This is a genomic window from Corallococcus exiguus, assembly GCF_009909105.1.
GTDB lineage: Bacteria > Myxococcota > Myxococcia > Myxococcales > Myxococcaceae > Corallococcus > Corallococcus exiguus.
In genome coordinates this window covers 229,549-286,248 of record NZ_JAAAPK010000006.1, presented here as the reverse complement: position 1 = coordinate 286,248, position 56,700 = coordinate 229,549, and the positions used below count along the sequence as shown (strand labels likewise).

General features: G+C 69.9%; 45 protein-coding genes (2 of these 45 cut by a window edge). 11 read left to right on the top strand and 34 right to left on the bottom strand.

The features are described from left to right. Positions 1-1,941: the 3' portion of a type III secretion system export apparatus subunit SctV gene (sctV, locus tag GTZ93_RS24540; RefSeq protein WP_120580923.1), read on the top strand. Its footprint begins 186 nt before the window's first position; 1,941 of the gene's 2,127 nt are visible here — the last part of the coding sequence; its start codon lies off the left edge, out of view; the stop codon is at positions 1,939-1,941. A 109-nt stretch (positions 1,942-2,050) separates the two neighbouring features. On the opposite strand, the gene GTZ93_RS24535 is transcribed toward sctV, so the two are convergent. Both GTZ93_RS24535 and GTZ93_RS24530 read right to left on the bottom strand, forming a co-directional pair. Continuing rightward, complete coding sequence (locus tag GTZ93_RS24535; RefSeq protein WP_161663028.1) at positions 2,051-3,103, bottom strand: FHA domain-containing protein; 1,053 nt, start codon at positions 3,101-3,103, stop codon at positions 2,051-2,053. Positions 3,104-3,130: 27 nt separating this feature from the next. Further along, the gene (locus tag GTZ93_RS24530; RefSeq protein ID WP_169822684.1) at positions 3,131-4,189 is read right to left on the bottom strand and encodes a tetratricopeptide repeat protein; all 1,059 of its coding nucleotides are present in this window, start codon (positions 4,187-4,189) and stop codon (positions 3,131-3,133) included. Between the two features lie 103 nt (positions 4,190-4,292). On the opposite strand from GTZ93_RS24530, the gene GTZ93_RS24525 reads away from it, so the two are divergent. After that, complete coding sequence (locus GTZ93_RS24525) at positions 4,293-4,811, top strand: outer membrane beta-barrel protein (RefSeq protein ID WP_120581588.1); 519 nt, start codon at positions 4,293-4,295, stop codon at positions 4,809-4,811. Here GTZ93_RS24525 and GTZ93_RS24520 read toward each other — a convergent pair. Next, positions 4,753-5,601, bottom strand: coding sequence for an RDD family protein (locus GTZ93_RS24520; RefSeq protein ID WP_139923859.1), 849 nt, complete (start codon positions 5,599-5,601; stop codon positions 4,753-4,755). The genes GTZ93_RS24525 and GTZ93_RS24520 overlap by 59 nt on opposite strands. A gap of 212 nt (positions 5,602-5,813) precedes the next feature. Between GTZ93_RS24520 and GTZ93_RS24515 the strand changes: the two genes are divergently transcribed. Further along, positions 5,814-8,918, top strand: a complete 3,105-nt coding sequence (locus tag GTZ93_RS24515) for a cyclic nucleotide-binding domain-containing protein (RefSeq protein WP_161663027.1) — start codon at positions 5,814-5,816, stop codon at positions 8,916-8,918. 1 nt (position 8,919) lies between these two features. Here the strand turns inward: GTZ93_RS24515 and GTZ93_RS24510 are convergent, their stop codons facing one another. Further along, positions 8,920-10,431 carry a hypothetical protein gene (locus GTZ93_RS24510; RefSeq protein WP_139920608.1) on the bottom strand — a complete coding sequence of 504 codons (1,512 nt, stop codon included), beginning with the start codon at positions 10,429-10,431 and terminating at the stop codon, positions 8,920-8,922. 306 nt (positions 10,432-10,737) lie between these two features. On the opposite strand from GTZ93_RS24510, the gene GTZ93_RS24505 reads away from it, so the two are divergent. The 3 genes from GTZ93_RS24505 (at position 10,738) to GTZ93_RS24495 (ending at position 13,608) form a co-directional block, all read left to right on the top strand. Beyond that, positions 10,738-12,054 carry a bifunctional metallophosphatase/5'-nucleotidase gene (locus GTZ93_RS24505; RefSeq protein ID WP_390624912.1) on the top strand — a complete coding sequence of 439 codons (1,317 nt, stop codon included), beginning with the start codon at positions 10,738-10,740 and terminating at the stop codon, positions 12,052-12,054. Between the two features lie 100 nt (positions 12,055-12,154). Beyond that, positions 12,155-13,168 (top strand): stage II sporulation protein M, encoded by a 1,014-nt coding sequence (locus GTZ93_RS24500; protein WP_139920604.1) that lies wholly within the window; start codon positions 12,155-12,157, stop codon positions 13,166-13,168. Beyond that, on the top strand, positions 13,165-13,608 hold the full coding sequence (locus GTZ93_RS24495; protein WP_171809401.1) for an inorganic diphosphatase: 444 nt from the start codon (positions 13,165-13,167) through the stop codon (positions 13,606-13,608). The genes GTZ93_RS24500 and GTZ93_RS24495 overlap by 4 nt, the downstream gene beginning before the upstream one ends. On the opposite strand, the gene GTZ93_RS24490 is transcribed toward GTZ93_RS24495, so the two are convergent. The 13 genes from GTZ93_RS24490 to GTZ93_RS24430 all read right to left on the bottom strand — a co-directional run bounded on the left by GTZ93_RS24490 (position 13,605) and on the right by GTZ93_RS24430 (position 32,493). After that, complete coding sequence (locus GTZ93_RS24490) at positions 13,605-14,129, bottom strand: GNAT family N-acetyltransferase (protein ID WP_139920602.1); 525 nt, start codon at positions 14,127-14,129, stop codon at positions 13,605-13,607. The genes GTZ93_RS24495 and GTZ93_RS24490 overlap by 4 nt on opposite strands. A gap of 9 nt (positions 14,130-14,138) precedes the next feature. Further along, a complete protein-coding gene (locus tag GTZ93_RS24485) occupies positions 14,139-15,446 on the bottom strand; it encodes a DUF58 domain-containing protein (protein WP_139920600.1) in 1,308 nt (435 codons plus the stop codon). Beyond that, a complete protein-coding gene (locus GTZ93_RS24480) occupies positions 15,443-16,444 on the bottom strand; it encodes an AAA family ATPase (RefSeq protein ID WP_139920598.1) in 1,002 nt (333 codons plus the stop codon). The genes GTZ93_RS24485 and GTZ93_RS24480 overlap by 4 nt, the downstream gene beginning before the upstream one ends. Beyond that, on the bottom strand, positions 16,441-17,718 hold the full coding sequence (locus tag GTZ93_RS24475) for a DUF4350 domain-containing protein (protein WP_139920596.1): 1,278 nt from the start codon (positions 17,716-17,718) through the stop codon (positions 16,441-16,443). The genes GTZ93_RS24480 and GTZ93_RS24475 overlap by 4 nt, the downstream gene beginning before the upstream one ends. Further along, positions 17,711-19,603, bottom strand: coding sequence for a DUF4129 domain-containing protein (locus GTZ93_RS24470; RefSeq protein WP_139920594.1), 1,893 nt, complete (start codon positions 19,601-19,603; stop codon positions 17,711-17,713). The genes GTZ93_RS24475 and GTZ93_RS24470 overlap by 8 nt, the downstream gene beginning before the upstream one ends. 4 nt (positions 19,604-19,607) lie before the next feature. Continuing rightward, positions 19,608-19,874 carry a hypothetical protein gene (locus GTZ93_RS24465; RefSeq protein WP_120600129.1) on the bottom strand — a complete coding sequence of 89 codons (267 nt, stop codon included), beginning with the start codon at positions 19,872-19,874 and terminating at the stop codon, positions 19,608-19,610. Positions 19,875-19,933: 59 nt separating this feature from the next. After that, a complete protein-coding gene (gene rho, locus GTZ93_RS24460) occupies positions 19,934-21,538 on the bottom strand; it encodes a transcription termination factor Rho (RefSeq protein ID WP_161663026.1) in 1,605 nt (534 codons plus the stop codon). Positions 21,539-21,836: 298 nt separating this feature from the next. Continuing rightward, positions 21,837-24,323 (bottom strand): signal peptide peptidase SppA, encoded by a 2,487-nt coding sequence (gene sppA, locus GTZ93_RS24455; protein WP_139923589.1) that lies wholly within the window; start codon positions 24,321-24,323, stop codon positions 21,837-21,839. Positions 24,324-24,371: 48 nt separating this feature from the next. Next, complete coding sequence (locus GTZ93_RS24450) at positions 24,372-25,580, bottom strand: PEGA domain-containing protein (RefSeq protein WP_139923587.1); 1,209 nt, start codon at positions 25,578-25,580, stop codon at positions 24,372-24,374. Positions 25,581-25,608: 28 nt separating this feature from the next. Further along, positions 25,609-27,072, bottom strand: a complete 1,464-nt coding sequence (locus tag GTZ93_RS24445) for a PEGA domain-containing protein (protein WP_315967345.1) — start codon at positions 27,070-27,072, stop codon at positions 25,609-25,611. A gap of 94 nt (positions 27,073-27,166) precedes the next feature. Then, entirely contained in the window at positions 27,167-29,098 is a 1,932-nt protein-coding gene (locus GTZ93_RS24440) for a DNA gyrase/topoisomerase IV subunit B (protein WP_139923661.1), read from the bottom strand. 10 nt (positions 29,099-29,108) lie between these two features. Then, complete coding sequence (locus GTZ93_RS24435) at positions 29,109-31,490, bottom strand: DNA gyrase/topoisomerase IV subunit A (protein WP_186820062.1); 2,382 nt, start codon at positions 31,488-31,490, stop codon at positions 29,109-29,111. Positions 31,491-31,779: 289 nt separating this feature from the next. Further along, positions 31,780-32,493, bottom strand: coding sequence for a hypothetical protein (locus tag GTZ93_RS24430; protein WP_139918946.1), 714 nt, complete (start codon positions 32,491-32,493; stop codon positions 31,780-31,782). A 106-nt stretch (positions 32,494-32,599) separates the two neighbouring features. Here GTZ93_RS24430 and GTZ93_RS24425 point away from each other — a divergent pair, with 106 nt between their 5' ends. Beyond that, on the top strand, positions 32,600-33,259 hold the full coding sequence (locus GTZ93_RS24425; RefSeq protein ID WP_139918944.1) for an MBL fold metallo-hydrolase: 660 nt from the start codon (positions 32,600-32,602) through the stop codon (positions 33,257-33,259). A 129-nt stretch (positions 33,260-33,388) separates the two neighbouring features. Continuing rightward, complete coding sequence (locus GTZ93_RS24420) at positions 33,389-34,666, top strand: hypothetical protein (RefSeq protein WP_139918943.1); 1,278 nt, start codon at positions 33,389-33,391, stop codon at positions 34,664-34,666. A gap of 13 nt (positions 34,667-34,679) precedes the next feature. Here GTZ93_RS24420 and GTZ93_RS24415 read toward each other — a convergent pair whose 3' ends face one another. Next, positions 34,680-35,417 (bottom strand): M50 family metallopeptidase, encoded by a 738-nt coding sequence (locus GTZ93_RS24415; protein WP_139918942.1) that lies wholly within the window; start codon positions 35,415-35,417, stop codon positions 34,680-34,682. 122 nt (positions 35,418-35,539) lie between these two features. Between GTZ93_RS24415 and GTZ93_RS24410 the strand changes: the two genes are divergently transcribed. Then, the gene (locus tag GTZ93_RS24410) at positions 35,540-37,717 is read left to right on the top strand and encodes a S46 family peptidase (protein WP_139918940.1); all 2,178 of its coding nucleotides are present in this window, start codon (positions 35,540-35,542) and stop codon (positions 37,715-37,717) included. Between the two features lies 1 nt (position 37,718). Continuing rightward, complete coding sequence (locus GTZ93_RS24405; RefSeq protein ID WP_139918939.1) at positions 37,719-38,372, top strand: hypothetical protein; 654 nt, start codon at positions 37,719-37,721, stop codon at positions 38,370-38,372. Between the two features lie 21 nt (positions 38,373-38,393). On the opposite strand, the gene GTZ93_RS24400 is transcribed toward GTZ93_RS24405, so the two are convergent. Further along, positions 38,394-38,909, bottom strand: coding sequence for an RNA polymerase sigma factor (locus tag GTZ93_RS24400; RefSeq protein ID WP_139918937.1), 516 nt, complete (start codon positions 38,907-38,909; stop codon positions 38,394-38,396). Positions 38,910-39,071: 162 nt separating this feature from the next. On the opposite strand from GTZ93_RS24400, the gene GTZ93_RS24395 reads away from it, so the two are divergent. Continuing rightward, positions 39,072-41,021 (top strand): APC family permease, encoded by a 1,950-nt coding sequence (locus tag GTZ93_RS24395; RefSeq protein WP_139918935.1) that lies wholly within the window; start codon positions 39,072-39,074, stop codon positions 41,019-41,021. 19 nt (positions 41,022-41,040) lie between these two features. Here the strand turns inward: GTZ93_RS24395 and GTZ93_RS24390 are convergent, their stop codons facing one another. From GTZ93_RS24390 to gspC, 15 genes are all read right to left on the bottom strand, one after another. Beyond that, positions 41,041-42,672 carry a sigma 54-interacting transcriptional regulator gene (locus tag GTZ93_RS24390; RefSeq protein ID WP_139918934.1) on the bottom strand — a complete coding sequence of 544 codons (1,632 nt, stop codon included), beginning with the start codon at positions 42,670-42,672 and terminating at the stop codon, positions 41,041-41,043. A gap of 152 nt (positions 42,673-42,824) precedes the next feature. Beyond that, a complete protein-coding gene (gene gspN / locus GTZ93_RS24385; protein WP_121753876.1) occupies positions 42,825-43,805 on the bottom strand; it encodes a type II secretion system protein GspN in 981 nt (326 codons plus the stop codon). Positions 43,806-43,808: 3 nt separating this feature from the next. After that, on the bottom strand, positions 43,809-44,366 hold the full coding sequence (gene gspM, locus GTZ93_RS24380) for a type II secretion system protein GspM (RefSeq protein WP_139918932.1): 558 nt from the start codon (positions 44,364-44,366) through the stop codon (positions 43,809-43,811). A gap of 1 nt (position 44,367) precedes the next feature. After that, positions 44,368-45,975: a type II secretion system protein GspL gene (locus GTZ93_RS24375; RefSeq protein WP_139918930.1), complete on the bottom strand. Its 1,608-nt coding sequence runs from the start codon at positions 45,973-45,975 to the stop codon at positions 44,368-44,370. Position 45,976: 1 nt separating this feature from the next. After that, positions 45,977-47,404: a type II secretion system minor pseudopilin gene (locus GTZ93_RS24370; protein ID WP_139918928.1), complete on the bottom strand. Its 1,428-nt coding sequence runs from the start codon at positions 47,402-47,404 to the stop codon at positions 45,977-45,979. Next, a complete protein-coding gene (locus GTZ93_RS24365; RefSeq protein ID WP_121781272.1) occupies positions 47,404-48,078 on the bottom strand; it encodes a type II secretion system protein GspJ in 675 nt (224 codons plus the stop codon). The genes GTZ93_RS24370 and GTZ93_RS24365 overlap by 1 nt, the downstream gene beginning before the upstream one ends. Continuing rightward, positions 48,075-49,016: a type IV pilus modification PilV family protein gene (locus tag GTZ93_RS24360; RefSeq protein ID WP_139918926.1), complete on the bottom strand. Its 942-nt coding sequence runs from the start codon at positions 49,014-49,016 to the stop codon at positions 48,075-48,077. Before GTZ93_RS24360 ends, GTZ93_RS24365 begins: the two co-directional genes overlap by 4 nt. Next, positions 49,013-49,735 (bottom strand): pilus assembly FimT family protein, encoded by a 723-nt coding sequence (locus tag GTZ93_RS24355; protein WP_120577230.1) that lies wholly within the window; start codon positions 49,733-49,735, stop codon positions 49,013-49,015. Before GTZ93_RS24355 ends, GTZ93_RS24360 begins: the two co-directional genes overlap by 4 nt. Before the next feature lie 8 nt (positions 49,736-49,743). Next, positions 49,744-50,211: a type II secretion system protein GspG gene (locus GTZ93_RS24350; RefSeq protein ID WP_120577229.1), complete on the bottom strand. Its 468-nt coding sequence runs from the start codon at positions 50,209-50,211 to the stop codon at positions 49,744-49,746. A 58-nt stretch (positions 50,212-50,269) separates the two neighbouring features. Further along, the gene (gene gspG, locus GTZ93_RS24345; RefSeq protein WP_014398369.1) at positions 50,270-50,689 is read right to left on the bottom strand and encodes a type II secretion system major pseudopilin GspG; all 420 of its coding nucleotides are present in this window, start codon (positions 50,687-50,689) and stop codon (positions 50,270-50,272) included. 74 nt (positions 50,690-50,763) lie between these two features. Continuing rightward, on the bottom strand, positions 50,764-50,904 hold the full coding sequence (locus GTZ93_RS42185) for a hypothetical protein (protein ID WP_167548361.1): 141 nt from the start codon (positions 50,902-50,904) through the stop codon (positions 50,764-50,766). A gap of 17 nt (positions 50,905-50,921) precedes the next feature. Next, on the bottom strand, positions 50,922-52,178 hold the full coding sequence (gene gspF / locus GTZ93_RS24340; protein WP_139918924.1) for a type II secretion system inner membrane protein GspF: 1,257 nt from the start codon (positions 52,176-52,178) through the stop codon (positions 50,922-50,924). 6 nt (positions 52,179-52,184) lie between these two features. Then, positions 52,185-54,011: a type II secretion system ATPase GspE gene (gene gspE / locus GTZ93_RS24335; protein WP_139918921.1), complete on the bottom strand. Its 1,827-nt coding sequence runs from the start codon at positions 54,009-54,011 to the stop codon at positions 52,185-52,187. A 5-nt stretch (positions 54,012-54,016) separates the two neighbouring features. After that, entirely contained in the window at positions 54,017-56,620 is a 2,604-nt protein-coding gene (gene gspD / locus GTZ93_RS24330; protein WP_139918920.1) for a type II secretion system secretin GspD, read from the bottom strand. A gap of 28 nt (positions 56,621-56,648) precedes the next feature. Beyond that, on the bottom strand, positions 56,649-56,700 hold the end of the coding sequence (gene gspC / locus GTZ93_RS24325) for a type II secretion system protein GspC (protein WP_167548360.1). Its footprint extends 863 nt past the window's final position; the window shows 52 of its 915 coding nt (coding positions 864-915); its start codon lies beyond the right edge, outside the window — the gene reads right to left on this strand; its stop codon occupies positions 56,649-56,651.

Below are 56,700 nucleotides of genomic sequence, written 5' to 3'. Positions count from 1 at the left end.
CTGTACCTGTCGTCGTTCCCGACGCTCCTGCTGATCACGACGATGTTCCGCCTGTCGCTGACCATCTCCACCACGCGACTCATCCTGCTCACCGGCGACCCGGGCGAAGTGGTGGTGGCGTTCGGTAACTTCGTGGTGCAGGGCAACTTCGTCGTCGGCGCCATCCTCTTCCTCATCCTGGTGGTGGTGAACTTCATCGTCATCTCCAAGGGCTCGGAGCGCGTCGCGGAAGTGGCCGCGCGATTCACCCTGGACGCGATGCCCGGCAAGCAGATGTCCATCGACGCGGACCTGCGCGCGGGTGTGATTGATCAGGATCAGATGAAGAAGAAGCGCCGCGACCTGGAGCGTGAGAGCCAGCTCTTCGGCGCCATGGACGGCGCGATGAAGTTCGTGAAGGGCGACGCCATCGCGTCCATCATCATCACGGTCATCAACATCGTGGGCGGTCTCATCATCGGCGTGACGCAGAAGGGGATGTCCGCTGGTGACGCCGCGCAGAAGTACACGCTGCTCACCATCGGTGACGGTCTGGTCGGCATGATCCCCGCCATCCTCATCTCCACCTGCGCCGGCATCCTGGTGACGCGCGTGGGTGGCGAGGAAGAGGGCGCGCACCTGGGCAAGGACGTGGGCACGCAGCTCACCGCCTTCCCGAAGGCCATCGCCATCGCGGCGGCCATGCTCGTGGGCCTGGGCCTCATCCCCGGCCTCCCCAAGATTCCCTTCTTCCTGCTGGGCGCGGGCGCGGGCTTCGGCGCCTGGTCGATGATGCGCAAGCGCGACGAGGCGATGGCCGCCGAGGAAGCCGGCCCCGCGATGGAGTCCAGCTTCGGCACGCCCGTGTCCGCCGAGCCTCCGCCCAAGGAGCAGCTCAACCCGGACTCGGAGCTGTTCATCCCCGTCGTCACGCCCATCGTGCTGGAGGTGTCCGACGCGCTGGTGCCCTTCGTGGACTCGCGGCAGGACGGCGGCAAGTTCCTCTTCGAGCTCATCCCGTTCATGCGCGACGGCCTCTTCGTGGAGCTGGGTGTGCGCTTCCCCGGCGTGCGCGCGCGCGGCAACGGCGGCCTGCCGCCCGGGGCCTACCAGATCCAAATCAACGAAGTGCCCGTCGTCACCGGCCAGGCCACCCTGGGCCACATCCTGGTGAACGACACGGTGGAGCGCCTCAAGCTGATGAACATCCCCGGCTTCGAGGCCATCAACCCCGCGACGCGCCAGGCGGCCGCGTGGGTGCCCGAGCAGTTCCGGGAGATGCTCGAGTCCGCGGGCCTCACCACCTGGGACGTGCCCGGCTACATCATCCTGCACACCGCCGCAGTGCTCCGGAAGAACGCCCGCGAGTTCGTGGGCGTGCAGGAGACGCAGACGATGCTGGAGCAGCTGGAGAAGGCGTTCCCGGCCATCGTCAAGGAAGTCGTCCCCAAGATCGTCAACGTTCTGAAGCTGACGGACATCCTCGGGCGCCTGGTGGAGGAGGAGCTCTCCATCCGCGACCTGCGCGGCATCCTCCAGGCCCTGTCCGAGTACGGGCAGGTGGAGGCCGACAACGTCATGCTCACCGAGCATGTCCGCGCCTCGCTGCGCCGCTACATCTCCCACAAGTACGCGCGCGGCACCGGCACGCTGGTGGTGTACCTGCTCGACCCGAACATCGAGGAGGCCATCCGCAGCTCCATCAAGCGCACCTCCGCGGGCGCGCACCTGGCGCTGGAGCCGGAGATTGCCCAGGAGATTGTCGGCGCGGTGCGCTCGGAATGCGGCCACCTGCCGCCCAGTGCCCAGCGCCCCGTCATCCTCACGGCGATGGACATCCGCCGCTACGTGCGCAAGCTGCTGGAGTACGAGTTCAACCCCTCGTTCTCCATCCTCAGCTACCAGGAGCTGTCCCCGGACCTGAACATCCAGCCGGTGGCGCGCATCTCCTCCGGCCGGTAGCGGCGCGGGAGCGTGTGAAAGAACCAAGGCCTCCGCTGCTTCAGCGGGGGTCTTGTCGTTTCCAGGGGAAGGAAGGGAAGGGCGGCCGCCGTGGCGCGAAGGGCGCGGCTCAGGCGCCCGCGAGCACGGCGATCATCAGCACCAGGAAGCTCAGCCCCACCACGCCCATGACGATGAGCGGGACGAGCTTCTTCTTGTCCGCCAGCGCGGACACGGCCGCCGGGGCGGGCTCGGGCTCCGGCTCCGGCATGGGCATCTCCTCGCCACCGTCGGGCTGCGGCTCCTCGGAGGACGCGGACCCATCCTCGGAAGACGGCTGCTCCTCCGGTGGCGCGGGGGCGGGCTCGGGCTCAGGCTCGGGAGGGGGCGGCTCCTCGCGCTTGGGCGGGGAGGGGCGTGGGGGCGAGGGTGCCGGGACGACGGCGGAGCTCTCCGCGGCGAGGCTCACCGCGGGCTCGTCGGGGGGCTCGGCGGGGTCCACGTAGACGAAGCGGGTGGCGCCAATCTCCAGCTCGTCGCCGTCCTTGAGCGCCTTGCGGTTCACCCGCTTCTTGTTGACCTTGATGCCGTTGCGGCTGCCCAGGTCCTCCACGTGCGTGCCGGACCAGTCGCGGCGCACCTTGGCGTGCTTGCGGGAGACGAGGTCGTCCTTGAGGATGACGTCGGCTTCCTTCTCGTCGCGGCCGAAGACGTGCTCCTGGGCCTCGGAGATTTCAATGCGCTGGCCCTCGCGCGGGCCGTTCATGTAGCGCAAGAAGCGCTCCTCGCCGCCGGCGAGGCCGCGCATCGCGTCCTTCAAGATGCCGCGCGCGAGGAAGGACGTCTTGTCGCTGACGTCCGGGGCGATCTCCACGACCTTGTCGAAGCGGACGTCGTACTGCGCGATGGCGATGACGTCGCCGTTGCGCAGCAGTTCCTTCTCCCCCTTGGGGAGCGCCTTGCCGTTGATCTTCGTGCCGTACGCGCTGCCCAGGTCCTCCAGGAAGTAGAGGGTGCCCTCCTGGATGATGCGCGCGTGGTTGCGCGACACCGCCTGCTGCGGGAGCACCACCTGGCAGGTCTTGTCCCGCCCCAGGGTGATGACGGAGTCGTCGAGGACGACCTCTTGGCCCGAGGCGCCTCCGGCCTCGCTGCGCTGTGTGACGGTCAGACGGACGCTCATCGCGTGTGTCGCTACCCCAAGGGACGGCTAGAACGAGTCGTTGGCGAGGAATCTCTCACACGTCGTGTACTCGGTGGGGAATTCCTCGGAGGTACCAAACTTCATGAAGTTCTTGCACGCCGTCTGAGCGTGGGTCTGCTTGTGGGCCTCGGAGAAGATCTGGAAGAGGCCGAAGTGGCAGGGCGCGAACTTGGCATCCAGCTTCACGCACTTGCGGTAGGCGCTCTCCTCCTCCGCGAGGAGGCCCTTCTCACGGTACTGGCGCGCGAGCAGGTACATGGCCGGGGCGCTGTTCTCCGCCGTCTGGGTGTCCTTCAGCTCCTTGAGGGCGGAGTCGGTGAGGGCCACCTTGCGCTGGGCGACGGCGAGGCTGTTGAGGCAGCTGGAGTTCTTCTCATCCAGGCGGGCACAGTTGCCAAAGGCCTCGCGGGCCTCCGCGAAGCGGCTCTGCTCCATCAGCACCGTGCCCAGGTCGTGCCACACCTCCGAGGAGTCCGGGGTGAGCTGGGCGGCCTGGGAGATGTGCTCGAAGGCCGTCTCCAGGTCCTTTTCCTCGTAGGCCATGATGCCGAGGTTGTGGTGGGCGTTGGCCACGTTGGGGTTGACCGCGAGCAGCGTGTCGAACTCCTTCTTGGACTCCTTCTTCTTGCCCATCTTCATGTAGGTGAGGCCCAGGTCGTAGCGCGACTCCAGGTTGTCCGGGTTCACCTGCAGGGCGCGCTTGAAGTTGTCGTGGGCCTTTCCGTAGGCGCCTTCATCCAAGTAGAGGACGCCCAGGTTCTGGTAGGCCTGCAGGTGCTCCTGGTTGAAGCGCAGGGCCTTGATGAAGAACTCCTTCGCCTTGCCCTTGTTGCCCGAGTACATGGCGATGAGGCCCTTGTTGGCCCACAGGTCCGCGTACTGGGGGGAGAACTCCAGGCCCAGGTTGCAGTAGGTCTCCGCCTTCTGCAGGTCCCCGTTGGCCATCTCCTGCGCGCAAAGCTCATTGTTGATGAGCGCCCGTTCGTGCGGGGGCGGCGTGCTGAGACAGGCAGTGGTGGAGAGGGAAACGGCGGCGGTCAGCGTAAGGAAGAGGCGAAGACGCATGGCCGGCCGAGTGTAGGAGAGCGCCACCCCGTGAGGCAACGCCGGGCTTGTGCTGAATCAGCGCTGTTTTCCAGGGGTTAGGCCGGCTGTAGAGTGCCCCGCCATGCGTACCTACCTTTGTGCTTTCGGCTTGCTCGCTGCCCTGCTGGGCGCGGCTCCTGCTCACGCGCAGTTCTCCAACCGGAGTCTGGGCCTGTCGCTGGGCTACATGGACTTCAAGCGCACCGCGGGCCTCGCGGGGACGCCGTTCATCGGCCTGGAGGGCAGCCTCTACATCGAGAACGGCTTCGAGGTCGTCTCGCTGTCGAAGCTGATGTTCCCGACGGACACCTTCTCCACGCCGGAGAAGCGCGTGGTGGGCCTGGCGCCGTCGCTGGGCATCCGCTACCTGCTGCTGGAGGAGACCATCCGCCCGTACATCGGAACGGACGTGAGCTACCTCATCGTGTTCAAGGAGAGCATCAGCAACTTCGTGGGCATCGGGCCCAATGCGGGCGTGGACTTCTTCCTCAGCGACTCGGTGAGCCTGGGCGTGCGCGCGCAGTACAACTTCTACATCGCGCTCAACGAGGATACGCAGACGTCGCTGACGGGCTCCGTGGGCCTGGCGACGTACTTCTAGGTCCGGACGTGGGCCGCCCCGGGCGAGCCGCCGGGGCGGGCAGCAGGGCGGCGGCGACGAGCAGCGTCCACTTCTCGTCCGAGAGGTGGGCGGGCTTCTCCATGGCGAGCGAGTCCTGGAGCCGTGCGCCCAGCGCGGAGAACAGCGTGAGCCGGGCCTCCAGCCGCAGCTCCTCGCGGCGCAGGGCCGCGGACAGCACCAGCTCCCGCTCCTCGGTGGACAGCCGCTTCACGCGCGAGACGAACAGCGGATCCGCCAGCAGGCCCTCCTCGCCGCGCGTCTCCAGGGCGGAGGGCATCTTGAGGCGCCGCTCGCGCACGACGATGGTGCCGGCCAGCAGGTCCCCCAGCCGCTGGTGCGAACGCGACACGAGCGCGACCGAGCCGCCCACGAGGTAGAGCAGCGGCAGCCGGTCCACCACGCGCGCCAGGTTGCGCAGGGCCGCGTGGTAGAAGCCGATGCGCACGCCGCTCTCCTGGATGACCCGGAGGGACATCACGCGCTTGCCCACCGTCTGGCCGGCCCACACGGTCTCCAGCGTGATGCCGTAGCCCCAGTCCACCAGGAAGTAGACGACGATGCCCAGCGCGCTGGCGAACCCCGGGAACGCGGCCATGGCCACCTGGAACACCAGCAGCACCACCGTCGCGACGAAGCCCACGATGAGCGCGTCCATCAGCCACGCGAGGAAGCGCGAGTACACCCCCGCCAGCGTGAAGCGGAACTCCACGTACTCCGGGGTCAGCACCGTGTGGGTGCCGTCGAGCAGGGTGTCAGGGGTGGGCGTCACGGCGCCGGAGTGTACGCCACGCGGCCCGCGTTCCGTGGGGCTCACAGGAGTGTCCTTCCGTGGGGGCCGCAAGGACTCCCAGTCCGGACTCCGGCTCCGATGCCGGGCAGGCGGGCGGCCGACTCCGACGGGAGGGTGGATGCTCGCCGGACCCGAAGAGTGTTATTCGTGAATAGCGGGCTCCACGTTATCCTGTCCGCATTCCCGCGCCCGTGGCCCATTCTGAACCTTCATCCTGGAACCGCCGCGTCCTGCCGGCGGGTGCGTTCCAGTTCGCGCTCATCGCGGGAGTGACGCAGCTCAAGACGTCCGCGAACGCGCTGGTGTTGTCGCGCTTCGAGTCCCAGGCGCTGCCGTACCTCTACCTCCTGGGTGCGTTGATGACGGCGTCGCTGACGCTGCTGCCTCGCGCCCGGCCGGACGCGCCCACGGAGTCCCCGGGCATCCTCACCGGGGTGGGCGGGGTGCTGGCGCTGGGGCTGGCGGCGGCGCTGTCCGCGGGGCAGCGCATGCCGGCGCTGGCGCTGTACCTGTTCGCGGACTGCTTCAGCACGTTCGTGTCGTTCCGCTTCTGGGGCCGCATGGCGTCCGCGTTCGACGCGCGCGAGGCACGCCGGGCCTTCACCGTGCTCAATGGCTTTGGCATGGGCGGCGGCATCGCGGGCGGCCTGCTGGTGCAGGCGTTGGCGGTGCGGCTGGGCACGCCCGCCGTGGTGGTGAGCGGCGCGGTGAGCCTGCTGGCCGCGGGCGCCATCTTCCACCACCTGCACAAGGCGGAGCCGGCGCCGCCCCCTCGCACGCGCTCGTTGCAGGCGTGGTTCCCGGCGTGGAGCTACCTGGGGGCGAGCCCCTACGCGCAGGTGCTGGCGGCGCTGGGCATCGCGTTCGCGGTGCTGTCGTCCTTCGTGGACTACCTCTTCCGCCTGCGCGTGGAGGGCACGCTGAGCGAGGACGGGCTGGCGGCGCTGTTCGGCTCGCTGCAGCTGTGGATTGGCCTGTTCTGCGTGGCGTTCCAGTTGCTCGTGGCGGAGCGGCTGCTCAAGCGCATGGGCCTGCTCATGTACCTGGCGCTGGTGCCACTGGTGCTCGCGCCGCTGGCGGGCGCCACGCTGGCCACCGGGCAGCTGTGGCCGGTGCACCTGCTGCGGCTGGTGGAGACGGCGGTGAGCTACTCCATCCTTCCCGTGGGCATCCAGCTGCTCTACGCGGCGGTGCCGGACGAGCAGCGCGAGGGGCTGCGCAGCGCGGTGGACGGGCTGTTGCGCAAGGGCGGCGTGGTGCTGGCGGGCCTGCTGCTCATCGGCGCGGGCCGGGGCGCCAACGGCATCACCATGGCCGTGGCGGTGGTGGCGCTGTGCGCCGCGCTGGGCCTCCTTCTCGTGCGCCTCAAGCCCGCGTACCTCACGGCGCTGGGCGAGCAGGTGGGCGCGCACGAAGAGGAAGAGGTGGAACTGGGCGGCGAGGCGCAGAAGCTGCTCGTGGAGGCGCTGGGCGCTCCCACGCCGGAGCGGGTGCTGCGCGCGGTGGACATGCTGGAGCAGGCGGAGGCCGCGCCCTTGCGGCAGCACCTGGCCTCGCTCTTGTCCCATCCCCACGAGCGCGTGCAGGAGCGTGGCGTGACGCTGGCCCTGTCCATGGATGCCCGCGAGCTGGCGCCCATGCTGGAGCGGCTGGTGGAGGAGGGCCCCCGGCGCCCCCGCGACCAGGCTGTGTGGGCCCTGGCGCGGCTGTCCCCGGAGCGCGCGGAGCGACTGCTGCCGCCGCTGCTCACCAGCTCCGACGTGGGGCTGCGCTGCGCGGCCATTGGCGCGCTGATGCGCACGCAGGGCAACTCCGCGGCGCTGGAGTCCCTGCGCGAGCTGCTGGCGAAGGGCGACCACGCACCCGTGGCCGAGCGGCGCGAGGTGGCGCGGCTGTTGGGCCGGCTGAAGGACCCTCGGTTCGCGGGGCCGCTGTCGCTCTACCTGGAGGACATGGACATCTCCGTCCGGCGCGTGGCGCTGGTGGCGGTGGGCGAGGGCGGCTACGTGGAGCTGGCGCCGCGCCTCTTGCCGTTCCTCGGCTGGCGCGAGGAGCGTCCGGCCGCGCGTGAGTCGCTGGTGCAGTTGGGCGACGCGGTGACGCCGCTGTTGGAGCTGCAGCTCAACAACAAGGCCGCGCCCCTGGCCATGCGGATGCAGCTGCCCCGCGTGCTGCGCGGCATCGGTTCGTCCGCGGCGCTCAACGCGCTCCTGTTCTCCAACGTGCGCGACGACGCGGCGCTGCACTTCCGCATCGGCGCGCAGCTGTCGCGCCTGCGTGAGGAGCAGCCGGACCACCCGGTGGACGTGGACCGCATCCACGAGGCGCTGGGCCGCCGCCGCGACACGTACCGCCAGCTGGTGGGTGCCTTCCGCGATGTGCAGGCGGCGCTGGGTCCCCAGTCGCTGCTCACCCGCGCGGTGGGCGACCGGTTGGATCAGGCGCTGGAGCTTTCGTTCTTCCTGCTGGGCCTCCTGCACCCGCCGCAGGCCATGCGCCGCATCCACCAGCACCTGGTGGGCAACGATTCGCGCCGTCGCGCCTATGCGTTGGAGCTGCTGGAGAACCTGGTGGCGCAGGAGGAGCGCGAGCTGGTGATGGAGCAGGTGGAGGCCCACCACCGCGAGTTGCCGCCTGGAGCGCCGGGCCGTCTGTGGCGGCGGCTGGCGGGGCTCGTGCAGAGTGAGGACCTGGTGCTGCGCGCGTGCGCCCGCCACGTGGCGCGGGTGAATGGCCTGGACGTGCTCCCGCAGGAGGGTGACATGAGCGATACCATCGTCCAACGGATGTTCGCCCTGGAGGGCGTGAGCGTCTTCTCGCAGAGCGACGTGGATGACATCGCCGCCATCGCGGAGGTGGCGCGCGAGGCCTCATACAAGACGGGCCAGCGGCTCTACAGCCAGGGCGACCCGGGCGACGCGCTCTACGTCATCGTCGAGGGCGCGGTGGACGCGTTCCGCAACGGCGAGCACGTGCTGCGCTTCCAGGCGAAGGAGGCCATTGGCGAGGTGAGCCTGCTGGACGGCGCGCCCCGGCCCACGGACATGGTGGCCGCGGTGGACTCGCGCGTGCTCGTCATCGACCGGCGTGACTTCCTGGACCTGCTGGCGGACCGGCCGGAGCTGCTCACGGGCTTCTTCCGCTCCGTGAGCCAGCAGCTCCAGAGCGTCATCGACCTGCCCGCGCGCCGTGAGGAGGGCCAGCGGCTGGAGCTGGGCGCCCCCCAGCAGCCCCCCTCGCCGCTGGAGGGCATTGGCGGCCTGCCGCCCGAAGGCAACGCGCCCTCGGACGTGTGAGTCAGTCCCCCGCGCCGTGCGCGGGCGGGGCTTCACCGCTCTTGAGCGCGGGCGGCTGCATGGGGTCCAGGCCGATGAGGTGCGCCGAGGCCACCGGGATGAACGGCCGCGTGAAGCAGCGGAACGGCGGGATGCTGCCCACGAACCGCGTGAGCGCGAGCCCCGCGAACACCCACGGCTGACGCTCCACGACGGCGATGGGCGCGGCGACGCCTTCCGAGCGGCGGGCCAGGCGCGCCGCGTAGTTGCGCAGGGGCCCCACGTGCAGGGCGGGCAGCGCGCTCCAGACGCGCACGAACCAGGGCGGACGCGTGACGGGGGCCATCCACGCGCGGTCGCTCTTGGCGGCGGTGAAGACGAGCAGCCACCAGAAGCCCCAGACGCTGCTGAGGATGGTGAACGACTTCGGGAACCAGCACAGCGGGATGCAGAGCAGGAGGATGGCGGGAATCCCCACCAGGAACAGCATGAGGGCCCGCCAGCGGCGCTGGAACTTCGCGCGCAGCCAGGGGACGTTGAGGCGCACGCGCGGAGAGATTTCGGGGTCCTCGGGAGGCACACCGGTGGCGAGGCTGGCCTCGCGCGAGAGGACCGTGTGGTAGTCGCGCGACAGGGTGACGACGATCCACTGCACCGCGCTCAGCGAGCCGAAGAAGAGCGCCCAGAACTCCCAGCTGCCCAGGAAGAAGATGCCGTTGCGCACCTTGGGCGCGTCGACGTTGAACCCCTTCTTCTGGTGTTCCTTCTGGACGCGCGGGCCCTTCGCGTTCACCTCCGGGACGTCCCGCAGGGCCTCCTCCACCTCCGCCCGGACGATGGCGGAGATCTGGTCGCCCAGGGAGTCCCCCGCGTCCCCGGTGTCGCTCGCGGTCTCGTCGGCGTTCCGAGCGGATCCGGTTTGCGGCTCGGCCGCTGCGTGTTCCTCCTTTGCCTCCTCGACGGCGGTGGCGGCCTCATCCGCCGCGTCCTCGGCGGTGGTGGCGGCTTCTTCCGGAGGAAGGTCGCCGGTCTTGCCCGCGTTGATGGCCTCTTCGACGAGCGCGGCGAGCGCCTTCTTCATGGCGGCCGGATCACCCTTTGCGGCCTCCAGCTCCTTCGCCCGCTGTTCGATACGGGCCTGTGCTTGCTCACGCGCGGCCCGGGCCTCGGGCGTCTCCTTCCGCCGCTCCTGCTTCTTCGCTTCCTTTTCTCCGTCGAACGCGTGGAACGCCCACCCCGCGGCGATGGCCAGCAGGAACGCCGTCTGGAGCGCGGTCACCTTCACGTAGGTGGCGCGGACCGCGGGGCTCGCGAGCGTGACGCGGGCGATGTGGAAGGGCAGGGCCACCCCATAGAAGAACTGGCGGATGCGGCCCTTGGGCAGCTGGCCCTTCGTGGACTGGAAGTGCTCGGCGCCACCCCGAACCTCGCCCCACAGCTCCGAGGCGAAGTTCCGGCCCCGGGAGTCCCCTCGTCCACTGGGAGTCCCGCCGTCCTTCTCCTCCTGTAAAGGCTTGAAATCCTTGCCTTTCATGCCCGTCATTGCCTCACGCTACCACGCTGGGGATGTGCTAAAGGCCCGGCCGTGAACCCGAACCCTCTCTCGCTGCGTCCCTTCCGTCGTCCTTCCCGCCAGCTCACGCTGTCGTCCGGCGCGCTGGTCCTCGCCTTGGGAGCCCTCGCGGGTTGTGAGAAGACTCCCCCGCCGGCTCCGGCCACGCCGCCCCCGGCGGCCGAGCCCGCGAAGCCCGCCGTGCCTTCTGAGGTGACGGTGCTCGTCACCGGCAGCGCCCGTGGCCAGCTCCTGCCCGTTGACGGCAAGGGCGGCGCCGCGGAGCTGATGGGCCGTTGGGTGAATGATGAAAAGCACTGTGCCGGTCCGCTGAAGGACGGCCAGGCGACCTGTCCGGATGCCGGCACGCTCGCCCTGACGACGGGCGACCTGTGGACGGGCCCGGCCATCTCCTCCTTCTTCCTGGGTGCTCCGACGGCCGAAGTGATGGGGCACATGGGCTTTGCGGCCTCTGCTCTGGGCAACCACGAGCTGTCGTACGCCAAGGATTCCTTCCTGAAGAACCGCACGGCCGGGGGCTTCCCCTTCCTGGCCGCGAACCTGAAGGTGACGGACGCGACGCTGGCGAAGGACCTGTCCATGCCCGCGTTCCAGGTCTACGAGCGGCGGGGCCTGAAGATTGCGGTGGTGGGCCTCACCTCCCAGAAGACCGTGCGCACGGCGATGTCCGGCCGCGCCGAGGGCCTGGAGGTCACCCCCAACGAGGACGCGCTGAGCACGGCCATCCCCGAGGCTCGCAAGGCGGGCGCGGACGTCGTCGTGGTGGTGGCGGACCAGTGCCCCACGGATCTGCAGCCGGTGCTGGCGAAGCACGCGGACTGGAAGGTGTCGCTGGTGGCCGGTGGCCGCTGCGGCACGGACGCCCCGGGCGTGAAGACCGAGGGTGACACCACGTACGCGTCGCTGGGCCGTGGCTTCGATTCGTACCTGCGCGCGCAGCTGAAGTTCGACCCCGCGAAGGCGGCGGGCCAGAAGCTGACCGGCGTGGACACGAAGGTCGTCGAGGTCGCGGGCGGCACGCCGGACGCGGAGACGGCGAAGCGCATCGCGGAGTGGCAGACGAAGGTGGACCAGGCGCTGGGCCGGAAGATCGGCTTCACCAAGACGGGCATCCCGCAGGACTCGCCGCTGATGGCGAAGTGGGTGGCGGGCGCGGTGCGCACGCAGCTCAACACCGACGGGGCCATCCTCAACAAGGGCGGCATCCGCAATGGCCTGGCCAAGGGTGAGGTGACGCTGGGCAGCGTGTACTCGGCGATGCCGTTCGAGAACTCGCTGCTCACCGTGAAGCTCAAGGGCGAGGACCTGGCCAAGCAGCTGGCGAACCCGGACGCGCTCGTGGCCGGCTTCACCGCGGCGGGCAAGGGCAAGTTCAAGGACGCCCAGGGCAAGGCGCTGGATCCGAAGAAGGAGTACACGGTCGCCACGGTCGAGTACCTGTACTTCGGCGGCGACGGCTTCGACTTCGAGAAGCTGGACACGGACCCGGCGGAGACGGGCATGGCGTGGCAGACGCCCGTTGTCGAGTGGACGGAGGCCCAGGCCTCCACCGAGGCGAAGCCGCTGGAGAAGCTGGTCAAGTAGCGCTTCGCGGTCCTGAAGCACCGGGGCGCCGGAGTCCTCCCTCGAAACGGGGAGGGCGGCCGGCGCCTCGCCGTTTCCGGGGCTCGGTTAGAGTGGGCCCATGGAGATGGCGGAGTTCATCGAGACGCGGCGCCCGCGCTGGCAGCAACTGGAGTCGCTGCTGGACAAGTCCGAGGGCGAGGGGCTGCGCAAGCTGAGCCTGGACGAGGCCCGCTCGTTGGGGAAGCTGTACCGCGCCGTCTCCAGCGACCTGTTGTGGGTGCGTGCGCGCAGCGGCTCCGCGGATGTGAGCGCGTACCTCAACGACCTGGTGGGCCGCGCGTACGCGCTGACGTATCCGGGCCGCCGGCCCCGGTTCGCGGACGTGTGGGCCTTCGTGGCGCGCGGCTTCCCAGCGCTCCTGCGTCATGAGTGGCGCATGTACGTGGCGTCGGTGCTGCTGTTCCTGGCGGGCGCGGGCTTCGGCTACGTGGGCATGGTGGTGGATCCGGACGCCGGGCACTACCTGGTGCCCGGGCAGCACGTGAGCCTGGACCCCGTGAAGCGCGCCGCGGATGAGGCCGCGGGCAAGGGCATGACCGTGGAGGAGCAGGCCCAGTTCACGACGTTCCTCTTCACGCACAACATCCAGGTGGCCTTCCTGGCGTTCGCGCTGGGCGTCACGCTGGGGCTGGGCACGGCGGTGATGCTGTTCGTCAACGGCCTGTTCCTGGGGGCGCTCGCGCAGGTGTACGCGGCGAAAGAGATGGCCGGGTGGTTCTGGGCGTGGATCCTCCCGCACGGCATCCCGGAGATTTCGGCCATCTGCATCGCGGGCGCGGCGGGGCTCGTCATCGCGCGGGGCATGGTGGCCCCGGGTGGGTTGTCTCGCGGGCAGGCGCTGCGCAAGGAGGCGGTGACCGCGGTGAAGATGTTGTTCGGCACGCTGGTGCTGTTCGTGCTCGCGGGCTTCATCGAAGGCACCGTGTCGCAGATTCATCCTCCGAAGCTGTCGGTGGCCTTCAAGGTCGGCTTCGCGCTCACGGTGGGGGCGGGCGTCTACGCGTACCTGCTGTCGGACTGGATGCGCGGCCGGCGCGGGGATGCGCGTGCGACGGCGGAGCTGGCGGGATGAGTGGGCCGGACCTGTCCGTGCCTCCGCTGCCTCGCGAGCCGGAGGTGCTCATTGAGTGCCCACGCTTCTCCATGGTGAAGCGGCGCGCGGACGGCTCGGTGGACTTCGTGTCGCCGCTGCCGTGTCCGTACAACTACGGCTCCATTCCGGGCCTGCTGTCGGATGATGGAGACCCGCTGGACGCGGTGGTGCTGGGGCCTCGGCTTTCGCAGGGGCAGCGGGTGCGCGTGCCGGTGGTGGCCGTGCTGGGCTTCATCGACGCGGGGAAGGGCGACCCGAAGGTGGTGTGCGGGACGCATCCGATGACGCCCTCGGAGCGCGCGGGCCTGGAGCGCTTCTTCCGCGTCTATGCCCTGTTCAAGCGGGGTCTGCACCGCGTGCGCGGCGACGTGCCCGACACGCGCTTCGTGGGCTGGTTGCGAGAGGGACCCGAGGCCTAGCCGAGGGACTTCGTCATCTTCAGGACCCGGTTCATCCGAAGGCCCTGCTCGATGGGGCCCACCCACTGCTCCGGCTGGAAGCCCACGCGCGTCCAGAAGCGGCGCCCGACGTCGTTGTGCTCCACCACCGCCACTCGCAGCAGCCGGCCACCGTTCACGCGCGCGTAGTCCGCGTAGGCGCTCAGCACGGCCTCACCCCGGCCGTGGCCCCGGGCCTCTGGGGCGAGGAGGAGCAGGCCGATGTACCACTCACCCGGCGCCGGAAAGTCGCGCAGCGCTTCGAGCATCCCCGCGAGGCCGCTCTGCGCGTCGCGAAGCGCGAAGAGGTGACCCTGCCCGGGGGCGAGCGTGGGCGGCCGCTCGCGAGGGATGTTCCGGGCCTGATCCGGAAGCGCGGGGCGGCCGTAGGCGATCTGGTGGTAGTCCTCGCAGCGGTCGAGGAGCGGTTGCAGGACGTGCGTGTCGTTGTCGTCGACGGGGACCGCCGTGAAGTCCGCTGTCTGGAATGCCGTCCGGGTCATGGCTCCCCCCTACAGGACGCCGCGCGCCTTGATGTCGAGATACCGATTCACGGCCGCGAGGCTCAGTTCATCCGGCGCGACGTCGAGCATCTGCACGCCGCCCTTGCTCACGCGCGCCTTGAGCACCTCTCGGTCCGTGAGCAGCTCCGACGCCACCGCGTGCTGGAACGCTTCCTCCGGTCCTGACGGCGGCGTGCGCAGCAGCTTCTGCAACGCGGTGTCCTTCACGGACAGGCACAGCGGGACGTGGCGGCGGGCCAGCCGGTGCAGCGGGGCCACCAGCGTTCCGGCCTGCTCCTCGTCGAGGAAGTCCGTGAAGACGCACAGCAGGCTGCGCCGGTTGAGGCGCACGTTCAGCTCCTTGAAGAGCGCCAGGTAGTCCACGTACGTGAGGCTGGGCGTCGTGGAGTAGAGCGTGTCCACCAGCTTGCGGTACTGGCCCCGGCCCGCCGCGGGCGGCAGGTAGGCCTTCACCCCGTCCGCGAAGAGGGCCAGGCCCACGCGGTCCCCGTTGCGGATGGCCACGAAGGCGAGGAACAGCGCCGCGTTCACCGCGTGATCCAACTTGGTGAGGCCGTCCACCTGGGCCGCCATGGAGCGCCCCGCGTCCACGCAGATGATCAGCGCCTGCGAGCGCTCCGACTCCAACACCCGCGTCACCGGCTTGCCCCGACGCGCGGTGGCCTTCCAGTCCACGTCGCGCACACTGTCGCCCTGGGCGTAGTCGCGCAGGCGCGCGAACTCGCTGCCCTGGCCGTCACGCCGCAGCTGCCGCAGCCCCAGGTTCACCAAGTCCAGCGCCGCGCCGGACAACAGCAGCCTGCGGGCTCCTCGCAGGTCCGGGTACACCGACACCGAGCGCTCGGCCGGGAACATGCGCTCGTGCGAGACGAGCCCCAGCGGACCGCGAACGCGCACGTGCACGGCGCCGAAGCTGAACTTGCCTCGCTTCGCGGGCGTGGCCCGGTACACCCACTGCGTCTGGCTGTCCGGCGTGAGGCGCAGCGTCGCCTCCGAGGGCTCCACGGTGAACGACGGCGGCGCGTCGTCCTTCACGCGCACCTCCACCGTGCCTCCGCCCCGGTGCACCAGGCGCAGCTCGACGCGATTGGCCACGCCCACGTTGAGGCGCTCCGGCAGCAGGCGCTCCACCTCCAGCCGCACGCGGCGGGCCTGGAGGAAGTCGAACGCGGCCAGCGCCACGGCCAGCGCGTCCAGCGCCAGCACCGCGCCACCCAGGCCCGGGAAGAAGCCCGCCAGCGCCATGGGCAGCGCTAGCAGGGCAAGCAGCCCCCACAGGCGCTCGGAGGGAATCACCGGGGGACCTCGACGCCCTGGACCACTTCGCGCAGCACGTCCGCGGGCGTGGCTCCGTCCAGCTCCGCGTCAGGCGAAAGGAGCAGCCGGTGTCGCAGCACCGGGCCCACCAGGAAGCGCACGTCGTCCGGCGTGACGAAGTCGCGGCCTCGCAGCACCGCCAGCGCCTTCGACGCGAGCAGCAGGTGCACGCCCGCGCGCGGCCCCGCTCCCAGACGGATGTTGGGCGAGCTCCGCGTCGCCGCCACCACCTTGCGGATGTACCCGAGGACCGGCGGCTCCACGTTCACCGTGCTGAGCGCCGCGCGCGCCTGGAGCAGGTCGTCCTTCGTCACCGCCGCGTTCAAGCCCGCGCGCGCCAGGTCGCCCGCGTCGAAGCCCCGGTGCACGGATTCGAGGATGGCGTCCTCCTCCTCCGGCGCGGGGTATCCCACGTCGATCTTCAGGAGGAAGCGGTCCAGCTGTGCCTCGGGGAGCGGGTACGTGCCCTCGGACTCCACCGGGTTCTGCGTGGCGAACACCGTGAACATGGGCGACAGCTGGAGGTTCTTGCCCTCCAGCGACACGGCGCGCTCCTGCATGGCCTCCAGCAGCGCGGACTGCGTCTTCGCCGGGGCGCGGTTGATTTCGTCCGCCAGCAGCAGGTCCGTGAAGATGGGGCCTCGCGCGAGCACGAAGGCCTGGGACTTCAGGTCGAAGACGCTGGTGCCCAGGATGTCCGCGGGCATCAGGTCCGGCGTGAACTGGATGCGCTTGAAGTCCGCGCCCACGCTGCGCGACAGCGCCTTGGCCATCAGTGTCTTGGCCACGCCGGGCACGCCCTCCAGGAGGATGTGCCCGCCGGCCACGAGCCCGCAGAGCATCAACTCCAGCGGTTCGTCCTGCCCGACCACGGCCTTGCGCACCTCCGCGAGGACGCCCTCACGGATGGCGTTCGCGGCCCGCACTGCGTTGCCGGTGTCCGGGAAGGGAGGAGGGGAGAAGGGCGGGGCGTTCATGTTGTTCCGGGGCGGGGCCGGCCGGTGCCGGCGGGGTGGATGCGCTCGCGCAGTCGCGCGGCGGAAGTGGCGAGGGCCTGGATGTCGGCGTCCGTGCGGACAGTCTCGGACTGGCGGGTCACGTCGAGCAGCCCGTCCGCCAGGTCCTGGCGTCCACGCGTGCGCAGCCCTTCCGCGACGGCGACCGCGGTGGAGTGCGAAGGCAGGCCCGCGAGCGGCGCCAACTGCTGCGTGAGGCCGCGCGAGATGAGTCCCGCGGCGAAGCCGTGGTGCCGGCCCTCGCGATACAGGCGGCTCATGGCGAAGAGGGCGTCCGTGGCGCCCACGCGCATGGACTCCGGCGGAGGGAGCGGACGGCCGAAGCGCTTCAGCGCGCCCGCCCACAGCACGACGCCCAGGAGCAGCTGCGCGACGGCGAAGTGCAGGCCGTAGCGGCGCGCGAAGTCCACGAGCGAGCGCTCGTTGGTGAAGCCGTGGTGGAACTCGTCGAAGGCGAAGGGGCCGGGGCCCAGGGCCTCCAGCGCGCTCAGCCAGAACTGCGCGTTGTCCGCCCTCGCGAGCGCCGGGTTCATCGCGAGCTCCGGGGCACCCACCACCAGCACCCGGCCCTTGCCCGCGTGAATCACCGCCGCCACGGGGAAGCCCAGGCGTTCATCCTCCAGCACCGTGACGGCGCCCTCCGGCAGCCGGAGGTAGGCCTGGACCTTCGCCTCCACGCGCTCCACGCCCAGCGTGTACGGCGTGGGCAGCGAGGGCACCAGCGTGCGCATGGGCAGCGTCACGTCCGCCTTGTCCAGCGTCACGCCCAATTCATCCAGGAGCGCGTTCTCCCGCGACCCCCACGGCACGTACACGAGCGAGGCACCGGCGCGGACATGGGACAGCACGCGCTCCACCTCGTCGTCGTCCAACTGCTGCGCCCGCAGGGCATTGAAGCCCGTGTGCGGCGCTTCCTCGTCGTCCACGCCCGCGTCTGGATCCGAGGCGAGCCGCGTCTGATCCGGATCCTCCTCGTGCGAGTCCTGGACCTCCACGGCGAGCAGCACCAGCGCCTCATGGCCGGTGAGCAGGCGCAGGTCCGCCATGTTGCGCGTCACCGGCAGGCCGCTCTCCTGCGTGAGCAGGTACAGGGCTCGCGCGCCGTCCGGTTCCGCGCGGAAGGTGGACAGCGGATCCGCGAAGCCGCCGCGCTGGGCGCCGCGCACCAGGAATGCCCCGAGCACGCCCGCGAGCAGCAGGCTTCCCAGCACGAGCAGTGGGAAACGGTCACGCACCGGCGGCCTCCTGCGCGGCCGGCGCGGCGAGCAGCGGGGCGGTGATGGCGCGGAACTCGGTATAGCCGTCGGCGCTCACGGGCACGTTGCCGTACCACGCGAAGTCGAAGCGGCGCGTCAGCTCACGGAATGGGGCCTTCACCTCCGGGCGGCCCCGGAACGCGCGCAGGTAGTCCCAGTTGGACAGCGTCTCGTCGTAGTGGATGGCGCCGTCACGATGCAGGCGCGACAGGAGCGCGAGGTACAGGTTGCGCACCGCCTCGCGGTACTCGCCCTTCGCGGCCAGCGCGTCGGCCAGATGCGCCCAGCCCTCGGGCGGACGCGACAGCGCGTGGTCCGGGCTGCCCGCGAGCGCCGCGGCGTCCATGGTGCTCACCTCCAGCGCCGGGCCCGACTTCTCGCGCTTGCGCCGCAGCACGTTCACGACCACCACTCCCAGCACCGCCAGCGTCAGCGCGACCAGCATCACGACGAGGGCGTTCGCCGCCGCGCCTCCGCTCACGGGCAGGGCCGTGTCATGCGACTGGGGCCGCGGGTTGTTGCGCTTGAAGAAGTCCCTCAACCACTCGCCCAGCTTGTCGATGAAGCGGCGCCACCAGCTCGGCTCCGAAGGAGGGACCTCTTCCTCCTTGGGTTCGGCCGGGGCCTTCTCCGGGCGCTCCTGGAACTCCGGCCGCGCGAGGATGGCCCGCGCCCGGTCCGTGGCCGCACGGGCATCCGCGCGCGCCTGGGCCTCGGCCGTGGCCGTCACCTGCGCGAGCCCGTTCTCCAGCGCCACCGCCGCCGTCTCACAGTCCTCGTCGTCGTAGGCCAGCTGCTCCAGGTGGCGCACGAAGCGCTCGAGCTTGACCGTCTCACGCGCGTTCAGCGCGTCGAAGTCCTTGAGCGCCGTGCCCTCCACCTGTTCGGGCAGCTCGCACTCCGTCGCGACCTTCTCCAGCCGGGTGCGCAGCGCCTTGCGGTCCACGGGCGCGGTGGCCTCCGGCGCGGCCTCCACCGGCGCGGGGACCGCGAGGAGCAGGCCCGTGGCCAGCAGCAGCGCCGCGGCTACGCTCTTGGATGCCAGCACCCCGCGCTGCGTACTCCGCTCCGGGAGCTGTTGAACGGCGGCCAGCAGGTCCAGGCCTTCCTGCCGCACGCGTCCGTCCACCAGCAGCAACGTGGCGGTCGCCGCGCGCAGGGGCTCGAAGAGGGCGAACGTCGTCGCCGCGAGGAACACGAGCCACGGCGGGTTGTCCAACGACGCGAACCGCTCCGCGAACGTCAGGTCGATGCCCACGAGCTGCCGCCCGAGGTACAGCAGGAAGTTGAGCCCCACGTGCAGGTTGAGGAACACCAGCACCTGTACGCCCATCAGCCAGCGCACCGCGGTGGCCGTCCCGCGAGACGGGCCCAACAGCTTCGAGCCCACCGCGTACAGCTTCAGCGGGCTGCCCCGGCCCTGCATCGTCGCCGCGTAGCCCACGCCCTGCGCGGAGAGGAGGAACAGCGCGATGCCCAGCGAGAACGTCAACGTCAGCACGTTGAAGAACGCCAGGTACGCCACCGCGATGAACAAGCTGGGCAGCCTCTCCATCGCCGCGCGCAGGGATTGGCGCACGGACGGCTCCGCCTTCGCGCCCAGCAGCACCTCTTGAACGTAGTGGCACGCCGCGCCCTGGCCCACGCCCCGCAGGAACCACGCGAGCGTCACGTACAGCGCGGGCAGGGTAGGGGAGCGCCCATGATCCACGGCGTCCACCAGGTGCAGCAGCGCGGCCACCACCGCCGCGCCACCCGGCAGCGTGAGGGCCCACACGCCCGCGTCGCGCGCGCACAGGCGCAGCGCCGCGTCCATCAAGGCCACCGGACCCCGGGGGCGCAATTCCAATGCGGAGACGGCCATCGCGCTAGCCCACCGCGTGCGCCGCCAACAGGACGCCGCCCCACACGAGCACGACGCCCACGAGCGCCAGCACCACGTGCGCCACGCTCCACTCGCGCCGGGGCGGCGGCCCCTCCAGCGCCTTGCGGCGCTTCTCGAGGCAGCTGGCGCAGCGGTTGATGCCCTCGAACTGCGTGGTGCACTCGCGGCAGATGACGCGCCGACACTCCACGCAGACGCCCAGGCCCGCGCGGTCCGGGTGGTAGTGGCAGCGGCCCGAGCCCTGAATCATGCGCTCACCTTACGCAATCCAGGGCTCGCCACACCACCCCCGCGCGGGCTTCCCGGGGACTACATCTCGTCGAAGAACTCGTCGTTGTAGGTGTACCGGCCCAGGCGTTTGACGAGCGCCTCCATGGCCTCCACCGGCTTCACGGAGAAGAGCATCTGCCGCAGCTTCTTCACCTTCTCGTATTCGCGCAGGGTGAAGAGCTTCTCCTCCTTGCGCGTGCCGGACTGGGGGATGTTGATGGCCGGGAAGATGCGCTTCTCCGCGAGCAGGCGGTCCAGGGTGACCTCGGAGTTACCCGTGCCCTTGAACTCCTCGAAAATCACCTCGTCCATGCGGCTGCCGGTGTCGATGAGCGCCGTGCCGATGATGGTGAGCGAGCCCGCCTCCTCCGTGGCGCGCGCGGCGCCGAAGATGCGCTTGGGGCGCTCCAGGGCGCGGCTGTCCACGCCGCCCGTCATGGTGCGGCCGGAGCTGTCCACTTCCTTGTTGTAGGCGCGCGCCAGGCGGGTGATGGAGTCCAGGAGGATGACCACGTCCTTGCCGGATTCCACCAGCCGGCGGGCGCGCTCCAGCGCGAGCTCCGCGACCTTGAGGTGGTCACCCGTGGGCCGGTCGGAGCTGGAGGCGATGACCTCCGCCTTGATGCTCCGGCGCATGTCCGTCACTTCTTCCGGGCGCTCGTCGATGAGCACCACCATGACGTGGCACTCCGGGTGGTTCTGGATGACGGCCTGCGCGATGCGCTGGAGCATGATCGTCTTGCCCGTCTTGGGCGGGGCGACGATGAGCGCGCGCTGACCCTTGCCGATGGGCGCGATGAGGTCCAACACGCGCGTGACCATCTCCTTGTGGCCGTTCTCCAGCTTCAGCCGCTCGGTGGGGTCCACGGAGGTGAGGTCCGCGAAGTGCGGCAGCCGGGGCGCGCCCTCCAGCGGGCGGCCGTCCACCGTGTCCACCTTCTGGATGACGCCCTTGTGGCCGCGCATCTGCGCGAACGCGGTGAGGTACTGGCCCTGCCGCAGGCGCAGCTTCTGCACCAGGTTCTTCGGCATCTCCGGGTCGTCCGGCGACGCCAGCAGGTTGCGCTTCACCTGACGCAGGAACGCGTTGGGGCCCTTGGACTCCGTGTCCAGCACGCCCTCCACGGGCGCCAGGTTCTGCTGCGGCGCGCCCTGGGCGTGCCCGCCGCCGCGCGGCTGTTGCTGATGGCGCGGGTGCTCGTGCCGCTGCGGTGGCGGTTGCGGCTGGCCGCCGTCCTGCGGGCGGCTCTCCTGGCCCTGCGGCTGGCCGCCGCCCTGGGGCGGCTGCTGTTGCTGCTGCGCCTGGCGCTGGCGGTACTGCTCCAGTTCCTGAGGCGTCAGGAAGACCTGCACCTGCTGGCCGTCCGGGCCCGCCTGCATGCGGTAGGCTTGGCCTTCCGGGGTGAAGTGCACCTGCGCGCCACGACGGCGGCGGCGGCGACGGCGGCGGCGGCCGCCCTGGCCAGCGGCTCCGGGGGCGCCGTTCTGGCCAGCGCCACCCGCGGAGGCCTCACCGTCGTCGGGGCCCTCGTCGCCCTCGTCGTCACCGCCGTCATCGTCCGCCTCGGGGGGCGGGGGAGGACGGGCGGCCGCGGGTGGGGGCGGCGGGTTGCGGGTCTCGGGGTTGTCGGAATTCTCGCTCATGGGGCTCCACGCGTGACGGCCCTTTGAGGGCGGCGGCCTTGAGCGGGCCCGCCGGGGACGTCAGGAAGCAGGTTTTGGGACAGGAAGCCGGACGCGGGGCCTGCGAGAAGGCCGAAACCGCCGGTTCCTGAAACCCCCCGACGGCCCTAGCGCCGGCCGGGAGGCACTGACCACCCTAACAGAGCGCCCGGATGGGGCGCCCGCATTTTCGCCGCCCGTGTGCGCGGCCTGTCCACCGGGAGACCTCCCCGGGGGGCAGGAGGCGTCTCCGGAGCTTGGGGGCACCTCGGGAGGCCGTTCAGCGGATGCGCACGCGGAAGGGCATCATGGCCTTCAGACCGGGGCGCAGGAGCTCGGGCGAACCCAGCCCCACCTCCCGGGCGAGCTCGGACAGGGCCTCCGGCGGGCGCTCCGGCAGCGCGGGCAGCAGCAGCCCCGCCAGCGCGTGCACGCCGGGCTCCCCGCCCAGCCCGGAGAGGAAGCCGCGCGCGTCCCCCATAACGTCCAGGTCCAGCTCCTCCGAAGTAGGCACCTTCGCGCGCTTGCGCGCCGACGCGACGGCCTCCGGCATGCCGCCCAGCCCGTCCACCAGCCCCCGGGCGAGCGCGTCCTTCCCGCTCCACACCCGGCCGCGGGCCACGGCGTCCACCTTCGCCTTGTCCATCTTCCGGTTGCGGGCGACCTCCGTGATGAACGTGTCGTAGGAGTCGTCCACCCAGGTCTGCACCGCGGCCTGCTGCTCGGGCGTCCACGGCTTCCACCACTCCAGCAGGTCCGCCATGTCGCCGCGCTTGAGCGTCTCCTGGTTCACCCCCAGCTTGGTGCCCAGGCCCTCCAGCGCGGGCTTCGGATAGAAGACGCCGATGCTGCCCGTCAGCGTGGTGGGCTCCGCCAGCACCTCGTCCGCGGCCACCGCCGCGTAGTAGCCGCCGGAGGCCGCCGCGTCGCCCATGGAGGCGATGACGGGCTTGTGCTTCTTCGCCTCCAGCACCGCGCGGTACATCAGGTCCGAGGCCAGCACGTCGCCGCCGCCGGAGTCCACGCGCAGGATGATGGCCACCACGGACGGATCCTCCTGGGCCTCCTGCAGCGCACGCACCACCGTCTCCGCGCCCGCCAGCTGCGCGAAGCCCAGCGGGTCCTCGCGGCTGCGGCCCCCGGTGATGTCGCCCAGCACCGGCACCACCGCGATGCGGCGGCGCAGACCCCAGCGGTCCTCGCGCTCCTCGCGCGGCGAGTACGTCGGGTGGAAGCGCATGCCCGGGAACCACTCCGCCACGCGCGCGTCCAGCTCCGTCGCGGACACCACGCCGTCCAGCAGGCCCGCCGCCTGCGCCCGCTTCGAGGACAGGATGCCCTGCGCCCACGCGGCGCGCAGCTTCTCCGGGGGCAGCTTGCGCCCGGCCTCCACGGCCTTCTCGTAGTGCGTCACCTGGGAGTCCAGGTATGCGTCCAGCGTCTCGCGCTCCGCGGGGCTCATGTCGGAGCGGGTGAACTGCTCCATCGCCGTCTTGTACTCACCCACGCGCGCCACGTCCCACGTCACGCCCAGCTTCTCCATGGTGCCGCCCAGCGACGTCACCGTGGCGGACAGGCCGTTGATGGGCAGCGACGCCTCCGTCAACGCGTAGACGCTGTCCGCCGCGGACGCCACCAGGTAGCTGCGGTCATCTCCGGACAGCATCACCACCACGACCTTCTTGCCCGCCTCGCGCAGCTTGAGCAGCGACTGGCGCAGCTCCTCCGCCGTGCCCCAACCCACGCCGGGCAGGCCCTCCATCTTCACCACCACGCCCTTGAGCCGCTCATCGCGCGTGGCCAGGTCCAGGTACTTCATCAGGCGCAGGTACGGGTCCGCCTCGCTCACGCCCAGGATGGCCAGCGCGGGGCTCACGCCACCAGCCAGCATGTCGTCCAAATCCAGCAGCGCCACCACGCCGCCGCCGCCGTGCAGGGAGCGGTAGCGCTCCGACGACAGGCGCACCTGCAGCACGTGGTCCAGGCCGTTGCCCGCGCCGCCCGCCGCGTACGTCAGGCCCGCGTGGCCCAGGTCCACCGTGGCCGCCAACTGGAGCGCCAGGGGAATGCCGCTGACGAAGCCGTGGGACAGGCCGCCGCCCAGCCTCAGGCCGCGCACCACCTCCGCCTGGAGCGTGTACGTGGCCAGGCCCTCCCGGAAGCCTCCCTCCGCGAAGATCCAGTCCACGCCCAGCGTGTAGCGCTCACCCAGCGGGCGCAGGCCCAGGCCGAAGTTGTAGCGGCGCTGCAGCTTGAGGCCGTCCTGCTCCGGGGCGTTCAGGTCCTTGGCCACCGCGGCCAGCGACAGGAAGCGGAAGGGGCGCGCGGTGAGGCCCACGTCCCAGCTCGTCAGCCCGCTGATGCGGGGGTCATCCGAGCTGCTGAAGTCGTGCAGCGCGGCGCCCAGCTGCAGCGTGCGAGGCCCCAGCGACAGGCCGAAGGACGTCTTGCGGTAGTCCGGCGCGTTCTGGCCGCGGATCCACTCCAGGGAGAAGCCCGCGCCCAGGCCCAGCAGGCGCGCGCCCAGGAACACGGCGTCGCCCACGGAGTCGGACTGGAGGTTTCGCTCGTGGAGGTAGAAGAGCTGCCCCGCGTCCTGGAACCCCAGGCCGGCGGGGTTGAGGGACAGGGCGGGCGCTTCGTCGATGAGCGCCGCGTTGGTGGGCGGCAGGGTGATGCCCAGGGGCGGGACGGGGGCGCGGTCGACGGCGCCCGTCTGGGCAATCGCGAGGCTGGGGAGGAGGGCGAGCAGCGGCAGGTGGCGCATACGGACCGGGACTCTAGGTGCGAGCCGTCCCGGGACAAGCGCCGCGTGTTACCAGTCCTCGGTACCCGACACGTCGTCCAGCGGATCATCCCCGGAGTGCTTCTTGACGGACTGTCGGGAGTTGCCTCCGCGGTCCTCCGAACCCCAGTCCTCCGCGCCGCTGCGGTTGTCCAGCGGGTCGCGCTTCTTCAGGACCTGTTCGCCCTCGCTGTTGATGAGCTGGTTGACGATGCGCTCCATCTCCGACTTGAGCTGTCCGTACTCGTCGCCCTGGAGCACCAGCTTGCGCGAGCCCAGGCGCTTGCCGCTCTTCACGTCGAAGAGGCCCACGGCGAGCTCCGTGCCCCGCTCCGGGATGACGCGCACGGTGCCCACCATCGCCCGGTCCAGGCTCAGCGACTTGCCCAGCGAGACGATGGCGTTGGCCGGCTTGTCGCTGGGGCGGGACACGTCCGGAATCACCTTGTCCAGCTGCGCGTCGTAGGCCTTGTAGGTGGCCGTGGGCGCCAGCGAAGCGACGACGTCCACGTCGTCCGGCGTCACCTCCGCGATCTGCCCGAACTGGCGGAAGCCCGGCCGCTCCATGCGCACCAGGTGCTTGCCCACCGGCAGCGTGGGCAGCGTCAGCGGCGTGTAGCCCACCGGCTCGCCATCCACGTACACACGGGCGCCCGCGGGCCGGGACTTGAAGGTGGCGCTGCCGCGCAGCTGCGAAGGCCGGCTGGTGGCCACCTGCACGCGCAGGCTGATGAAGTCCCGGCTGAAGCGCTTGGGGTTCAGCTCGAACGTGGGGTTGAGCGCCATCAGGTCGATGAGCAGCAGCTTCGCCTCCTCCACGTCGCCCCGCAGCTGGAGGATGGCGCCGTGCAACGCCAGCGCGTCGCACAGCGGGAAGCAGGACGTCATGGCCGCGACGGAGCCGTCCAGCTCCTTGAGGGTGGCGCGCACCTTGCGCTCCGCGTCCTCGTACTCGCGTGCCTCGAAGGCCTTGACGCTCTCCTCGTAGCCCTTCTTCGCGCGCTGGAAGGACGCCTGCGCGGACGGGTCGTCCGGCAGACCGAAGAGGTCGCGCGGCTTGCGCACGGAGTAGCTGGGGAAGTTGCCGAGCGCGTCGTTCAGGTAGCTCTCCATCTGCACCCCCGAGGACTCGGACGACGGGTCCATGGGGATGAGCAGCGCGGAGATGCGGCCCGCCGGTGGCGAGGATGACAGCGCCAGGGCGGGCAGCAGCACGAGCGCGAGCGGAAGGGCTTTCATGAGGAGTCCTGTGCGCTTGACGCCCGGGCTAGAAGGAAATTCCACCGGGGAAACCGTTCACCGGGTTGAAGCCGGGGCCGCGGTCCGTGGTGGCCACGTACACCACGCCCGCCGTCACGGCCGCCACGCCCGCCGCCGCGGCCCAGAACCAGGGCTTGCGCAGCACGGAGTCGCTGGACACGAGCGGCTCCTTCGACGCGTCCTCGCGGCCCTGGGGCAGCGCGGCGCCGGTCAGGAAGGTGTGCACCTGGTCCGCGGCGAAGTCAGCGCTGCCCTTGCCGTCGCGCTTGCCGAAGTCCACCTCCACGCCGCGCAGGCGGTTCTTGGTGCGCACGTCCCACGCCTGCACCTCGCCGTGCAGCCGGCCCTTCTTGTCCTGGAACGTGGCCGCCAGCACCACGTAGCGCGCGTTGAGCCGCTCGGCGATGGCGCCCACTTCCGGGGGCGTGCCGTTCGCGTCGAAGGCGGCCTCCGTGCCGGCCTTCGTCGCCGCGTCACGCAGCGCGGACAGGCCCGGCGCGGAACCGAGCTTCGTCTTCAGCTCCGTGGGGGCGGACGGCTTCACCTCCACGTACGTCGCGAACGGGGCGTAGCCCGGCAGCACCACCTGCACGGGGTAGCGGCCCGGGGCCAGCTTCGCGCCGGACAGCGGCGTCGTGCCCACGTCGCGGCCGCGCACCAGCACTCGCGCGCCCTGCGGCTGGGTGTTCACCACCAGCGTGCCCTGCGGCTGTGCGTTCAGATCGCTCTGCGCCTCCGAGAACACCCGCTGCACGTCCTGGCCGAAGAGGCCCGCGTCCGGGCGCAGCGAAGGCTCCGCGAGGAGCGCGTTCGTGAAGGCCGCCTTCGCGCCCGCCACGTCGCCGTTGAGCAGCTGGGACGCGCCCTGGAAAAGGTACGTCTCACCCAGCTTCTCCGGGCGCAGGTCGCCGGGGCGCTGCACGTAGGCTTCCGCGGCCGCCTTGAACTTCGCCGCGGCGGCGTCCGGGTCCAGGTTGTCGTACGCCGCGCGGCCCTCGTCGAAGAGGGCGTCAGCCCGGGGGTTGCCCTGGGGCTCCGGGGGCGGGAAGGCGGTGGCCAGGTCCACGAACTGGACGTCGCCCGCGCTGCCCAGCCGCCGGGTGATCGTGTCCTCCAGCTTCGCCGCGGAGTCCGTCGCGGCCGACTGGCGGGCCACGCCAAAGATGGCCACCGCGTTGGACGTCGCCGCGCGCGCCGGAGCCGGAACGTCCACCAGCTTCTTCGGGGCGGCGGGCGTGGCCGGAGCGACGGGCGCCGGGGCGGCCGCCTTGGGCGCGACGGGCACGTCCGAGTCGGGAGCCGGTTCATCCGGAGGCGTGAAGGTGTCCTCGGGCTCTGCCGCGGGGACCTTCTTGGTGGCGGCGGGGCGCTTCTTCTTCGCGGCGGACTTCCGCTTGGTGGCGGCGTCGGCGGCGGGAGCGCTCAGCATGCAGGCGAGCGCGACAGTCAGGGCAAGGCGGGTGGTGTTCACGATTCGGCGGATGCTAGCCGACCAGCGGGGCGGAAGACCAATGCCTCCCCGGGACGGGTGAACCCGTCCCGGGTGTGCGGGGACTTCCACTTTCTCAGACGTCCAACTCCTGGACCTCGCCCGCCATCTCGGTGATGAACTTGTAACGCGCCGAGACGTCCTTCCCCATCAGGTCATTGATGATGCGGTCGGTCTCCAGCGCGTTGTCGATGGTGACGCGCAGGCTGATGCGGTTCTTCGCGTCGAGCGTCGTCGTCTTCAGCTCGTCGGCCGTCATCTCGCCCAGACCCTTGAAGCGCATGATGTTGGGCTTGGCGTTGCCCTTGGCCTTCTCGCGGATGATGCGGTCGCGGTCCGGCTCGTCCAGGGCCCAGTACGTCTCCTTGCCAATGTCCACCCGGTACAGCGGCGGCTGGGCGATGTGCACGGCGCCCGCCTCAATCAGGGGCCGCAGGTGCCGGTAGAAGAACGTGAGCAGCAGCGTGGCGATGTGGTGGCCGTCGCTGTCCGCGTCCATCAGCAGGAAGACGCGGCCGTAGCGCAGCTTCGTGATGTCGAAGTCGGACCCGATGCCGCAGCCCAGCGCGCTGACGATGTCCTGGAGCTCCTTGTTGGTGGCCACCTTGTCGGTGGACGCCTGCTCCGCGTTGAGCACCTTGCCGCGCAGGGGGAGGATGGCCTGGGTGCGCCGGTCGCGGCCCTGCTTGGCGGAGCCGCCTGCGGAGTCACCTTCCACGATGAACAGCTCGCTGGACGCGGGGTCCGTGGACGAGCAGTCCGCCAGCTTGCCGGGGAGGTTGAGCCGGTGGCTCACCGCGGACTTGCGGCTGATGGCGGCGGAGGCCGCGCGGGACGCCTCACGCGCGCGGGCGGCCAGGATGATGCGCGCCAGCAGCGCTTCCGCGATGGACTTGTTGTCGTTGAGCCACTTCTCCAGCACCGGGCGGACGGCGCTGTCCACCTGCGCCGTCGTCTCCGAATTGTTGAGGCGGCCCTTCGTCTGCCCCTGGAACTGGGGCTCCACCACGTACACGGAGAGGATGGCGGTGATGCCCTCGCGGATGTCCTCCGCGGTGAGCGACACGCCCTTGGGCGTCAGGCCGTGCGTCTCGATGTAGTTGCGCATCGCCTTGACGATGGCGGCCCTCAAGCCCGCCTCGTGCGTGCCGCCCAGGTTCGTGGGGATGCCGTTGACGTACGAGCGGATGTGCTCGTCCGTGGCCTCCGTCCACGCCAGCGCCACCTCCAGGCGGACCTCGTTGTCGCGCGAGTAGTAGAACGGCGTGCCGCCCACGGGGACGATGGGCTTCTGGCGCTCCGACACGACCTTGGTGAGGTACTCGGCGATGCCGCCGTCGTGCTTGAACGTCTCCGACACGGCGGGCGTGGCCGTCTCGTCCTTCCAGACGACGGTCATCCCCTTGTGCAGGTAGCTCTTCGCCTCCAGGCGCTCACGCACCAGGGCCGCGTCGAACTTCTGCTTCTCACCGAAGATTTCCGCGTCCGGCTCGAAGGTGATGGACGTGCCGGTGCCGCGCGCGGGGCCCTCCACCTTGAGGGCGCTGGTGGCCCTGCCGCGCGCGTACGACTGCACGTGGCGCTTGCCGTCCTTCTTGATTTCGATGAGCAGCTTGCTGGTGAGCGCGTTCACCACGGAGCTGCCCACGCCGTGCAGACCGCCCGAGTGGATGTAGTTGCCCTGCTCGAACTTGCCGCCCGCGTGCAGCGTCGTGAGGATGACCTCCACGGCGGGCTTCTTGTGCTTGGGCATCATGTCCACGGGGATGCCGCGCCCGTTGTCCACGACGGTGATGGACTTCGCGCCCTTGTGGAGCGTGACTTCGATGAGGGACGCGAAGCCGTTGATGACCTCGTCCACCGAGTTGTCGACGATCTCCCAGAGGAGGTGGTGGTAGCCCGTGCTGTCGGTGCCACCGATGTACATGGCCGGGCGCTTGCGCACCGGCTCCAGGCCTTCGAGGACCTGGATGTCCGCGCCTGTGTAGGTTTCCTTCTTGGTCGCCATGGCCTTCCCGCTACTCCTTCTTCTCCGGCAGCGGCACGAAGGTGATGGGCTTGGCCACCTCCTTCACCGTGTCGCGCTTGGACATCTCGTGGCCCTTGCCGCCGCGGCCCGTCACGCTGAACTTCGCCGGTGACAGGTGCAGCTTGCGGCCCTTCTGTGTCTCGAACTCCAGCACGGCGTCCTTCCGACTGGCCGGCGCCGCGAGGAAGTCCACCACCTTGTCGCCCGCGTCCACCTTGATGACCTGGACGCCCTTGCCGGGGCCCGCCAGCTCATTCACCTCCGCCACCTTGCAGACGAGGGCGTTGGTCTTCTCCGTGAGGACGGCGAGCAGGTCCTTGTCGCCCACCGGCTGCGTTCCGATGATTTCATCGCCCTCGCCCGTCTTCGCGTAGCGGCGGCCGGCGCGGGTGGACACTTCCGTGTGCGGCGCCAGCAGGAAGCGCAGGCCCAGGCCCTGGCGCGTCACCGCGACCAGCTTCTCCGGCTGGTGCATGCGGGCATCCTGGGACAGGGCGCCCACCACGCGCTCGCCGTCGTCGAACTTGAAGAGCTTCTGCACCGGGTCGCCGTAGCCGGTGGAGGCTGGAATGTCGTTGAAGCGGGTGACGTAGGCGGTGCCGAAGTTGCTGAACAGCACCAGGTTCGCCTTCAGGCTGCCGGCGAGCACCGCCATCACCGCGTCGCCTTCACGCAGGCGGGTGGTGGACGGGTCCTTCACCTCGCGCACGCGCTTGATCCACCCGTCGCGCGTAATCACGACGTGGGCGTCCTCGTCCGCGATGAACGCCTCCGCGGAGAACTCCATCTCCTCGGAGCCCGCGCCGCCAATGCGCGTGCGGCGCTTGTCGGTGTACGCGGCCTTGAGGCCGGTCAGCTCGTCGTGGATGACGGACCAGCGCTTCTTCACGTCCTTGAGGATGCCCTCGATGCGCTTGATCTCCGCGCGCTTCTCCTTGAGCTCCTTCTGGACGATGAGGATCTCCAGGCGGGCCAGCTTGTAGAGGCGCATCTCCAGGATGGAGTCCACCTGGATCTCATCCATCTTGAAGCGCGCCATCAGCTTCTGGGCGGCGTCCTGCTTGCCCTCCGACTGGCGGATGATCCGGATGATCTCATCCAGCGCGTCGTAGGCCTTCTCGAAGCCCTCGAGGATGTGGACGCGCCGCTTGAGCTCCGCCAGCTCGTGCTCGAAGCGCTTGGTGACGATCTCCAGGCGGAAGTCGAGGAAGTAGCGGAGGATGGACTTGAGGTCCAACCGCTTGGGCGTGCCGACGTCCGGGTTGTCCGACGGCACGAGGCACGTCAGGTTCACGCCGAAGTTCGTCTGCAGGGGCGTGTGCTTGTAGAGGTACGCCATCACCAGCTCGGGGTTGGCGTCCTTCTTGAGCTCCATGACGATGCGCACGTCCTTGGTGGACTCGTCGCGCACGTCGGTGATGAGGGGCAGCTTGCGCTCGCGCACCAGCTCGCCAATCTTCGCGACGAGCGTGGACTTGTTCACCGTGTACGGGATGGAGGTCACGACGATCATCTGACCGCCGCGCTTGTGCTCCTCCATCTTGTACTCGCCGCGGATGCGGACGGAGCCCTGGCCCGTCTCGTAGATGTCCCGCAGCTCCTTCTTGTCGTTGAGGATCTGCCCGCCGGTGGGGAAGTCCGGCCCCTTGATCCACTTGAGCAGGTCCTTGGTCTGCAGCTCCGGGTCGTTGATGAGCGCCAGGAGCGCGTCCACCAGCTCGCCCAGGTGGTGGGGCGGGATGTTGGTGGCCATGCCCACCGCGATGCCGGTGGTGCCGTTCATCAACAGCTGCGGAACGCGCGCCGGGATGACGACGGGCTCGTCGCGGGTGCCGTCGTAGTTGGGGCGGAAGCGGACCGTCTTGCTGTCCAGCTCACCCAACAGCTCCGTGGCCAGCTTCTCCAGGCGGCACTCGGTGTAGCGGTAGGCGGCGGCGGAGTCGCCGTCCAGCGAGCCGAAGTTGCCGTGGCCGTCCACCAGCGGGTAGCGCAGGGAGAAGTCCTGCGCCATGCGCACGAGCGCGTCGTAGATGGCCGTGTCGCCGTGCGGGTGGTAGCGGCCCATGATGGCGCCAACCACCTGCGCGCACTTCTGGTACTTCGTGTCGAACGACAGGTTCAGGTCGTTCCACATGCCGTAGAGGATGCGGCGCTGCACCGGCTTGAGGCCGTCGCGCACGTCGGGCAGGGCACGGGAGGTGATGACCGACAGGGCGTAGTTGAGGTACCGGCGGCGCGCTTCCTCGGCCAGGCCCGCGGGCAGGCTGTCCCCGCCACCAGCGCCGGACCCGCCGCCGCCGCCTCCCTTTCCTCCGCCCCCTGCCGGGCCTCCCTGCTTCTTGCGCGACTTCGTTTCGGCTTCTGCGAGCATGGTCATGGAATCCAGATGGGTTTCACACGGGCCGACCGGCCGGGCGTGACGCAGCGCGCGGGGCGTCACGCCGTGCGCGCTGCGACTACCAGTCGGGTGGGACCCTCGACGTCAGATGGGCCGGACTACCATGGGCCTCTGACATTGAGAACGAATTCGGGAGGTTGCAGCGGCTCCAGCCCGGAACTTCTGCACGTCCGTACAGTCCTGTGCCTGCTTGAAACCCACCGCCAACCCCCCGGAATTCCGAGGGGAGTGGGGGCAGGGCCTGGCCGGCGGGCTGCTGGGACTAGCCGTTGTCGCCGTTGGGGTTGGCGCGGGGCTTCTTGCCCTCCGCGTCAGGGGCGCGGCCCCAGCCGCGGCCGCTCTTGAAGATCTGCACGCCCCGGCCAGAGCCGCCACCGGCCATCCCATTGATGGTGGCGGTGAGGGCCTTGCTCCCCGGCGGGTGGTAGATGACGCGCACCTTGCGGGCGGAGGGCAGCAGCGCGCTGGTGGCGTCCACCAGCAGGTAGACGGTGGTGCCGTCCGTCTGGATGCGCTCCGGGTCCTGCCGGTTGTTGAGGTCCGCGAGCAGCTCGCCCGCGTCCGCGCTGGTGGCGTCCGAGCTCAGCTGGCGGATCTTCACGCGCAGGGTCATCTCTGGAGGCGCGTCCTGGCGCTTGTACTCCCGCACGCCCTGGATGACGACCGCCAGGTCGGCGCCGTTCTCCGGGGCCTTCTTGTCGGCCAGGTGGAGGCCGGACTGGACGCTGGAGTCAGTGTCCAGGAAGAGCGTGATGTTGGCGCAGCGCTGCTTGCACTCCTCGCCGAAGGGGTCCTTGTTGAACTTCAGGCGCATGGCGAAGTCGCTGCCCTGGGGACCGATGGTGGCATCCACGATGACGGGGCGCTCATCGTCCGGTGACGGCTTGTAGCGGAAGGTCGAGGTGGACCGCCCCGCGGCGGAGGCGGACGCGCTGGCCAGCAGCGAACAGGCGAGCAGGGTGGGCAGGCGCTTCACGGACTTGGACCTCCTGACGGCGTGGGGCATCAAAAAGTGGCATTCAAAGGGAACTGGCCCCGGGGCGGCAAGCCTGGGGCGTAGAGTGGCCGTCTGGAGGACAACCATGCCCACGCCGTACGTGCGTCAGCTCAAGCTCGGACCGATGGACAACTTCGTCTACCTCGTGGGTCCCCAGGACGGCCCGGAGGTGGTGGTGGTGGATCCGGCCTGGGACGTGCCGGCCATCGAGGCGGCGGTGGCGCAGGACGGCAAGCGCGTGGTGGGCGCGTTCGTGTCGCACTGCCACGGCGACCACATCAACGGCCTCGAGGAGCTGCTGTCGCGCCATGACGTCCCGGTGTACGCGCAGGCGGAGGAGGTCGCCTTCTCCAGCGAGCTGCGCAAGCGGGGTGGGGACGCGCTCAAGCCCCTGAGGGCGGGCGACGCGGTGCCGGTGGGCGCGCGCACGTTCCATGCGCTGCACACGCCCGGGCACACGCCGGGGTCGCACTGCCTGCTGGCGGAGGACGCGCTCGTGTCCGGGGACACGGTCTTCATCAACGGGTGCGGCCGGTGCGACTTCCCGGGTGGCAGCCCGGAGGACATGTACCGCTCGCTGTCGCAGGTGCTGGCGAAGGTGCCGGACACCGCGCGGTTGTACCCCGGGCACGACTACGCGGACGTGCCGGTGGCCCAGATGGAGGCCATCCGCCAGAAGAACCCGTACTTCGGCTTCCCGGACATGGCCTCGTTCGTGGCCTTCCGGATGCGGCCGCGGCGGTGACTCTCCACGTCCGGGCGTTTCTGACACCCTCGGATATTTCGCGTACGGGCGCACCCACGACAGTCTTGAAGTAAACTCAAGCGAGGGAAGCCCGGAAGAGGGCTTCCACCTGGCTTGAGGGGACGCGCGATGCCCGTGGAGATCAGCTCGGTCGCAGTGAAGGACGCGGATGCGAAGACGTTGGCGGACGGCGCCTACACGTACGCGCGGACGACGGACCGCACCCGGCTGGCTCACCTGACGAAGGTGGGGCTGCGCAACACGCTCCGGTCGTGGATCGCCTCCAAGCCGTGGTCGTTCCCCAAGGGCACGAAGCTGGGCTCCTTCGAGCCCACCTTCGGCATGACGAACACCGCGCCCAAGGCCTACTGGAAGGCCTTCGCCAGCAAGGGCGAGTTCTACATGCACCTGATGTACGAGGCCGACGCCCGCTGCCAGCGCAACCGCGAGCTGGAGCAGGAGCTGGCCGAGGACGTCCTGGAGCATGCCCGGACACGCCAGACGCTGAATGACCTGCGCAGGGCGCTGGGGCAGTACCTATGGGAGCACGACAGCTGGAGCGGGACCATCAGCCACGTCGTGCAGACGTACTCGCCCTTCAACCTGCTGCCCAACATGACGGGCAGCTACAACGAGGCCAACTCGTACCCGGCCTACGAGCGCCGTCAGTGGGAGAAGCTGGGCGGCAACCTCAACCCCATCAACCTGGTGATGAACCTGACGGCGCAGCCGCTGTACGACTACAGCGTGCGTAGCAAGGACCGGGTGAGCCTGAGCTATGACCGGCGGGACTTCTCCGTCGCGGAGAACGTCGCCATCCTCCACGACCTCAAGGAGCTGTTCAGCCCCATTGGCAACAGCCGGGCCATGATCTCCATGCACAAGGAGCTGGTCCCGCATCCCTACCAGGGGGCGACGAGCCCCGCCCGGCCCAGGCGTTGGACGACGGACGGCGCAGCTCGCGCGAACGTGCTCAAGAAGGACCTCACGCGCTACACCGGGGATCCGCACACGGAGCGCCGGCAGGTGGCCTGGGATCAGGGGCGCAAGGGCGCGGGCACGCGCAACGAGGACTCGCCGGACACGGAGACGGCGCGAGAGCACCACATGCCCATCGAGACCGGGCGCTCGCACACGGCGGCCCGCCTGTTCGAGATGGTCGCCCTGCTGCGGCCCGCGAATGGCGCGGGCCCGGTGGCAACCCAGCTCTTCGCGGACCGGATGAAGGCCATGGCCTTCGGCATCTTCGGGTACTGGAACGCGGACCAGTCCGTGGGCGGCTACCCCAAGAGCCTCACGCCGGTGCACACCTACCACGAGGTGATGGACCCGGCGGAGGACTACCTGATGGACATCTACGAGCACCCCTTCACGTACGACGACGTGATCGCCTGGCTGGGGACCTGAGCGCCCGCTCGGCTCACACCCGCCGCGCGCGGGCCATGGGCGGCATCTTCACGCCGCCGCCCGGCTTCGCGTGCATGGCCCAGTACGCGGACACCGCCAGCAGGGCCAGGGACAAGAGCGTCCACAGCGCGGCCCAGACAATGGACGGCACCCATGTCTCGCTGGCGAGGATGGCCGCGTCGCTCTGGGCGCGCACCGCGCTGTTCCACAGGTCGTCCCTCAAGTCGAAGATGACGTAGAGGGCGGTGAAGGCCGCGAGGAACAGGTTGAGCGCGTCCACCAGCCCCGTGGGCAGGAAGCGCGCGCCCAGTCCCATGGCCAGGGCCATGCCCAGGCAGAAGGCCAGGGTGAACGGGTCCCCCGCGTAGAAGAAGCCCATCACCGCCAGCCACACGGACGCCGCGCCCATCACCGCGCGGCCCAGCCGGAACCGGAACGTGGCCAGCATCAGCCCCGCGCCCGCCACCGCGCTGCCCAGGTAGCCCGCGGACGACACGATGACGCGGTTGAGCACGCCCGGCGGCAGGCGGGAGAGGCAGCTGCCTCCCTCGTTCACCTGGAGGTGCACCCGGTCCACCGAGCCCCCCACGAGCAGCGAGGCGATGGCATGCCCGCTCTCATGCATCATCACCACCAGCACCTTCACCGGCCACAGCACCGGCGAATACCAGAAGTACCAGGACGCCCCCATCAAGAGCAGGAGCAGCGCCAGCCTTCCGAAATCCAGTGTCGCCCCGCTCGCGGTCCGCATCGCTGGTCCCCTCCTGCCTGGACACCGGAACATCCAAGCGCGTTCCATCTTCCGCGAAAACGCGCGCCCCGGACACCGGAACGGTCGCGCCGGGGCGTCGGACGGAGTAGGGAAGGGTCACCATGAAGAAGACGCTCCTGCTCCTCGCGCTCGTGGCAGCCCCGGCCTTCGCCGGGGAAGGGAAGTGGACCCCTCAGCAGGTACTGGAACTGAGCCCTGCCTGGCTCAAGGCCCAGGGCCTCCAGCTGCCACCCAACAAGCTGTGGGACCCCAAGCGGGGCACGGGCCTGCTGGCGGGCACGGTGAACACCGGTGGCTGCTCCGGGTCGTTCATCTCCGCCTCCGGCCTCATCATCACCAACCACCACTGTGCCTTCTCCATCATCCAGGAGCACAGCTCCCCGCAGAAGGACCTCATCACCGACGGCTTCCTCGCGAAGAGCCAGTCGGAGGAGCTCCCGGGCAAGGGCTCGCGCGTGCAGGTGCCGCGCGGCTTCAAGGACGTGACGGCGGAGATCAACGGCGCCGTGCCGCAGGGCGCGGACGACCTCGCGCGCTACAAGGCCATCGACCGCAAGCAGAAGGAGCTGGTGGCCGAGTGCGAGAAGCGCCCCGCCACCCGCTGCCAGGTGGCCACCTTCGACGGCGGCGTGAACTACACGCTGGTGGACGCGGTGGAGTTGCAGGACGTGCGCCTGGTCTACGCTCCGCCGCGCGCCGTGGGTGAGTACGGCGGCGAAGAGGACAACTGGATGTGGCCGCGCCACACCGGCGACTTCGCCATCATCCGCGCGTACACCGCGCCGGACGGCGCCTCCGCGGCGTTCAGCGACAAGAACGTGCCCTACAAGGCGGAGTTCTTCTTCCCCCTGTCCACCGAAGGCGTGAAGCCGGGCGACTTCGTGATGGTGCTGGGCTACCCGGGCAGCACCTACCGCACGCTGCTGGCGGACGAGATGGCGGAGCGCCAGGCGCGCTACTACCCGCGCATGCGCGACGTGCTGGGCGAGGCCATCCGCATCCTGGAGACGGAAGGGGAGAAGGATCCGGCCGGGAAGATCGCCGTGGCCTCGCAGCTCAAGGGCCTGCACAACGCCTACAAGAACGCGGGCGGCCAGCTGGCGGGCCTGAAGCGCGGCCACATCGTGGAGAAGCAGCGCGACACGGAGGCCGCCACCGTCGCCTGGGCGCAGAAGGACGCTGCGAAGTGGGGGGATGCCCTCAAGGCCCGCGAGGCGCTGCTCGCGGAGCAGCAGGACTCCGCCAAGACCTTCGACCGCGAGTTCCTCCTGAACATGTCCAGCCGTCTGGCGCGAGGCCCCGCGCTGGCCACGTCCGTGTCCCGGCTGGCCATGGAGCGCGCGAAGCCGGACCTGGAGCGCCGCCCGGAGTACATGGACCGCGAGGTGCCGCGCATCAAGGACCGCCTGGAGCGCGAGCAGAAGAACCTCTTCCTCGCCTCGGACAAGGCGCTGCTGCACGCGTTCGTGAAGCGCGCGCAGGCGCTCCCCGCGGACGCGCGCATCGCGTCCGTGGATGCGGCCTTCGGCAAGACGTACTCGGAGAAGGACGTCTCCGCGAAGATCGACTCGCTGTACGCGGGCACCAAGGTGCTCACCCTGGCGGAGCGCCTGAAGATGGCGGACGAGTCCGTGGGGCAGCTCGCCGCGCGCCGCGACCCCATGCTGGCGTTCGGTATGGAGCTGGCGAAGGAGCAGGCCGCGCTGGATGACACGCGCGACCGTCGTCAGGGCGCGTCCTCCCGGCTGCGGCCGGCGTGGCGCAAGGCGGTGATGGCTCAGGCGGGCAAGCCGATTGCTCCGGACGCCAACAGCACGCTGCGCGTGTCGTTCGCCAAGGTGCAGGGCTACACGCCGCGCGACGGCGCGCTGTACCTGCCGCAGACGACGCTGACGGGGATGATGCAGAAGCACACCGGTGAGGAGCCCTTCAACGCGCCGGAGAAGGTGCGCGCGGCCGCGGCGGCGAAGAAGTTCGGGCAGTGGGTGGACCCCCGGCTGAAGGATGTGCCGGTGGACTTCCTGGCGGACGCGGACACGACGGGCGGCAACTCCGGCAGCCCCACGGTGAACGGCAAGGGGCAGCTGGTGGGCGTGAACTTCGACCGCGTGTGGGAGAACGTCGCGAACGACTTCGGCTACAATCCGGACGTGGCCCGGAACGTCAACGTGGACGTGCGCTACCTGCTCTGGCAGCTCGACCAGGTCGAGGACGCGGACTCCCTCCTGCGTGAGCTGAACGTCCGCAAGGGCAAGCCGGTGGCCAAGGAGGCTCGCTGACATGTCGGACGCGGGGGACGGGACTCCAGCGCTGCCCACCTTCCGGCCGGATGAGCGGGTGTGTGGCAACTGCAAGCTCTGGAGCCCGCACTCCGTGGATCATCGTGGATGGGTGGGGCCGTGCCGCCTGCAGAACTCGCGCGGCATGTTCCCGCCCTCCGCGCCCATCTGTGACAAGTACGCGCCCCGGGGCTCCGCGGCCCCGGCGCCCGTGGTTTCGAGCACGCGAACCCGCGCCCCGCGCAGCGTGGCGCCCGTGGTGGTGCGCCACCGCGCGGATCCGCACGAAGTGGTGGACCTGGAAGGGCTGAACATGACGCGCGAAGAGCTGATGGACATCTTCCGGGAGGCGGCGGGCCTCAGTGATCCGCCGCTCGCCGGCAAGTGGGAGGGCGGCACGGTGCGGCTGGTGCCGGGCAACCCGGAGCTGCAGGCGAAGGACATGCCCATCGACGGCCTGTTCCACAAGGTCACGATGGTGCGCGACCGCATCCGCGTGCTGGAGCAGAAGCTCAACGCGCACCCCAAGCTCACGGACGCGGAGAAGGCGGAGATGCAGGGCTACATCACCCGCGTCTACGGCTCGCTCACCAGCTTCAACCTCCTCTTCAAGGAGAAGGGTGATCAGTTCGTGGGCAGCAAGGGCGACGAGTAACGGCGCCCGGGCTCGGGAGACTCAAGGCCGCTGGCCGCGCTCCTCCATCACGGTGAGGGCGCGCTGGCGGCCGCGGTGCAGGGCGCTCTTCACGGTGCCCTCGGGGATGCGCAGGAGCCGGGCGATTTCAGCGGAGCCCAGGCCGCGCACCTCGCGCAGGTAGAGCACCTGCCGCTGCTGGGGGTTCACCTCCTCCAGCGCTTCGTGGAAGTGCTCCTGCATCTGCGTGCCCATGGCGTGGGCCTCTGGCGACACGGCCTCCTGGGGCGCGTGCGTCAGCCGCTCCCGGCGCCTGCGCGCGCGCAGCCAGTTGATGCTGCTGTTGACCATCACCCGGTGCAGCCAGGTCGTCCACGTCGCCCGTCCATCCAGTCCCGGTGGCTGCCGCGACAGGCGCAGGAAGACGTCCTGCACCACGTCCTCCGCGTCGTCGGTGTCCCCCACGATGCGCCGGGCAATGGCCAGCGCTCGGGGACGGTGAAGGGCGTACAAAGCATCCAGGGTGGGGAAGGGGAGGACGGCGGCGTGCGGGCCCATGGCGGACGGTCTCCTGTGTCTTCCCGTGAAACGAACGGGCCCGCGAAAGGGTCTATTGCCCTGGAGGGCATGAGACTCCGGGGCCGTGTTTTCGCCCGGACAGCCGGTGCGCACCTTCCGGGCATGGCTCAGCTGGCCGAGTACGGACGCAGGAGGCCGTTCATGCCCCGGCGCCGCGAGGGCAACGGACTCATGGACCTGCTCCTGGGGCGCCCGCTCACCAGCGCGCAGGCGATGCAGGAGAAGACGGGCGTCCTCACCGGCGTGGCCCTGCTCGGGCTGGATGCGCTGTCCTCCGCCGCGTACGGCCCGGAGGCCGCGCTCACCGTGCTGCGTCCGCTGGGGGCCTCGGGGTTGTGGCTGCTCTTCCCCATCACCGCCGCCATCGTCGGGCTCTTGATGATCGTCGCGAGCTCGTACGCGCAGACCCTCGCCGCGTATCCCAGCGGTGGCGGCGCGTACACCGTGGCGAAGCAGAACCTGGGGCGGGGCGCGGGGCTGCTCGCGGCGACGGCGCTGATGCTGGACTACCTGCTCAACGTGGCGGTGGGCATCTCCGCCGGAACGGGCGCGCTGGTGTCCGCGCTCCCCGCCTTGCGGCCGCACACGCTGCCCATCACCCTGGGCATCCTGGCGCTGCTCACCGTGGTGAACCTGCGCGGCGTCAGCGAAGCGGGCGCCGTGTTCGTCGTGCCCACGTGGTTCTTCATCACCTCGTTGAGCGTGGTGCTGGCCGTGGGCCTCTTCAAGCTGGCCACCGGTGACGCGATGCCCGTGCAGCAGCCGCCGCCGCTGGCTGTGCCCACCGCGTCCCTGGGCGCGTGGCTGGTGATTCGCGCCTTCGCCAGCGGATGCACGGCGATGACGGGCGTGGAGGCCATCAGCAACGCCGTGCCCATCTTCCGCGACCCGTCCATCCGCCGCGCGCGCACCACGCTGGGCATCATCGTGGGCGTCCTGGTGACGATGCTGCTGGGCATCGCGCTCCTGTGCCGGGCGTACGGCGTGGGCGCCACGGACCCCGACGGCGCGAACTACCAGACGGTGCTGTCGCAGCTCATCGCGGCGGTGATGGGGCGCGGCGTCTTCTACTACGTGGCCATGGCCGCCATCCTCTGCGTGCTCGCGCTGTCCGCGAACACCAGCTACGCGGGCTTCCCGCTCGTCTGCCAGGTGCTGGCGCGCGAGCGCTACCTGCCGCCGGGCTTCGCCCACCGGGGCCGCAGGCTCGCCCTGTCGCGCGGCATCCTCACCCTGTCCACGCTCGCGGCCGTGCTGCTCATCGTGTGCAAGGGCATCACGGATCGGCTGATTCCCCTGTTCGCCATTGGCGCGCTGATGGCCTTCACCTTGTCCCAGGCCGGCATGGTGGTGCACTGGAGCCGGCACCGGGAGGATGAGGGCTGGCGGTGGCGCCGGGCCCTCAACGGCGCGGGAGCGGTGATGACGGCGCTCACGCTGTGCATCGTGGGCGTGTCCAAGTTCGTGCACGGCGGCTGGGCCGCGTTCGTCCTCGTGCCCGTGGGCTTGCTGGTGCTGTCGCGCGTTCACGCCGCGTACACGCGCACGCGGCAGGTGACGGAGCTGAAGCGGCCCGTACTCCTGACGCCCGCGTCACCGATTGTCGCCGTGGTGCCCGTGGACCGCTGGTCCCACGCGTCGGAGACGGCGCTGCGCTTCGCGCTGACGCTGAGCGATGACGTGCGCGCGGTGCACATCTGCAGCGGTGACACCGACGAGGCGGCGCTGGACGCCCAGTGGCAGCGCTTCGTCCAGGCGCCGCTCCAGGATGCCGGGCGCAAACCTCCGCCGCTCGTGCACGTGGGGTCGCCGTACCGCGCGCTGGTGTGGCCGCTGATGGACTACCTGGACGCGCTGCTCGAGGAGGTGCCGGGCGGCACCGTGGCCATGGTGCTGCCGGAGTTGCTGGAGAATCGCTGGTACCGGGCCATGCTCTACGGCCGCCGCTCGGAGCTGCTCCGCAGCGCGCTGCTGTTGTCCGGCGAGCGGCGCCTGGTGGTGGTCAGCGTGCCCTGGTACATGCGCACGCAAGCGCACCCGGCGCCGCACTCCGCCTGGGGCGACCCCGCCCACCCCGGAGACAGCGGGTAGGGCGGAAGCGCCTTCGACGTCACTCCTGCTCGTCCTGCTTCGTCAGGCCCCAGTCCTTCAGGCGCTTGAAGAGGGTGGAGCGCGCGAGGCCCAGCTCTCGCGCCACGCGCTCGCGGTTGTTGTTGAAGCGTCGCAGCGCGGTTTCGATGATCTGCCGCTCCAGCTTCTCCAGCATCTGCTCCAGCGTCATGCCCGGTGGAAGCTCCGGCACGGTGATGCCCGTCTCGCGGTTGACCTCCTGGTCGAAGGACAGGTCGCTCGCGTCGATGGACGGGCCCTTGCGCAACAGCAGCGCGCGGTGCACCACGTTGCGCAGCTCGCGGATGTTGCCCGGCCACGCGTGCTGCTGGAGCCGGTCCAACGCGGCCGGCGTGAAGCGCACCGTCTGTCCGCGCGGGGCGAACGCGCGCATGAAGTGCTCCGCCAGCGCCACCACGTCTCCCCGGCGGCTGCGCAGGGGCGGCAGGTGCAGGGGCACGACGCACAGGCGGTAGTAGAGGTCCTCGCGGAAGCGGCCCTCGCGCGCCGCCGCCAGCAGGTCGCGGTTGGTGGCCGCCACCACGCGCACGTCCACGTGCAGCGGGCGGCTGGCGCCCACGCGCTTGATTTCGCCGCTCTCCAGCGCGCGCAGCAGCTTCGCCTGGAGGTCCAGGGGCAGCTCGCCAATCTCGTCCAGGAACAGCGTGCCGCCGTCCGCCTCCTCGAAGGCGCCCTTGCGCGCGCCCACGGAGCCGGTGAACGCGCCCTTCTCGTGGCCGAACAGCTCGCTCTCGATCAGCTCCTTGGAGATGGCGGCGCAGTTGACCGGGATGAGCGGCCGGTTCGCGCGCGGCGAGCACGCGTGCAGCGCGTTCGCCACCAGCTCCTTGCCCGTGCCGGACTCGCCCAGGATGGTGACGGCCGCGGTGGACGGCGCCACGCGCTGAATCAGGTCCGTGAGCTGCCGCACGGACGGGTCGTTCCCGAGGATGCCGTGGAAGGCCTGCGCCTCCTTCTTCGCCGCGGGCACGGTCTCCAGGATCAGCTCCGCCTCGCCCACGCGCAGCGTGGTGGGCAGCGTCACCTCCGCCTCGAAGAGGCGCACCGGCCCCAGCCAGGTGCCGTTGGTGGAGCGCAGGTCCACGACGTGGAAGACGCCTTCCCGGCGAGTCACCTTGAGGTGCCGGCTGGAGATGAACCGGTCCTGGAGCACCAGGTCGTTGCCCGCGTCCTTGCCCACCGTGAAGCTGTCGCCGGTGAGCCGGTGCACGGCTTCCGAGCCGCCCTGCTTCACGCGCAGCTGCGCGGCCTGCCAGCGCTGCGAGTCGCGGCCCTGCACGGCGGTGGCGCTGCCGGCCTCCGTGGCCGCGTCCGCGTCGTCGCTGGCGCCGTGCTGGCGGAACACCGCGCGCCACTGGCCCAGCTCGATGTCCGCGCCGTCCGGCAGGTCCGCGTGCTCCACCATCGCGCCCGCGACCTTCGTGCCCTTGCCGGACAGATCCTCCACGCGGCACTTCTGGCCGTCCCACAGGAGGGCCACCTGCTGGCGGCTCACCTCCGGATCCGGAATGGCCACGTCGCTGGAGTCGCCCCGGCCGAGCACCACCCGCGCCCGGTCCACCGCCACCCGCAGCACTTCCTCGCCTCGACGGAAGAACACCAGCTCCGGCATTACGAACTCTCTCCCACGCCCGGACACCCCAGGGCCGCGCGCAGCGCTTTACACGGCGCGTGCGCGGGCATCAACCGGGGGCCAAGAAGGAGCCGGCGCCGGGTGGGGGAGGGCCGGAACCGACCCTGCCCGTCACCCCTACTGCATGCGACCTACCGCTTGGGACCGAAGCGGGGGCTGCTCACCATGCCGGTGAGCCGGCCGCCGCGCCAACCCGGGTTGTCCCGGTCCTGCGGCAGCATGTTCACCGCGAGCGCCAGGGGGCCCAGCCGCTGCTGGAAGGCCTGCTCGAACTTCAGCCGCACGTCGAGCCCCAGCTCGCTGTACTCCAGCCGGCGGCCCAGCTTCAGCGTGCCGGTGCCGGAGCCTTCCAGGTCCTCGCTCTTGAGGTTCAGGTCGCGCACCGTGCCCATGCCCTTGTCGAACTGGACGTCGCCCTTCAGCTCGCCCAGCACCACGCGCGGCAGCTCCATGGGCATGGCGGGCCCGCCGCCCATGGGGATGGCCGCCTTGCCGCCCTTGATGGTGAGCCCCTGGGTGTCCAGCGCCACCGTGCCGGACGCCTGGGACCAGTCCACCGGCTGACCGCGAATCAGGGTCCCCGGCGCCGTGAGCGCGAGCTTCGCGTTGAGGGTGCCTTCCATGTCCACGCCCGTGTACGCCGGCAGGTTTCCGCCGCCGGCCTGCACGCCGTCCACGTCCACGTTCAGCGACGTGCTGCTCATGCCGCCCACGTGGATGTTCACCGTGCCGCCCATGCCCTTCATCTTCACCACCACGCCGACCGGGAAGAGGGACGGGCGCAGGGCCACGCTGTCGAAGATGAGCGGCTGGCCCAACTCGTCCGGACCCAGCCCGCCGGACTCACCCCGGGCGAGCGCCGCCACGGACTCCGAGCCCAGCGGCGTGGGCGGCTTGCTCAGGCGCACGTTGGTGGCGGTGACGCCGGACAGGCCGGGACGCAGGCTGTCGATGCGCACCGCCAGCCCGTGGGCCGCGGCCTCCGTCACCAGCCGCGAGCGGACCGCGTCGTACGGGAAGGTGAGCAGCAGGCAGAGGATGAACGCCACCACCGCGAAGGCGGTGTAGCCCAGGACGAGCTTCCAGCGGGCGATCTTGGATTCAGTGGCCATGGGCTATTGCTTCATCCGGTAGGTGGCGACGGTCGTCCACGCCGTCAGGGTGTCCGTGGCGGGCCGGGGCTCCACGCGCAGGTACTTCACCTTCACGATGCCCGGGCCCGTCTCCACCGTGCGCAGGAAGTCCGTCAGCTTGCGCAGGTCCACGTCCGTGAAGGTCAGCTCCACGGAGCTTTCGATGATCTTCCCGTCCCCCACGCCCACGTCGCCCTTGGGCGTCATGTTGGGGACGGTGAGGCCCGCGGCGGTGGCCTTGTCTTCAATGTACGTGATGAGCCGCACGTTGCTCTGGGTGAGCTGCTGCTCCACGTTCTGCCGGTCCGCCTGCGCCTGACCGTAGCTGGTCGCCAGCGCCTGCACCTCCTGCAGCTTCGCCAGCTTGTCCTGCGTGCGCCGGCGGTAGCCCTGCGCGCTGTTGGCGAAGCTGAAGAGGGTGACGAAGAGCACGAACACCAGCACCGCGGAGCTGGCCAGCGCCACGAGCTTGCGCTCGCGGTCGGAGAGCCGCTCGAACCAGGTCTGGAGGGGCGCGATGAGTTCTCGAAGCTTTCCCATGTCAGGTCTCTCCCGCCGGCGTCTCGCCGGGGCACTGCACCTGCACGTCCAGGCGGAAGGTCACCTTCTGCCCGTCACGCGTCTTCTCCACCTTGCCCTCCTTCACGTCCTTGAAGCAGCGGTGGCCCTTCAAGGCGGCGGAGAGCGTGTCGATCTGCTTGGAGCTGTCCGTCTCGCCCTGAAGCATGATGCGGTCCAGGTCCACCTGGATGCGGTCGAACTTCACCGGCACCTCCGGCGGGATGCGCTGGGTGACCTCCGCCAGCAGGTTCACCGCGGACATCGCGGGCAGCGCCGCGGCGGGGCTCTCCACGCCCTTGAGCATGTTCAGCGCGCGGTCGTAGTTCGTCTCGCAGGTGCCCAGGATGCGCTGGGTCGTCTTGCAGAGCACCGCGTCCACCTCCGCCTCGCGCCGCGCCAGGACGGTATTGCGCACGACGCCGAATGCGATGAGCAGGAGCAGCAGCGTCACCGCGAAGGACGCCAGCAGGCCCAGCCGGTCCTTCACGTAGTCGTAGCCGCCCTTGAAGGAGAACTCGCCCCGGCGCAGGTTGAAGCGCGGCGCCTTCACCCCGGCCGCGTTGCCGCGCATGGCCAGCGCGTACGCCTGCGCCGCGGACGGCGTCTCCTTGGGGCCAACCATCGCGGCCGCGTCCACCGGGAGCGCCAGCACGCGCACCGGCAGGTTCAGGTCCTTGGACAGCTGCTCGGCCAGGCCCGGCATCCGCGCGGTGCCACCGCACAGCACCACCGCGGAGACCTGCTGGCGGGCGCGCGCGGCGTAGGCCTTGAAGGACGGGCGCAGCTCGCGCAGCACCGGCTGCATGCCGCGCACGAAGGCGTTCGCGGCGCGCTCGGCGTCCGGTCCCTGCGCGGCGCTGGCCATGACGCCGTGCGCTTCCTTCCACGCGTGGGCCTCCGGAACCGTCGTCTGGAACTCCGTGGCCAAAGCTCGCGTCAGGTCGCGCCCGCCGCCCGCGAAGGTGCGCGCGAACTCCACGCCCTTGCCCGGGTGGCCAATGGCCACCGCCGTGCGCTCGTGGCCGATGTCCACCACCGCCACCGGGCCGCCGTCACCCACGCCCTCGAAGAGGCCGGGCAGCTGGTTGAAGAGGTTCTGGTACGCGAGCGCCGGGTGGGTGATGACGCGAGGATCCACCTGGAGGCCGCTCAGCATCGCCAGCAGCGACTGGAGCTCTTCTTTCTTCACCACGCCCACCAGCAGGTCCGCGGCCTTCTCCTTGCCGCCGGTGTCCTTCTGGCCGACCACCTGGTAGTCGTAGACGACCTCCGAGATGTCGAACGGCAGCTGGCTGCCCACTTCGAAGGGCAGCGTCGCCTCCACGCGCTTGCTGTCGGAGAAGGGCAGGCTCACCGCGTGCGTGGTGAGGGACGGGCCGGGCAGGGCGATGACGACCTGGTCCACGTGCCCCTGCGGCATCTTCCCGAGCAGCTCCTCCACCGCGGCGCGCAGCGTCTCCAAGCGCTCGCCTTCCTGCGCGCGGCGCACTTCCGCGTAGGCCTGGGTGGTGTTGCTTTTCGTCCCGGAGGTGAGGACCACCCCCTTCACGGAGTGGCTGCCCAGGTCCAGGCCAAGAATGCGGGCCATGCTATTCCTCTCTGTAATACACGAGCTTGCCCAGCCCGTCGTCCAGGCGGATGACGGCGGTGAGCGTCTTCTGGACGCTGCCCGCTTCTCCCACGGACTTGATGGTGAATGTCTTGCTCTTGTCGCCCAGGTAGCGGTTCTGCTGGACGTTGCCCTTGATCAGCGGGTTGACCGCGATGCCCGCCTGCTCCACCACGCCCAGGAAGTCCGACACCGACATGCCGAAGAAGTTGAACATGCGCGCGGCGCGGATGCGGCTGATGAGCTCGTTGAGGAACACCGGGTCCGTCAGGCGCGGGTCCGGCCGGTTGGGGTCCGCGGCGGACATGATGGCCAGCCCCAGCATGATGGGGTCGTCGGTGTTGATGTTCGGCTTGGAGTTGATGTCCGGGTACACCGTGAGCCGGTCGCGGAAGGCCGCCATGAAGCGGTCGTTGATGCCATGCACGCGGTACAGCTCGTCCAGGCTGTCGAAGCGCGCGTTCTTGACGTCATAGCGCGGTTCGTAGCGGCTGTACGGTGAACCCTCGTCCGCGAAGCCGGAGACGAAGGGGTTGGTGGGGTCGTTGCGGTTGAAGGTGGACTGGGTCGTGTCCTCGTCCGACCAGTCCTTCAGCGCGATGACGGTGTCCTGCGGCGTGGAGCGCACGTGGTTGGCGTCGTCCTGCTGCCAGAGGAACTCGAAGCGCTTGTCCGCGAACATGTCCGCCATGCGCAGGGCGGTGGCCTGCGCCTCCGCGCCGCCGGTGTTCAGGCGCATGACGTTGAGCTTCTCCTCCTCGTCGCTGATGGTCGCGAGGAAGCAGCCCTCGAAGCCGCCGAAGGACCTGCGCTGCATCTGCGCCGCCATCTGCGTGGCCGCGCCCGCGTTCTCCCCGTCCTCGCCCTCCATCTGGAAGTTGGAGTCCGCCTGCAGGGGCTCCGTCTCAATGGGGCGGCCGCTCGCGTCCTCCGCGCCGTCGCTCTTCACCAGGCCCTTGAGCATGTGGCAGTCCACCCGCGCCAGCTTCCAGAGCTGGAGGTTGAGCGACTGCGGCTGGAACGCGTTGGCGCCGCCCGCGCCGTTGGCGCCGCCGCCCGTGAGTGCGCCCAGGATGCTCGCGGGGTTGGGGATGGGCGTCTGGTCCACCTGCTTCTGGAAGCGCAGCAAGAGCCGCCCCAGCGACAGGCCGGAGCGGGCCATGTAGTAGGCGCGCACTTCGTCGCGCTGGTTGGCGGCGAGCTGCAGGTCCACGCGGGTGTTGTAGGCGAACTCCGTGGCCACCACCGTGAGCAGCGTGATGGACACGAGCGCGATGATGAGCGCCACGCCGCGCGAGCGCCGGTGCTTGCGCTCCGCCGGCGAGCGCTGCTGCGCCGGCGCCTGGGGGACGGCCGTCCGCGCCTTGCCGCGCCGGCGGGACGCCTGCTGGAAGTAGGGGAAGGCCATCAGTTGAACCTCGGCAGGGTCGTGTTGAGCACGATGCGCGCCTGCGTGGTGTAGCGCGCCTCCTTGCCCGACTCATCCAGGGCGATGACGGTGATGCGCACGCGCGTGGGGAGGATGTCCTTCTTCTCCGTGCGCCGCGTGTCCCATTCGTCGTCCCACTCCTTCTTTTCGGAATCCCAGTAGGCGAACTCCACGCCCTTGACGCCCTCGAAGAGGACGTCCGTGGTGCCGCCCCGGTCCATGCGGTCCCCCACGTTGGGGTCCACCCGCCGCTTCAGGTCCTGCCGCTGCCGGGCGCCGCGCTCGGAGGAGTTCTCCACGAAGTACTCCACCACCGCCTGGTCGGACTCCTTCACGTCCGTGTACAGGCGCTGGTGCGCGAACGTCGTGAAGGTCAGCTTTTCGCGCTCGCCAATGAAGTTGGTGGGCCGGTCGTTCTGGTCGCGGAAGCGGCGCAAGTCATAGCGGTCGCTCACGAACGCGGAGCCAATCTCCCGCGCCATGCGGTTGAGCGACACGCGCACCATGCGGTAGCGCTCCGCCTCGCCCTCCACGACCTCCTTGGCGTTGATGCCCGTCTGGAAGGCCATGGCGACGACGGTGCCCATGAGGGCGGTGATGCCCACCGCGACCATGACCTCCATGAGGGTGAAGCCACGCATGCGCCGCTTCATCGGATGCTCCCTCCGCGAGGCAGGCTCGGCAGGTTCGGCATGCCACCCCGGCCGCCGAAGATGCCACCGCCCGGAGCGCGCGGGTTGACGCCGGTGTTGCCGTTGCCGCCGCCCTGCTGGCCCGTGTTGCCGTTGAGCTGGTTGAGCATGGCCGCCCGGTTGACCAGCGGCTCGCGCGTGTTCGGGTCCAGCATCTGCCCGTTGGGGCCGGGGATGGGGTTGTCCACCACCTGTCCCGTGCGCGGGTTCACCCACTGGTTCTCCGCGCCCGCCGTGCTGCCCGCGTTGGGCGTGAAGCCGCCGTTGCGATCTCCGCCGGGCCCCAGGGACACGACGTGCGTCACCACGTCCACGCTCTCCACCTGGGTGCCTTCCTTCCAGTACACGGTGAGGTGCACCTCGCGGACGGACTTGGTGAGCTGGTCCACCATCTGCGTGAACATGGGCTGCGCCATGCTCATGGCGGACGCGCCCAGGGGGCTGGCGCCGGTGGTGCCGCCAGGAGGCGTGCCGCCCTTGCTGTCACCGCCGCCGCCACCGAAGAGGCTGGCCAGTCCGCCCAGCGGGTCGCCGGAGTCGCCGCCGCCCATGGGCAGGTTGAAGATGGCGCCGATGAGCTGGTCCGGCGTCACGCCGTCCGTCTTGGGCGCGATGATGCGGGCGCGCCACTTGAACTGGGGCCAGCCCTCGTCGGAGAAGTCGCCGGACTGCTCGTCGTCGTCCTGTTCGAAGCCGTCGTCGTAGAGCTTCTGCTCCAGGTCCGTCATCTTCGAGCGGGACAGGAGCGCCGCCACGGTGAGCCGCTTGGTGTAGACGTGGTTCGCCACCGCGCCGGAGTTGAGGTCGAAGATGGCCATCAGCGCGACGCTGAGGATGGCCATGGCCACCATCGTCTCCAGCAGGGTGAAGCCCCCGTGCCTTCGCGTTGGAGTCGTCATGAGCGGGGCACCTCCAGGGCCTCGGATGCGATGAACACCTTGCCCGTCAGGGGTGACACGTCCAGCGTCCAGGCGTTGTCACCCTGGCGCAGGAAGACCATGGCCTTCTCCGTGTAGCCCTGCGGGAAGAAGTAGAGATAGGCCACGCCGCTCTCCACCGGCTCGCGCTGCTGCCGCGTCCACACCGACACCGCCACGCCCGCCGGGAGCTGCTTGGGGGAGATCTCCTCCGCGGTGTACGCGGAGAAGGTGGACTGGGACTCGATGCGGTTCTTCTCCTCGTCCATCAGCTCCTGCGCGGACGGCTGCGAGCCCTCCGAGCGCGTGTAGTTCTTGCGCGAGTCCCCGCCGTTGTTGCCGGCCTTCCGGGCGCGCTCGCGGTCGCGCGCTTCGTCGCGGAGCGCCGAGTCCCGGTCGCGCGAGGTGGTGACGCCGCCCGCGGCGCATTCGGCGTGGTAGCGCGTGGCCTCTTCACGCTTCGGGTCGGGGATTTCGAACACCAGCCGGCACGTCTTGCCGCTGAGCGCCGCCGAGTCGTAGAGCGAGCGGATGACGCCCGCGAGCTCCGTGGCGCTGCCCTTCGCCTTCGCGCCGGTGATGGCGCCAATGCCAAGGGTCACCGCGGCGAACATCACCGCCGCGATGGCCAGCGCGATGGAGATCTCAATCAGCGTGAGGCCGCGCGGGGCGCGACGGCGGCGGGCGGGAGCAGGGGACATGGCCGGCTTCAAGGCTGCACCTCCTGTGCCACGATGCCGCCGCTGAAGAGGTCCGCGGCGTCGCCCGTGCCGCCGGGCTTGCCGTCCGAGCCCAGCGACAGCACGGCGCCCGACTTGCCCTCCATGCGGTAGACGTACGGGTGGCCCCACGGGTCGAGTGGCGTGCTGTCCAACACTTTGGAGGCGATGAGCGGCGCGAAGCCTTCCGCCTGCGTGGGGAAGGAGCCCATCAGCCGGTGGTAGGCCTTGAAGAAGCCCTCCAGCCGGCGGATCTGCTCGCGCGCCTGGCGCTGGGTGGGCGTGAGCGAGTTGTCCTCGGTGACCCACACCAGCGCGAACGCGAGCAGGGTGGCGAGAGCGAAGACGCCCAGCAGCAGCAGGCGGCCCACGCGCTGCGAGCGGGCGCGGGCCTGATCGCTGGAAACGGCTCGCGCCTCGCGCGCGGACGTCGGGGAGGAAGTGTGCTCGGGAGTCATCACGGGCATTCCTACGACAACACGCGGGAGGCGCGGCTTTGCTTCAGGAAAACGCCCGTTACTGCCGGGCGTTCTGGTCCTTGGAGGAGATGTCGGCGTCGGAGCCCTCGCCGCCCGGGTTGCCGTCGGCGCCGTAGCTGGTGATGACCGGCTTGCCGCCCTCGTTCATGTACACGTACTCGCGGCCCCAGGGGTCCAGCGGCATGCGCTCCAGGTTGTTGGTGTCCACCAGCGCCTTGAGGCCCGTGGCGGTGTCCGGGTAGGAGCCCTTCTTCGTGTAGTAGAGCTTCATCGCGCTCTGGATGTTGCGGATGTCCAGCTTCGCGGTGTCCTGCTTGGCCTCTTCCAGCTTCGGGATGACGGCCACGCCCACCGCCGCCGCGATGAGCCCGAGGATGGTGATGACCACCATGATCTCGATGAGGGTCATGCCGCGGTTCTTGCGGCGCTGCTGCTTCTTCGCGTTCGTCGTCGTCATGTCGTCCTCACCTTCGGGTGACTTTCTGGCAAGCCACCGCGCAATGGGTGTGTCGGGATGTCAGAGGCGTTGATTCAGGGCGTGCCCGCGCTGGAGGCGGCGGGCGGGTCGCGGTGGACGTAGAGGGTGGCCCCCACCGTCGCCAGCGTGGCGGCCAGGGCCAGGAGCCCCGTCAGCGTGGCGCGCTGGATCCACCGGTCGAGCGTGTCGTTCATCGGGAGGCTCCCTCCACCTAATGGATGGCCGTGTTCACCTGCAGAATCGGCATCAGGATGGAGAGGGCGACGAATGCAATCATCACGCCCATCACCACGATGAGCATGGGCTCCAGGAGGCTGGTGAGCGCGCCGATGCGCACGTTCACCTGCGTCTCATAGGAGTCCGCCACCGACAGCAGCATGTCCTCCAGCTGCCCTGATTTCTCACCGATGGCGACCATGTGGTACACGAGCGGCGGGAACTGGCCGGACCGCTTGAGGGGCGTGGCGATGCTTTCGCCCTCGCGGATGGACTCGCGGGCGTTCTCCACCGCGTCCGCCAGCACCGAGTTCGTCATCACCGCCTTGACGATGTCCAGCGCGGCCAGCATGGGCACGCCGCTCTTGAGCAGCGTGGACAGCGTGCGCGCGAAGCGGGAGATGGCCAGCAGGCGCACCAGGCTGCCGAAGATGGGCGCCTTGAGCGTGAAGCGGTCCCACTTGGGCTTGCCCTTGGGGCTCTTCGTCCAGCGCATGAAGAAGATGAAGCCCGCCACCATGGCCGGAATCACCAGGAACCACCACGCCTGCATGAAGTTGGACGCGGCGATGAGGATGCGCGTGTTCAGGGGCAGGGTGGCCTTCATCGTCTCGAAGATCTTCGTGACCTTCGGGACGACGAACACCATCAGCAGCACCAGGATGCCGCCGCCCACCAGCATCATGATGGCGGGGTAGAGCATGGTGCCGAGGATCTTCTGCTGCAGCTTGGCCTGGTTCTCCGTGAAGTCCGCCAGGCGCAGCAGCACGGTGTCCAGCGCGCCGGAGGCCTCACCCGCGCGCACCATGTTGATGTAGATGCTGGGGAAGATTTTGGGGTGCTGGCTGAACGCGTCCGCCAGGGACGAGCCTTCGTTCACGCGCTGCTTGATGTCGGAGAGGGCGCGCTTGAGGCGCTCCTTCTCCGCCTGGTCCACCAGCGCGTTGAGCGAGTCCACGATGGTGACGCCCGCGCCCAGCAGGGTCGCGAGCTGGCGGGTGAGGATGGCGACGTCCTCGGTGCTGACCCGGCCGCTGGCCAGCTTGCGCAGGTCCACGTCGCGCGCCACGAGCGACGCGTTGGCGCCCTTGGACACGCCCGCGCGGCTTCCCTCCGCATGCCCGAGCACGTCGGTCAGGAAGATGCCGTCGGCGCGCAGCTTGGAGCGCAGCGTCTTGGGTGAGTCCGCCTCCAGCAAGCCCTTCTTCTGCTTGCCGTGGGAGTCGAGGCCTCTGTATTCGAAGACGGGCATGGCGGACTAGATGTCCTCCTGCGTGATGCTCAGCACTTCGGCGATGGTCGTCTCGCCCAGGGCGATCTTCCGCACGCCGTCATCCAGCAGCGTCGTCATGCCCTTGGCCAGGGCGGACTTCTTGATGGTGGACGCGTCCACGTTCTTGAGCACCAGCTGGCGCACGTCGTCGTCCACGAAGAGGAACTCGTAGATGCCGGAGCGGCCGCGGTAGCCGTTGCGGTTGCAGGACGGGCAACCCGTCGCGCGGTAGATGCGGTCCGTGTTGAACTTCGCCTTGAAGCTGGCGAGCGTGAAGCCCAGCTCCTTCAGGTCCTCGTCCGTGGGCGTATAGGCCTGCCGGCAGTCCGGGCACACGCGGCGCACGAGGCGCTGGGCGAGGATGCCGGTGAGCGACGACGCCACGAGGAAGGGCTGAACGCCCATGTCCACGAGTCGCGTCACGGCACCGGCCGCGTCGTTGGTGTGCACCGTGGAGAGCACCAGGTGGCCCGTGAGGGACGCCTGGATGGCGATCTCCGCCGTCTCCTTGTCGCGGATTTCACCGACCATGATGACGTCGGGGTCCTGGCGGAGGAAGGAGCGCAGGCCCTGCGCGAACGTGAGGCCAATCTTCGGGGCGATGGCCATCTGGCCAATGCCCTTGAGCTGGTACTCGACCGGGTCCTCGACGGTGAGGATGTTGAGGTCGGAGGTGTTGATCTTGGAGAGCGCGCCGTAGAGCGTGGTCGTCTTGCCGGAGCCCGTGGGGCCCGTCACCAGGACGATGCCGTGCGAGCGCTTGATGACGGCCTGCATGTTGCCCAGCACCTGCGGGCTCATGCCGATCTCCGCCAGGTCCAGCAGCGTCGCCGTCTTGTCGAGCAGACGCATGACGATGCGCTCGCCAAAGGACGTGGGCGTGGTGGACAGACGGATGTCGATGTCTCGGCCCGCGAGCTTGATGCGGATGCGGCCGTCCTGCGGCAGGCGCTTCTCCGCGATGTTGAGCTGCCCCATCACCTTCACGCGCGCGATGATGGAGTTCTGGTAGCGCTTGGGCGGCTTGATGACCTCCTGGAGCACGCCGTCGATGCGGAAGCGCACCAGGAGCTCGCGCTCCATGGGCTCGATGTGGATATCGCTCGCGCGCTCCTTGGCGGCGCGGAAGAGCACGGAGTTCACCAGCCGGATGACCGGGGCCTCGTCGTCCGCGTCCAGCAGGTCCTTGGGCTCCTCCAGCTCGTGCGCCAGCGAGTCCAGGTCCTCCGTGGTCTCCATCTCGTCCACGAGCGCTTCCGCCTCGTTGACGGAGCGGTCGTACACGCTGTTGATGGTGTCCACGATGGTGGAGGCGAGCGCGATGCGCGGCTGGATGCCCTGACCCAGCAGCAGGCGCGCGTGATCCAACGCCGTCGTGTCCAGCGGATCCGCCACCGCGAGCACCACTTCATCGCCCTCCATGGAGAGCGGGAGCAGCTGCGTCTGGCGGGCGAAGTTGATGGGGATGCGCTTGACCAGGTCCGCGTCCACCTCCTCCGCGAAGATGCGCTGGAGGTAGGGCAGGTCCAGCTGGTGGCCCAGGGCGCGAGCGACGTCCTCCTCGCTGACCGCCTTCATGCCCACCAGGATTTCACCCAGCCGCCCGCCCTTCTCCTGCTGGGTGGCGAGCGCCTCTTGAATCTTCTCCGGGGTGAGGGCGGGCACGAGCGCGCGGAGGATCTCTCCAATGGGCCGGCCACAGAGGTACGCGAGCCCATGGCCCACGACCTGGGTGGCGTCGTTGCGGCCGCCGGACACGTCGGGCGTCGCGGTGGAGCCTTGTGAGGTGGTGGTGTCGGCGGTCAGGTCCATGGCTGTTACTCCCCGTCTCCCGGCTGGATGCGCAGCCGCTCGGCGTCCGCGTCCGGGCTGGGCGCGATCACCTCGGGCTGTGGCGCGGGGACTGATCTCTCCGAACCTTCCGGAGGCGCCTCTAAATTTCGCGGTGCCTGGTCGCCCTCGGGGACGGGTGCGGCACCTTCCTGCGGAGCAGGCGCTTCCCCGCCCGGCCGCGCGGGGGACGGAGAGCCGCCGGGAGCCGGGGAGCCAGCCGGGCGGATGACCCGCTCGTTGGTCGTGCCGCTGCCGCCATTCTCCACCCGCTGCTCTTCCTTGATGACGGACTGGTTCATGCGCGACAGGGGACCGGGCTTGCGGCTGAAGTCCACCGCGACGTCATAGCCGGGGACCTGGCCGTAGAACTGCTCCACGAACTGCTGCCGCTCCTTCATCTTGCGCTCGAAGATGCGACGGAAGTCGTCCTGGCCGCGGATGATGTAGGGCGTGAGGAAGAGCAGCAGGTTCGTCTTCGTCTTGCGGCGCGTGGTGTCGCGGAACAGGTGGCCCAGCAGGGGGATGTCACCCAGCACCGGCACCTTGGAGACGGACTCCAGCGTGCGGTCCTGCATGATGCCGCCAATCACCACCGTCTCCATGTCCTTGGCGATGACCGTCGTCTTCGCGCTGCGCTTGGACGTCGTGGGGCCGAGGACGGGGTCCGTGGAGGCGATCTCTTCCGTCTGCTCCGTGATGACGAGGCGGATGAAGTCGCTCTCGTTGATCTGAGGCTTGACGGTGAGCTTGAGCTCCACGTTCTGGCGCGTGATGGGTGCGTACAGCGACCCCAGGCCGCCCAGCGAACCCAGGAGCGAGGCCTGCACGCCGTTGGCGCCGGTTCCCGTGCCGCCGAGCGAGCTGCCCAGCGCGGACGGGGTGAAGCCGGACTGGAAGGGCACGTTCTGGCCCACCGTGATTTCGGCCTCCTCGTTGTCGCTGGTGAGCAGGTGCGGCGTGGACAGCACGTTCACGTCGGACGACTGCTGCATGGCGTTGAGCACCACGCCGAAGGCCGGGATGTCGATGCCCAGGTTCTTGAGCCCGGGCAGGACGGGGCCCTGGATGCCGGCGAGGAAGCCGCCCATGCCGGCCAGGTTCGCCAGGGAGAAGGACGGGGGCACGCCGCCGCCGGAGTAGTTGGTGCCCAGGATGCCGGGGATGGCGCCGTCATCCGTCTTGAGGCTGAAGCCCTGGTGGAAGTTGATGCCGAACTCGCTGTTGCGGTCCAGGTTCACTTCCATGATCACCGCCTCCACGAACACCTGGCGGCGCGGCTGATCCAGCTGCTGGATGATCTGGACGATGTTCTTGTAGTCCCCCTGGCTGGCGACGATGACCAGCGAGTTGGTGCCCTTGTCCGCGGAGATCTTCACCTCGCCGCTGAACAGCTCCGCGGCCTGGGCGGGCGCGCGCGGCAGGCCCTGCGGCTGCTGCGGGATGGGGCCGCGCTGGGGGCGGTTGGCGGTGCCCTGCGCCAGCGACTGGAGCGTGCTGGCCAGCTCCTCCGAGTTGGCGTTCTCCAGCGGGTAGACGTTGATCTTGTTGCCGCTGCCGGACGGGATGTCCACCTCGCGCACCAGGTCCTGGATGCGGCCGAAGGCGGCGGGGCTGGCCACGATGATGAGCTTGTTGGTGCGCTCGTCCGGGATGATCTGCGACAGCGTGACGGCGCCGCCCGACTCCGTGCCGCCAGCGACGCCTTCCGCGCCCGGAGGAGGCTGGCCCGGCTGGCCTTGCGTGAAGTTGCCGGGGCGCTGGCCCGCGCGGCCGCCCGCGCCGGCCTTGGCTTCAAAGAGCTTCTGGATGGTGTTGGCCACGTCCTGCGCGGTGGCGTACTGCACCTGGATGATGCGCATCTCGTCGCTGGAGGAGCGGCTGTCCAGCTGATTGATCAGGCGCTCCAGGCGGTGGATGTTGGAGCCCACGTCGTTGATGATGATGGTGTCCGGCGGGTACGGGATGGTGTCGCCGTCCTTGGACACGAGCTGCTGGAGGACGCCGCGCAGCGGCTCCACCTCCACGTACTTGATCTTGAACAGCTTGGTGACCATCTGCTCGTTCGTCGTGTACGGGGTGTTCTCGTCCACGATGGTCGGGATGGGGTTCTGCTTCGCCGAGCGCTTGTCGACGATCTTCAGGAAGCGGCCGTACGGGTAGACGGCCAAGCCGTTCGCGTCGAGCGCGGCGAGGAACGCGGAGTAGAACGAGTCCGCGTCCACCTCCACGCGGCCGTTCTCCGGACCGATGATGGAGATCTTCCCGCGCACGTTCTCCGGGAGGATGAACGTGCGGCAGGTGGCGTCCGACACGGTCTGGACGAGCTTCTCGATGTCCACCTTGTCGAAGTAGATGCCGTAGCGCGCGTTGCGACGGGCCTGCTCGCACGTGGGCGTCTGGCGGGGGCCCTGGTTCTCGGCGGGCGCGGCGCTGCTACCGCCCTGCGGGGTGATGGTCCGGTCGCGTTCACCCTGGGCCGCGGGAGCGGGGGGCGGGGTACCGGGCTGTGTAGGACGGCGCTGGGCCCACGCGGGAACGGAGAGCGCGAGGCACAGGCAGAGCATCCAGGACGGGAGCGTCGTCTTCATGGAGGAGCGGGCGCTTTGACGGGGGTGTTTAACGGACGTTGTAGGATTTGCGGATCGGCGCGCCGTTGCGCTCGATCTCG

What these genes read in the sequence shown, in the direction of transcription:
- GTZ93_RS24535 (WP_161663028.1), bottom strand. Translation starts at nt 3,103, where the DNA reads ATGAGCGTCCGTCTGACCGTCACACAGCGCAGCGAGGCCGGAGGCGCC.
- GTZ93_RS24530 (WP_169822684.1), bottom strand. Translation starts at nt 4,189, where the DNA reads ATGCGTCTTCGCCTCTTCCTTACGCTGACCGCCGCCGTTTCCCTCTCC.
- GTZ93_RS24525 (WP_120581588.1), top strand. Translation starts at nt 4,293, where the DNA reads ATGCGTACCTACCTTTGTGCTTTCGGCTTGCTCGCTGCCCTGCTGGGC.
- GTZ93_RS24510 (WP_139920608.1), bottom strand. Translation starts at nt 10,431, where the DNA reads ATGAAAGGCAAGGATTTCAAGCCTTTACAGGAGGAGAAGGACGGCGGG.
- GTZ93_RS24505 (WP_390624912.1), top strand. Translation starts at nt 10,738, where the DNA reads ATGGGCCGTTGGGTGAATGATGAAAAGCACTGTGCCGGTCCGCTGAAG.
- GTZ93_RS24500 (WP_139920604.1), top strand. Translation starts at nt 12,155, where the DNA reads ATGGAGATGGCGGAGTTCATCGAGACGCGGCGCCCGCGCTGGCAGCAA.
- GTZ93_RS24495 (WP_171809401.1), top strand. Translation starts at nt 13,165, where the DNA reads ATGAGTGGGCCGGACCTGTCCGTGCCTCCGCTGCCTCGCGAGCCGGAG.
- GTZ93_RS24490 (WP_139920602.1), bottom strand. Translation starts at nt 14,129, where the DNA reads ATGACCCGGACGGCATTCCAGACAGCGGACTTCACGGCGGTCCCCGTC.
- GTZ93_RS24480 (WP_139920598.1), bottom strand. Translation starts at nt 16,444, where the DNA reads ATGAACGCCCCGCCCTTCTCCCCTCCTCCCTTCCCGGACACCGGCAAC.
- GTZ93_RS24470 (WP_139920594.1), bottom strand. Translation starts at nt 19,603, where the DNA reads ATGGCCGTCTCCGCATTGGAATTGCGCCCCCGGGGTCCGGTGGCCTTG.
- GTZ93_RS24465 (WP_120600129.1), bottom strand. Translation starts at nt 19,874, where the DNA reads ATGATTCAGGGCTCGGGCCGCTGCCACTACCACCCGGACCGCGCGGGC.
- rho (WP_161663026.1), bottom strand. Translation starts at nt 21,538, where the DNA reads ATGAGCGAGAATTCCGACAACCCCGAGACCCGCAACCCGCCGCCCCCA.
- sppA (WP_139923589.1), bottom strand. Translation starts at nt 24,323, where the DNA reads ATGCGCCACCTGCCGCTGCTCGCCCTCCTCCCCAGCCTCGCGATTGCC.
- GTZ93_RS24450 (WP_139923587.1), bottom strand. Translation starts at nt 25,580, where the DNA reads ATGAAAGCCCTTCCGCTCGCGCTCGTGCTGCTGCCCGCCCTGGCGCTG.
- GTZ93_RS24440 (WP_139923661.1), bottom strand. Translation starts at nt 29,098, where the DNA reads ATGGCGACCAAGAAGGAAACCTACACAGGCGCGGACATCCAGGTCCTC.
- GTZ93_RS24435 (WP_186820062.1), bottom strand. Translation starts at nt 31,490, where the DNA reads ATGCTCGCAGAAGCCGAAACGAAGTCGCGCAAGAAGCAGGGAGGCCCG.
- GTZ93_RS24425 (WP_139918944.1), top strand. Translation starts at nt 32,600, where the DNA reads ATGCCCACGCCGTACGTGCGTCAGCTCAAGCTCGGACCGATGGACAAC.
- GTZ93_RS24420 (WP_139918943.1), top strand. Translation starts at nt 33,389, where the DNA reads ATGCCCGTGGAGATCAGCTCGGTCGCAGTGAAGGACGCGGATGCGAAG.
- GTZ93_RS24415 (WP_139918942.1), bottom strand. Translation starts at nt 35,417, where the DNA reads ATGCGGACCGCGAGCGGGGCGACACTGGATTTCGGAAGGCTGGCGCTG.
- GTZ93_RS24410 (WP_139918940.1), top strand. Translation starts at nt 35,540, where the DNA reads ATGAAGAAGACGCTCCTGCTCCTCGCGCTCGTGGCAGCCCCGGCCTTC.
- GTZ93_RS24405 (WP_139918939.1), top strand. Translation starts at nt 37,719, where the DNA reads ATGTCGGACGCGGGGGACGGGACTCCAGCGCTGCCCACCTTCCGGCCG.
- GTZ93_RS24400 (WP_139918937.1), bottom strand. Translation starts at nt 38,909, where the DNA reads ATGGGCCCGCACGCCGCCGTCCTCCCCTTCCCCACCCTGGATGCTTTG.
- GTZ93_RS24395 (WP_139918935.1), top strand. Translation starts at nt 39,072, where the DNA reads ATGCCCCGGCGCCGCGAGGGCAACGGACTCATGGACCTGCTCCTGGGG.
- GTZ93_RS24390 (WP_139918934.1), bottom strand. Translation starts at nt 42,672, where the DNA reads ATGCCGGAGCTGGTGTTCTTCCGTCGAGGCGAGGAAGTGCTGCGGGTG.
- gspN (WP_121753876.1), bottom strand. Translation starts at nt 43,805, where the DNA reads ATGGCCACTGAATCCAAGATCGCCCGCTGGAAGCTCGTCCTGGGCTAC.
- gspM (WP_139918932.1), bottom strand. Translation starts at nt 44,366, where the DNA reads ATGGGAAAGCTTCGAGAACTCATCGCGCCCCTCCAGACCTGGTTCGAG.
- GTZ93_RS24375 (WP_139918930.1), bottom strand. Translation starts at nt 45,975, where the DNA reads ATGGCCCGCATTCTTGGCCTGGACCTGGGCAGCCACTCCGTGAAGGGG.
- GTZ93_RS24370 (WP_139918928.1), bottom strand. Translation starts at nt 47,404, where the DNA reads ATGGCCTTCCCCTACTTCCAGCAGGCGTCCCGCCGGCGCGGCAAGGCG.
- GTZ93_RS24365 (WP_121781272.1), bottom strand. Translation starts at nt 48,078, where the DNA reads ATGAAGCGGCGCATGCGTGGCTTCACCCTCATGGAGGTCATGGTCGCG.
- GTZ93_RS24360 (WP_139918926.1), bottom strand. Translation starts at nt 49,016, where the DNA reads ATGACGACTCCAACGCGAAGGCACGGGGGCTTCACCCTGCTGGAGACG.
- GTZ93_RS24355 (WP_120577230.1), bottom strand. Translation starts at nt 49,735, where the DNA reads ATGTCCCCTGCTCCCGCCCGCCGCCGTCGCGCCCCGCGCGGCCTCACG.
- GTZ93_RS24350 (WP_120577229.1), bottom strand. Translation starts at nt 50,211, where the DNA reads ATGACTCCCGAGCACACTTCCTCCCCGACGTCCGCGCGCGAGGCGCGA.
- gspG (WP_014398369.1), bottom strand. Translation starts at nt 50,689, where the DNA reads ATGACGACGACGAACGCGAAGAAGCAGCAGCGCCGCAAGAACCGCGGC.
- GTZ93_RS42185 (WP_167548361.1), bottom strand. Translation starts at nt 50,904, where the DNA reads ATGAACGACACGCTCGACCGGTGGATCCAGCGCGCCACGCTGACGGGG.
- gspF (WP_139918924.1), bottom strand. Translation starts at nt 52,178, where the DNA reads ATGCCCGTCTTCGAATACAGAGGCCTCGACTCCCACGGCAAGCAGAAG.
- gspE (WP_139918921.1), bottom strand. Translation starts at nt 54,011, where the DNA reads ATGGACCTGACCGCCGACACCACCACCTCACAAGGCTCCACCGCGACG.
- gspD (WP_139918920.1), bottom strand. Translation starts at nt 56,620, where the DNA reads ATGAAGACGACGCTCCCGTCCTGGATGCTCTGCCTGTGCCTCGCGCTC.